The organism is Streptomyces sp. NBC_00989 (assembly GCF_045162655.1).
In the GTDB taxonomy this organism is placed as follows: Bacteria; Actinomycetota; Actinomycetes; order Streptomycetales; family Streptomycetaceae; genus Streptomyces.
Window position 1 is genome coordinate 5,110,074 of sequence record NZ_CP108728.1, and the last position, 55,276, is coordinate 5,165,349.

60 protein-coding genes (2 of these 60 only partly in view) are annotated in these 55,276 nt (G+C 70.3%); 25 read left to right on the forward strand and 35 right to left on the reverse strand.

What is annotated here, in order from left to right; all coding sequences use genetic code 11:
• The 3 genes from OG714_RS22325 to OG714_RS22335 form a co-directional block, all read right to left on the reverse strand.
• Nucleotides 1-437: the 5' portion of an SAV_915 family protein gene (locus tag OG714_RS22325; protein ID WP_406123444.1), read on the reverse strand. Its footprint begins 70 nt before the window's first position; only the first 437 of its 507 coding nucleotides appear in the window; its start codon is at nt 435-437; its stop codon lies beyond the left edge, outside the window.
• 215 nt (nt 438-652) lie between these two features.
• Nucleotides 653-2,428 (reverse strand): 3-oxosteroid 1-dehydrogenase, encoded by a 1,776-nt coding sequence (kstD, locus tag OG714_RS22330; RefSeq protein ID WP_406123446.1) that lies wholly within the window; start codon nt 2,426-2,428, stop codon nt 653-655.
• A gap of 96 nt (nt 2,429-2,524) precedes the next feature.
• Nucleotides 2,525-4,438 (reverse strand): AMP-dependent synthetase/ligase, encoded by a 1,914-nt coding sequence (locus OG714_RS22335; protein ID WP_406123447.1) that lies wholly within the window; start codon nt 4,436-4,438, stop codon nt 2,525-2,527.
• Nucleotides 4,439-4,790: 352 nt separating this feature from the next.
• On the opposite strand from OG714_RS22335, the gene OG714_RS22340 reads away from it, so the two are divergent.
• Nucleotides 4,791-5,705, forward strand: coding sequence for a MaoC family dehydratase (locus tag OG714_RS22340; protein WP_406123448.1), 915 nt, complete (start codon nt 4,791-4,793; stop codon nt 5,703-5,705).
• Between the two features lie 35 nt (nt 5,706-5,740).
• Here the strand turns inward: OG714_RS22340 and OG714_RS22345 are convergent, their stop codons facing one another.
• The 6 genes from OG714_RS22345 to OG714_RS22370 form a co-directional block, all read right to left on the reverse strand.
• Complete coding sequence (locus OG714_RS22345; RefSeq protein WP_406123450.1) at nt 5,741-6,376, reverse strand: TetR/AcrR family transcriptional regulator; 636 nt, start codon at nt 6,374-6,376, stop codon at nt 5,741-5,743.
• A 27-nt stretch (nt 6,377-6,403) separates the two neighbouring features.
• Nucleotides 6,404-6,703, reverse strand: coding sequence for a DUF4229 domain-containing protein (locus OG714_RS22350; protein WP_406123452.1), 300 nt, complete (start codon nt 6,701-6,703; stop codon nt 6,404-6,406).
• A 75-nt stretch (nt 6,704-6,778) separates the two neighbouring features.
• The gene (locus OG714_RS22355) at nt 6,779-7,303 is read right to left on the reverse strand and encodes a GNAT family N-acetyltransferase (RefSeq protein ID WP_406123454.1); all 525 of its coding nucleotides are present in this window, start codon (nt 7,301-7,303) and stop codon (nt 6,779-6,781) included.
• 8 nt (nt 7,304-7,311) lie between these two features.
• A complete protein-coding gene (gene mqnE / locus OG714_RS22360; RefSeq protein ID WP_327407132.1) occupies nt 7,312-8,475 on the reverse strand; it encodes an aminofutalosine synthase MqnE in 1,164 nt (387 codons plus the stop codon).
• Between the two features lie 48 nt (nt 8,476-8,523).
• The gene (locus OG714_RS22365) at nt 8,524-8,979 is read right to left on the reverse strand and encodes an Lrp/AsnC family transcriptional regulator (protein WP_329255615.1); all 456 of its coding nucleotides are present in this window, start codon (nt 8,977-8,979) and stop codon (nt 8,524-8,526) included.
• Nucleotides 8,980-9,040: 61 nt separating this feature from the next.
• The gene (locus tag OG714_RS22370) at nt 9,041-9,682 is read right to left on the reverse strand and encodes a UbiX family flavin prenyltransferase (RefSeq protein ID WP_406123457.1); all 642 of its coding nucleotides are present in this window, start codon (nt 9,680-9,682) and stop codon (nt 9,041-9,043) included.
• Between the two features lie 142 nt (nt 9,683-9,824).
• Between OG714_RS22370 and OG714_RS22375 the strand changes: the two genes are divergently transcribed.
• Nucleotides 9,825-10,433: a rhomboid family intramembrane serine protease gene (locus OG714_RS22375; protein ID WP_406123458.1), complete on the forward strand. Its 609-nt coding sequence runs from the start codon at nt 9,825-9,827 to the stop codon at nt 10,431-10,433.
• 16 nt (nt 10,434-10,449) lie between these two features.
• Here the strand turns inward: OG714_RS22375 and mqnP are convergent, their stop codons facing one another.
• Both mqnP and OG714_RS22385 read right to left on the reverse strand, forming a co-directional pair.
• Nucleotides 10,450-11,352 carry a menaquinone biosynthesis prenyltransferase MqnP gene (gene mqnP, locus OG714_RS22380; protein WP_406123459.1) on the reverse strand — a complete coding sequence of 301 codons (903 nt, stop codon included), beginning with the start codon at nt 11,350-11,352 and terminating at the stop codon, nt 10,450-10,452.
• Complete coding sequence (locus tag OG714_RS22385) at nt 11,349-12,803, reverse strand: menaquinone biosynthesis decarboxylase (RefSeq protein WP_406123461.1); 1,455 nt, start codon at nt 12,801-12,803, stop codon at nt 11,349-11,351. Before OG714_RS22385 ends, mqnP begins: the two co-directional genes overlap by 4 nt.
• Nucleotides 12,804-12,983: 180 nt before the next feature.
• On the opposite strand from OG714_RS22385, the gene OG714_RS22390 reads away from it, so the two are divergent.
• Nucleotides 12,984-13,283 (forward strand): PLD nuclease N-terminal domain-containing protein, encoded by a 300-nt coding sequence (locus OG714_RS22390; RefSeq protein ID WP_406123463.1) that lies wholly within the window; start codon nt 12,984-12,986, stop codon nt 13,281-13,283.
• Nucleotides 13,284-13,370: 87 nt separating this feature from the next.
• The gene (locus tag OG714_RS22395) at nt 13,371-14,825 is read left to right on the forward strand and encodes a purine-cytosine permease family protein (protein WP_406123464.1); all 1,455 of its coding nucleotides are present in this window, start codon (nt 13,371-13,373) and stop codon (nt 14,823-14,825) included.
• Here the strand turns inward: OG714_RS22395 and OG714_RS22400 are convergent.
• A complete protein-coding gene (locus OG714_RS22400; RefSeq protein WP_406123466.1) occupies nt 14,810-15,301 on the reverse strand; it encodes a DUF2505 family protein in 492 nt (163 codons plus the stop codon). The two genes, OG714_RS22395 and OG714_RS22400, sit on opposite strands and share 16 nt — an antisense overlap.
• 102 nt (nt 15,302-15,403) lie before the next feature.
• Nucleotides 15,404-16,171: a VOC family protein gene (locus OG714_RS22405; RefSeq protein WP_406123467.1), complete on the reverse strand. Its 768-nt coding sequence runs from the start codon at nt 16,169-16,171 to the stop codon at nt 15,404-15,406.
• A 216-nt stretch (nt 16,172-16,387) separates the two neighbouring features.
• Here OG714_RS22405 and OG714_RS22410 point away from each other — a divergent pair, with 216 nt between their 5' ends.
• Nucleotides 16,388-16,996, forward strand: a complete 609-nt coding sequence (locus OG714_RS22410) for a TetR/AcrR family transcriptional regulator (RefSeq protein WP_406123468.1) — start codon at nt 16,388-16,390, stop codon at nt 16,994-16,996.
• Nucleotides 16,997-17,042: 46 nt separating this feature from the next.
• A complete protein-coding gene (locus tag OG714_RS22415) occupies nt 17,043-17,984 on the forward strand; it encodes a transglutaminase-like domain-containing protein (RefSeq protein WP_406123470.1) in 942 nt (313 codons plus the stop codon).
• Here the strand turns inward: OG714_RS22415 and OG714_RS22420 are convergent.
• A complete protein-coding gene (locus tag OG714_RS22420) occupies nt 17,981-19,240 on the reverse strand; it encodes a PucR family transcriptional regulator (protein WP_406123471.1) in 1,260 nt (419 codons plus the stop codon). The two genes, OG714_RS22415 and OG714_RS22420, sit on opposite strands and share 4 nt — an antisense overlap.
• A 101-nt stretch (nt 19,241-19,341) precedes the next feature.
• Here OG714_RS22420 and OG714_RS22425 point away from each other — a divergent pair, with 101 nt between their 5' ends.
• The 4 genes from OG714_RS22425 to OG714_RS22440 all read left to right on the forward strand — a co-directional run bounded on the left by OG714_RS22425 (nt 19,342) and on the right by OG714_RS22440 (nt 24,602).
• Nucleotides 19,342-19,800, forward strand: a complete 459-nt coding sequence (locus OG714_RS22425; RefSeq protein ID WP_406123472.1) for a nucleoside deaminase — start codon at nt 19,342-19,344, stop codon at nt 19,798-19,800.
• Nucleotides 19,793-20,776, forward strand: coding sequence for an isopenicillin N synthase family dioxygenase (locus OG714_RS22430; protein ID WP_406123473.1), 984 nt, complete (start codon nt 19,793-19,795; stop codon nt 20,774-20,776). Before OG714_RS22425 ends, OG714_RS22430 begins: the two co-directional genes overlap by 8 nt.
• Nucleotides 20,777-20,919: 143 nt before the next feature.
• On the forward strand, nt 20,920-23,064 hold the full coding sequence (locus OG714_RS22435) for a hypothetical protein (RefSeq protein ID WP_406123474.1): 2,145 nt from the start codon (nt 20,920-20,922) through the stop codon (nt 23,062-23,064).
• The gene (locus OG714_RS22440) at nt 23,061-24,602 is read left to right on the forward strand and encodes a hypothetical protein (RefSeq protein WP_406123476.1); all 1,542 of its coding nucleotides are present in this window, start codon (nt 23,061-23,063) and stop codon (nt 24,600-24,602) included. The genes OG714_RS22435 and OG714_RS22440 overlap by 4 nt, the downstream gene beginning before the upstream one ends.
• 13 nt (nt 24,603-24,615) lie before the next feature.
• Here the strand turns inward: OG714_RS22440 and OG714_RS22445 are convergent, their stop codons facing one another.
• The 9 genes from OG714_RS22445 to hemL all read right to left on the reverse strand — a co-directional run bounded on the left by OG714_RS22445 (nt 24,616) and on the right by hemL (nt 34,099).
• Nucleotides 24,616-25,557, reverse strand: a complete 942-nt coding sequence (locus OG714_RS22445) for a CU044_5270 family protein (protein WP_406123477.1) — start codon at nt 25,555-25,557, stop codon at nt 24,616-24,618.
• On the reverse strand, nt 25,554-26,156 hold the full coding sequence (locus OG714_RS22450) for an RNA polymerase sigma factor (protein ID WP_406131907.1): 603 nt from the start codon (nt 26,154-26,156) through the stop codon (nt 25,554-25,556). The genes OG714_RS22445 and OG714_RS22450 overlap by 4 nt, the downstream gene beginning before the upstream one ends.
• Nucleotides 26,157-26,259: 103 nt before the next feature.
• A complete protein-coding gene (gene ccsB / locus OG714_RS22455) occupies nt 26,260-27,378 on the reverse strand; it encodes a c-type cytochrome biogenesis protein CcsB (protein WP_406123479.1) in 1,119 nt (372 codons plus the stop codon).
• A complete protein-coding gene (locus tag OG714_RS22460) occupies nt 27,375-29,186 on the reverse strand; it encodes a cytochrome c biogenesis protein ResB (protein ID WP_406123481.1) in 1,812 nt (603 codons plus the stop codon). The genes ccsB and OG714_RS22460 overlap by 4 nt, the downstream gene beginning before the upstream one ends.
• Nucleotides 29,187-29,189: 3 nt before the next feature.
• On the reverse strand, nt 29,190-29,957 hold the full coding sequence (locus tag OG714_RS22465) for a cytochrome c biogenesis CcdA family protein (protein WP_406123483.1): 768 nt from the start codon (nt 29,955-29,957) through the stop codon (nt 29,190-29,192).
• 6 nt (nt 29,958-29,963) lie between these two features.
• Nucleotides 29,964-30,566: a TlpA disulfide reductase family protein gene (locus tag OG714_RS22470; RefSeq protein WP_200686858.1), complete on the reverse strand. Its 603-nt coding sequence runs from the start codon at nt 30,564-30,566 to the stop codon at nt 29,964-29,966.
• A gap of 90 nt (nt 30,567-30,656) precedes the next feature.
• On the reverse strand, nt 30,657-31,961 hold the full coding sequence (locus OG714_RS22475; protein ID WP_406123486.1) for a hypothetical protein: 1,305 nt from the start codon (nt 31,959-31,961) through the stop codon (nt 30,657-30,659).
• Nucleotides 31,962-32,108: 147 nt separating this feature from the next.
• Complete coding sequence (locus tag OG714_RS22480) at nt 32,109-32,795, reverse strand: histidine phosphatase family protein (RefSeq protein ID WP_406123488.1); 687 nt, start codon at nt 32,793-32,795, stop codon at nt 32,109-32,111.
• Nucleotides 32,792-34,099, reverse strand: coding sequence for a glutamate-1-semialdehyde 2,1-aminomutase (gene hemL, locus OG714_RS22485; RefSeq protein ID WP_406131908.1), 1,308 nt, complete (start codon nt 34,097-34,099; stop codon nt 32,792-32,794). The genes OG714_RS22480 and hemL overlap by 4 nt, the downstream gene beginning before the upstream one ends.
• A gap of 639 nt (nt 34,100-34,738) precedes the next feature.
• Here hemL and OG714_RS22490 point away from each other — a divergent pair.
• Nucleotides 34,739-35,176, forward strand: a complete 438-nt coding sequence (locus OG714_RS22490) for a hypothetical protein (RefSeq protein ID WP_019061278.1) — start codon at nt 34,739-34,741, stop codon at nt 35,174-35,176.
• A gap of 115 nt (nt 35,177-35,291) precedes the next feature.
• On the opposite strand, the gene OG714_RS22495 is transcribed toward OG714_RS22490, so the two are convergent.
• The gene (locus OG714_RS22495) at nt 35,292-35,843 is read right to left on the reverse strand and encodes a TetR/AcrR family transcriptional regulator (RefSeq protein WP_406123490.1); all 552 of its coding nucleotides are present in this window, start codon (nt 35,841-35,843) and stop codon (nt 35,292-35,294) included.
• Between the two features lie 190 nt (nt 35,844-36,033).
• Between OG714_RS22495 and OG714_RS22500 the strand changes: the two genes are divergently transcribed.
• The 3 genes from OG714_RS22500 to OG714_RS22510 all read left to right on the forward strand — a co-directional run bounded on the left by OG714_RS22500 (nt 36,034) and on the right by OG714_RS22510 (nt 39,123).
• The gene (locus OG714_RS22500) at nt 36,034-37,083 is read left to right on the forward strand and encodes an aldo/keto reductase (protein WP_406123491.1); all 1,050 of its coding nucleotides are present in this window, start codon (nt 36,034-36,036) and stop codon (nt 37,081-37,083) included.
• A gap of 64 nt (nt 37,084-37,147) precedes the next feature.
• Nucleotides 37,148-38,182: an NAD-dependent epimerase/dehydratase family protein gene (locus tag OG714_RS22505; protein ID WP_406123493.1), complete on the forward strand. Its 1,035-nt coding sequence runs from the start codon at nt 37,148-37,150 to the stop codon at nt 38,180-38,182.
• 122 nt (nt 38,183-38,304) lie between these two features.
• Entirely contained in the window at nt 38,305-39,123 is an 819-nt protein-coding gene (locus OG714_RS22510) for an SAM-dependent methyltransferase (protein ID WP_406123494.1), read from the forward strand.
• Between the two features lie 17 nt (nt 39,124-39,140).
• Here the strand turns inward: OG714_RS22510 and OG714_RS22515 are convergent, their stop codons facing one another.
• Entirely contained in the window at nt 39,141-39,875 is a 735-nt protein-coding gene (locus OG714_RS22515; RefSeq protein WP_406123496.1) for a GPP34 family phosphoprotein, read from the reverse strand.
• A 36-nt stretch (nt 39,876-39,911) separates the two neighbouring features.
• Complete coding sequence (locus OG714_RS22520) at nt 39,912-40,091, reverse strand: hypothetical protein (RefSeq protein ID WP_406123497.1); 180 nt, start codon at nt 40,089-40,091, stop codon at nt 39,912-39,914.
• A gap of 76 nt (nt 40,092-40,167) precedes the next feature.
• On the opposite strand from OG714_RS22520, the gene OG714_RS22525 reads away from it, so the two are divergent.
• The 3 genes from OG714_RS22525 to OG714_RS22535 all read left to right on the forward strand — a co-directional run bounded on the left by OG714_RS22525 (nt 40,168) and on the right by OG714_RS22535 (nt 40,818).
• Entirely contained in the window at nt 40,168-40,326 is a 159-nt protein-coding gene (locus tag OG714_RS22525; RefSeq protein ID WP_406123498.1) for a hypothetical protein, read from the forward strand.
• A 10-nt stretch (nt 40,327-40,336) separates the two neighbouring features.
• On the forward strand, nt 40,337-40,525 hold the full coding sequence (locus OG714_RS22530; protein ID WP_406123500.1) for a DUF397 domain-containing protein: 189 nt from the start codon (nt 40,337-40,339) through the stop codon (nt 40,523-40,525).
• A gap of 140 nt (nt 40,526-40,665) precedes the next feature.
• Nucleotides 40,666-40,818, forward strand: a complete 153-nt coding sequence (locus tag OG714_RS22535) for a hypothetical protein (RefSeq protein WP_384168313.1) — start codon at nt 40,666-40,668, stop codon at nt 40,816-40,818.
• A 19-nt stretch (nt 40,819-40,837) separates the two neighbouring features.
• Here OG714_RS22535 and OG714_RS22540 read toward each other — a convergent pair whose 3' ends face one another.
• Complete coding sequence (locus tag OG714_RS22540; protein WP_406123501.1) at nt 40,838-41,263, reverse strand: hypothetical protein; 426 nt, start codon at nt 41,261-41,263, stop codon at nt 40,838-40,840.
• Nucleotides 41,264-41,429: 166 nt separating this feature from the next.
• Between OG714_RS22540 and OG714_RS22545 the strand changes: the two genes are divergently transcribed.
• A complete protein-coding gene (locus OG714_RS22545) occupies nt 41,430-42,800 on the forward strand; it encodes a histidine-type phosphatase (protein ID WP_406123502.1) in 1,371 nt (456 codons plus the stop codon).
• A gap of 25 nt (nt 42,801-42,825) precedes the next feature.
• Here the strand turns inward: OG714_RS22545 and OG714_RS22550 are convergent, their stop codons facing one another.
• The 5 genes from OG714_RS22550 to OG714_RS22570 all read right to left on the reverse strand — a co-directional run bounded on the left by OG714_RS22550 (nt 42,826) and on the right by OG714_RS22570 (nt 47,790).
• Nucleotides 42,826-43,596, reverse strand: coding sequence for a GNAT family N-acetyltransferase (locus OG714_RS22550; protein ID WP_406123504.1), 771 nt, complete (start codon nt 43,594-43,596; stop codon nt 42,826-42,828).
• Nucleotides 43,583-45,037, reverse strand: a complete 1,455-nt coding sequence (locus OG714_RS22555) for an ATP-binding protein (protein WP_406123506.1) — start codon at nt 45,035-45,037, stop codon at nt 43,583-43,585. The genes OG714_RS22550 and OG714_RS22555 overlap by 14 nt, the downstream gene beginning before the upstream one ends.
• A complete protein-coding gene (locus OG714_RS22560; protein ID WP_406123507.1) occupies nt 45,038-45,811 on the reverse strand; it encodes a response regulator transcription factor in 774 nt (257 codons plus the stop codon). It lies immediately after the preceding gene.
• A gap of 282 nt (nt 45,812-46,093) precedes the next feature.
• Nucleotides 46,094-46,690, reverse strand: coding sequence for an FMN reductase (locus OG714_RS22565; protein WP_406123509.1), 597 nt, complete (start codon nt 46,688-46,690; stop codon nt 46,094-46,096).
• Nucleotides 46,687-47,790 carry an LLM class flavin-dependent oxidoreductase gene (locus tag OG714_RS22570; protein ID WP_406123511.1) on the reverse strand — a complete coding sequence of 368 codons (1,104 nt, stop codon included), beginning with the start codon at nt 47,788-47,790 and terminating at the stop codon, nt 46,687-46,689. Before OG714_RS22570 ends, OG714_RS22565 begins: the two co-directional genes overlap by 4 nt.
• Nucleotides 47,791-47,917: 127 nt before the next feature.
• On the opposite strand from OG714_RS22570, the gene OG714_RS22575 reads away from it, so the two are divergent.
• From OG714_RS22575 to OG714_RS22590, 4 genes are all read left to right on the forward strand, one after another.
• Complete coding sequence (locus OG714_RS22575) at nt 47,918-48,721, forward strand: DUF6597 domain-containing transcriptional factor (protein ID WP_406123513.1); 804 nt, start codon at nt 47,918-47,920, stop codon at nt 48,719-48,721.
• 56 nt (nt 48,722-48,777) lie between these two features.
• Complete coding sequence (locus OG714_RS22580; protein ID WP_406123515.1) at nt 48,778-50,211, forward strand: MFS transporter; 1,434 nt, start codon at nt 48,778-48,780, stop codon at nt 50,209-50,211.
• An 88-nt stretch (nt 50,212-50,299) separates the two neighbouring features.
• On the forward strand, nt 50,300-51,496 hold the full coding sequence (locus tag OG714_RS22585) for a sensor histidine kinase (protein ID WP_406123517.1): 1,197 nt from the start codon (nt 50,300-50,302) through the stop codon (nt 51,494-51,496).
• Complete coding sequence (locus OG714_RS22590; protein WP_406123519.1) at nt 51,493-52,173, forward strand: response regulator; 681 nt, start codon at nt 51,493-51,495, stop codon at nt 52,171-52,173. Before OG714_RS22585 ends, OG714_RS22590 begins: the two co-directional genes overlap by 4 nt.
• Here the strand turns inward: OG714_RS22590 and OG714_RS22595 are convergent.
• The 3 genes from OG714_RS22595 to OG714_RS22605 all read right to left on the reverse strand — a co-directional run bounded on the left by OG714_RS22595 (nt 52,142) and on the right by OG714_RS22605 (nt 53,938).
• Complete coding sequence (locus tag OG714_RS22595) at nt 52,142-52,699, reverse strand: hypothetical protein (protein WP_406123521.1); 558 nt, start codon at nt 52,697-52,699, stop codon at nt 52,142-52,144. The genes OG714_RS22590 and OG714_RS22595 overlap by 32 nt on opposite strands.
• A 187-nt stretch (nt 52,700-52,886) precedes the next feature.
• Nucleotides 52,887-53,360: a MarR family winged helix-turn-helix transcriptional regulator gene (locus OG714_RS22600; RefSeq protein WP_406123522.1), complete on the reverse strand. Its 474-nt coding sequence runs from the start codon at nt 53,358-53,360 to the stop codon at nt 52,887-52,889.
• Between the two features lie 110 nt (nt 53,361-53,470).
• The gene (locus OG714_RS22605) at nt 53,471-53,938 is read right to left on the reverse strand and encodes a hypothetical protein (protein ID WP_406123524.1); all 468 of its coding nucleotides are present in this window, start codon (nt 53,936-53,938) and stop codon (nt 53,471-53,473) included.
• A gap of 133 nt (nt 53,939-54,071) precedes the next feature.
• Between OG714_RS22605 and OG714_RS22610 the strand changes: the two genes are divergently transcribed.
• The 3 genes from OG714_RS22610 to OG714_RS22620 form a co-directional block, all read left to right on the forward strand.
• A complete protein-coding gene (locus OG714_RS22610; protein WP_406123526.1) occupies nt 54,072-54,407 on the forward strand; it encodes a YnfA family protein in 336 nt (111 codons plus the stop codon).
• 72 nt (nt 54,408-54,479) lie between these two features.
• A complete protein-coding gene (locus OG714_RS22615; protein WP_406123528.1) occupies nt 54,480-55,256 on the forward strand; it encodes an SDR family NAD(P)-dependent oxidoreductase in 777 nt (258 codons plus the stop codon).
• Nucleotides 55,256-55,276, forward strand: the start of a protein-coding gene (locus OG714_RS22620) for a hypothetical protein (protein ID WP_406123530.1). It continues 174 nt past the right edge of the window; the window shows 21 of its 195 coding nt (coding positions 1-21); it begins with the start codon at nt 55,256-55,258; the stop codon falls past the right edge of the window. Before OG714_RS22615 ends, OG714_RS22620 begins: the two co-directional genes overlap by 1 nt.

A 55,276-nucleotide genomic window follows, 5' to 3' on the forward strand; every position in this document is an offset into this window, starting at 1 on the left:
GGGTCGAGCAGCACGGTGACTCCCTGCTCGCCGACCCCTTCGGCCAGCGGCCCGAGGGAGGTGGCGACCCACGGCTGGGCCTCACCGAGCGCGGTGACCAGCCTCTCCAGGGTCGTGAAGGCGAAGGCCACGGTCCCGGTCACGTCGGTGGGGTGCGCGAAGAGTTCGTACGCGATGAACGGCACGCGGACCGGACGGCCGTCGTCGTACGTCGTGTCGACGTACCGAGGATGCGCGGGCACGAACACCGGCGTCTCGTACGGCGGCACACCCGGCTTGGGCCCGGGGCGACCGGCCGCCGACGGCCGGACCGACGCCTCCGCCTCCGCCTCCACCAGGTCGAGCAGCCTGGAGCGCCGCGGTTCCGGCACCCCCGGTGGCCCCGCCGCGGGCCCCTGTGTGTAGTCAAGAAGGCGTGAACGGTTCGGCTCCCCCACCGCCGGCTCCTCTTCCCCGTGAGTCAGTCGTGGTCACTGTGGACGTTTGCGCGTCCTCACAGTAGCCACGTCACGAGCGCCCAAATCCGGCTATGTCCCGCCTCCGAACCCGTTGCATGCGCAATGCATACGGCCGCTTGGTCCCGGCCTGGTCATCCCTTGACCCCACGATGACCAGGCCGCGACAGCCAAGACGGCGGCTCTACGACCGCTGCCTACAGCACCCCCGCCAGATCCAGCGCCGCCACGTACCCGAACGTCATCGCCGGACCGATCGTCGAGCCCGCGCCCGCGTAGCTGTGCCCCATCACCGCCGCGCTCGCGTTCCCGGCCGCGTACAGACCGGGGATCACCGAACCGTCCGCCCGCAGCACCCGCGCCCGTGCGTCCGTCCGCATGCCGCCCTTGGTGCCGAGGTCGCCGGGGACGATGCGGAAGGCGTAGTACGGGGGCAGCCAGAGCGGGGCGAGGCAGGAGTTGGGGAGGACCGACGGGTCCGTGTAGTAGTGGTCGTAGGCGCTGTCGCCGCGCCCGAAGTCGGTGTCCTTGCCGCTCGCCGCAAGGGAGTTGAAGCGGCTGACCGTGGAGCGCAGGGCCGCCGGCGGGACGCCGATCGACGTGGCCAGGGCGTCCAGGGTCCACGCCTTGTACGCCGCGCCCGAGCTGTACCAGTCGTCCGGGAACGTGAACGTCGGCAGGACGTCCTTGAACAGGTACCGGTTGCGGTAGTTCTGGTCGACGATCAGCCAGGCCGGGATGTCGGGGGCGGCGGCGTCACGGTCGTACATGATGTGGACGACGTCGCTGTACGGCGCGGCCTCGTTGACGAAACGGGAACCGGCACGGTTGACCAACAGGCCCCCGGGGAGGGTGCGTTCGGCGAGGCAGAAGTACGGGTCGCCGGGGATCGGGATGGTGGGTCCCCACCAGGCGTCGTCCATCAACGCCAGTGCCGCGCCCGCCCGTTGGCCCGCCTGGATGCCGTCCCCGGTGTTCTCCTTCGCGCCGACGGTCCAGTCCGTGCCGATGGGCTGGCGCTGGTACTGGGCGCGCATCGCCGCGTTGTGCTCGAAGCCGCCGGAGCCGACCACGACCCCGCGCCGGGCGCGCACCAGCCCGGCGGCACCGGCACGGGTGACGACCGCTCCGGTGACGGCGCCGCCCTCCACGTACAGGTCGGTGAGCGGGGTGTTGAGCCACACCGGCACCTGCGCGGACTGGAGTCCGGCCCGTAGGCCGGCGGCGAGGGACTGGCCCATGGTGAGCGGCTTCTGGCCGAGCAGCGCCGCCTTCGTCCCCCGGGCCAGGCACTCGGTGGCGACGGCCGCGCCCTTGATGCTCACCGCGGCCAGGTCGAGCCACTTGTAGTCGGCGCTGAAGACGACCATGCCCGAAGGGACGGCCAGATAGGGCGGGTTGAGGTGGGCGAGTTCGGTGCCGAGGATGTTGCCGTCGAGCTGATCGGGTTCTATGGAACGGCCGTTGGGCAGCCCGCCCGGCAACTCCGGGTAGTAGTCGCTGTATCCCTCCATCCAGCGGAAGCGCAGCGGGCTGTTCGCCATCACGAAGGAGATCATGGCGGGACCGTGGGAGAGGAACGACTGGCGGCGGTCCGCCGGGACGTCGGTGCCGACGACCGCGGAGAGGTAAGTGGCGGCTTTGGCAGGGGTGTCGGGGACTCCGGCCGCCAGGATCACCGGGTTGTTGGGGATCCAGATCCCCGCCCCCGAGCGGGCCGCCGAACCTCCGAACGTCGGCGCCTTCTCCACCACCACACAGCTCAGGCCCTGCTTGGCGGCGGTCAGCGCGGCCGTCATCCCGGCCGCTCCCGCACCGATCACCACGACGTCGTAGGTGCCGAGGAGGGGAAGGTCGGCGGCTTGGGCCGTGTGCTGCACTCCGGCTACGACACCGAGTGCGGCGACCGCACCACCGGCCAACACGCGTCTTCTACCGGGGAGTTGTGCGTGTGTGTCCGCGCTCGTGGTCATGGCCGCTCCAGCCCGACGGGGAATGAGCTCGGAATGTCGCGCGGGGGTCTTGGGAAGTCAATGACCAGGTACGCACCAAATCCCCCTGAACGTCGGTCAGTTCGCGTACAGCTCCTCGATCTCCCGGGCGAACTCCTGCATGACGAACTCCCGCCGCAGCTTCATCGACGGGGTGAGGTGGCCGGCCGCCTCCGTGAAGTCCACCGGGAGAACGCTGAAGCGGCGGATGGACTCGGGGCGGGACACCAGCTTGTTGGCGTCGTCGACCGCGCGTTGCAGGACCTCTCTCAACTCCTCGTCGTTGATGAGGAGTTCGGCGGGGACGGGGTGCTTGCCGTTCATCTGGCGCCAGTGGGTGATGCCTTCGAGGTCGAGGGTGATGAGGGCGGCGACGTAGGGGCGACGGTCGCCGACGACGATGCACTGGGCGATCAGCGGGTGGGAGCGGAGCCAGTTCTCCAGCGGGGCCGGGGCCACGTTCTTGCCGCCCGCGGTGATCAGGATCTCCTTCTTGCGGCCGGTGATGGTGAGGTAGCCCTCGTCGTCGAGTTGGCCGATGTCGCCGGTCGCGAACCAGCCGTCCTGGGACGCGGGGATCACCCCGTCGCCGTGCGGGTCCCAGTAGCCCCGGAAGACCTGGCCGCCGGAGAGCAGGATCTCGCCGTCCGACGCGATGCGGACCTTGGTGCCCGGCATGGGCCAACCGACCGTCCCCAGGCGGGGTTTGAGCGGCGGGGTGCAGGTCGCCGCCGCCGTCGTCTCGGTCAGGCCGTAGCCCTCGAAGATCTCGATGCCCGCGCCGGCGTAGAACGCGGCGAGGCGGCGGCCCAGCGGGGAGCCGCCGCAGATGACGTAACGGAGCTTGCCGCCAAGGGCGTTGCGGATCTTCCGGTAGACGAGCGGGTCGTAGAAGGCGCGGGCGGTCTTCAACGGGCGGCTCGGACCTGACCCCTTGCCGGACTGACTGGCCTCCAGCGCCTCGCCGTAGCGGCGGGCGACGTTCGTGGCGCGGTCGAAGACCTTGCCGCGGCCGCCCTTCTCCGCCTTCGCCCGCGCGTTGTTGAAGACCTTCTCCAGCATGTACGGGATGGCCAGCAGGAAGGTCGGCTGGAAACTCGCCAAGTCGGCCAGCAGGTCCTCGGACTTGAGGCTCGCGGCGTGGCCGAGACGGACCCGGGCGCGGATGCAGGCGACGGCGACCATGCGGCCGAAGACGTGGGAGTAAGGGAGGAAGAGGAGCGTGGAGGGCTCTTCGTCGGCCTTGTTCTTGAAGACGCCGTAGAGGAGTTCGATCGCGTTGTCGACCTCCGCCAGGAAGTTGCCGTGGGTGATCGCGCAGCCCTTGGGGCGGCCCGTGGTGCCCGAGGTGTAGATGACGGTGGCGAGCGTGTCGGGCAGCAACACCCCACGCCGTACCGAGACTTCCTGGTCCGGGACGGTCCGGCCGAGCTCGGCCAGCCGGTCCAGGTGACCCTTCTCGAAGACCCACATGTGGCGCAGGTCGGGCAGCCGGGGCGTCTCCGGACCCAGCGCCGCCGCCTGGGCGACCGTCTCGGCGGCCATCGCGACCGCGCCCGAGTCCTGGAGGATCCAGCGGATCTGGAAGAGGGAGGAGGTCGGGTACACCGGGACGGTGACCAGCCCGGCCGCCCACGCGGCGAAGTCGAGGAGCGTCCACTCGTACGTCGTCCGGGCCATGACCGCGATCCGGTCGCCCGGCGCGAGCCCCTCCGCGATCATCCCCTTGGCGACGGCCCGCACCTGCTCGGCGAACTCCGCCGCCGTGACGTCCTGCCAGTTCCCGTCCTCGTCCTGCCTGCTGAGGACCACGTGCTCCGGCGCCGCCGCCGCGTTCTCGAACGGCAGGTCGGCGAGCGAGCCGTGGGTCGCCGGCGGCACCAGCGGCGGTACGGACACCTCCCGCACCACGCCGTCCAGCCGCCGGATCTCGGGCTCGACGAGTACGGGCGCGCCGTCGTAGTCGTAGCCGGACGGGTAAGCGACGGACATGGCAGCTCCTGTGGCGTGCAGCTTGTACCGCTCTGCTGCATTAGGTACGCATGGTGCGTACCGAGGCGTTCATCCTGGCCCGCAGGCAGGGTGTTACCTCGGGTCAGGTCGCAGATCGTACGGTGCCGGCGTGGGGACTTGGTGCGGGTTCGGGGGTGGTACGGAGCCGGGCCTGTGCAACCTCGGCGGGTTCGGCAGGCTTTGTCAGCCATGCGTCAGCCCTGCGCCGCCTCTGCGTCGTCCATGCACGCGCCATGGACCGCCCGGCTCGCCCCACTTGACCTTACCTGCGGTAACCTTACTGCGAAGTAAGCCGAAAAGAACCGCCCAGGACGCCACCCGGGAGTGGGACATGGCCAACCCCTATCCGCCCCTCAGCGACACCCCCGCGCTCACCCCGCTCCTCCTCCGCGGCGCCCTCCTCTCCCCCTTCAAGCGGCCCCGCCCCGACGCCGACTTCCCCCGCACCCGCCTCGTCCTGCCCGGCGTCCGCGTCGACCTGGCCAAACTGGCCGCCTACGAACGCGTCTGCGGCTTCGCCACCGGCGACGACGCCCTCCCGATCACCTATCCTCACGTCCTCGGCTTCCCGCTCGCCATGCGCCTGATGAGCTGTCGAGCCTTCCCGCTCCCTCTCCTCGGCCTGGTCCACACGTCGGTGGAGATCACCCGGCACACGGCGGTCCCGGCCGCCGGGGACTACGAACTCACGGTCTACGTCGACGAGTTGGCCCCGCATCGGCGCGGCACGGAGGCGACGGTCATGACCGAGATGCGGGCGAGGGGCGGCAGTCAGGGCGGGGGTGAGGGCAAGGTCGTGTGGGAGTCGCGGAGTACGTACCTCGCCCGGCACCGCACCCCCGCGCGGACGCCCGAATCGCGGGAAGCGGCCGAAGTGGGTGAAGTGCGGGAAGCGGCCGAAGTGCGGGAAGAACAGAAGCCGTTGCCCACCATCGCCGAGTGGCGCCTCGCCGAGGACGTCGGCCGCCGCTACGGCGCCGCGTCCGGTGACCGCAACCCCATCCACCTCTCCCCGCTCACCGCCCGCCTCTTCGGCTTCCCCCGCGCCATCGCCCACGGCATGTGGACGGCCGCCCGGTGCCTCGCGGCGCACGGGACGCCCGAATCGGCTTGCGTACGGGCGGAGTTCAGGGCGCCGGTGCTGTTGCCGGGGGTGGTGGAGTACGCGGCGGAAGGTGGCCGTTTCCAGCTGCGGAACGGGGAGCGGACACACGTGGACGGATCCGTCCGACCGCTCCCTTTATGAGCTTGTGGGCTGGCGAGCTTGTGGGCTGGCGAGCGCTACGGCGCCCAGGGCCGCCCCTCCATCAGCTGGCCCAGCCCCGCCCACGCGAAGTTCATCAGCGTCGCCGCCGCCTGCTTGGCGGTGACGCCCGGGGTCACGTTCGACCAGGCCGCCAGGGACTCGGCGGCACCGACCAACGCCTCGGCCAGACCGGCGACCTCACGGTCGGCGAGGTCGGGGTCGCGGTGCGCCTCACGGGCGGCGACCGCGATCAACTCGGTGACGAACGCGACGAGTTCGGCGCGCATCGCCGCCACCTCGGCCGCGAAGGGCTCGCCGTGGGTGCGGGCCTGGAGGTGCAACACGGCCCAGCCGTCCGGGTGTTGTGCGGTGTGCGTGAAGAACGCCCGCAGCCCGTCCCAGAGTTGACGGTCGGCCGCCGACCCGGTGTCCACGCCGGCCCGTACCGCCTCGGTGAGCGCCTGGCCCTCGCGCCGGATGCACGCGGTGAACAGGTCTTCCTTCGAGTTCAGGTAGAGATACACCAACGGCTTCGACACGCCCGCGAGTTCGGCTATCTCGTCCATCGACGCGGCCATGTAACCGCGCTGCCCGAAGGTCTGCACGGCGGCGTCGAGCATCTGCTGCTCACGGACCGCCCGCGGCATCCGTTTGGTCTTCACAGCACCCATGGGGCCAAGCCTAGTTGGGTCCGGATGCTAGGAAGTCTGGCCCTGCGGACCCGCGGCGTCGACCGCCTCGTCCTCCTGGTTGCGGTTGGCGTCCAGGTTGGCCTTCATCCGGTCGACCCGGTCGACGATCTGCACCGAGGCCCGGTCCCGCACCCCGCGCAGCACCACGAAGCTGATCGGCGCCGAGATCACCAGCGCGAGCAGCACGATCCACATGCCGTTGGACTCGCCGAACCCGCGCGGGAAGACGCCGAGGTAGACGAGGCCCCAGACGACTCCGAGGCAGCCCGCGAAGACTCCGAGGCGCCACAGTGTGTAGCGGAACATCTCAATCCACTCTTCCGATTCCAGACAGAGGCACCAATCAGTGAAGCACGGTGCCGCACGGATCTTGCAGGGGGGTCACAGCAGGGGCAGCAGCATGAAGATGTCGTCCCGGTCGTCCCCCGGCGCGACGCGGATCGCGCCGGGCACCCGGCCGACCTCCTTGTAGCCGCAGGAGCCGTAGAACCGCTCCAGGCCGTGGCCGCCGCGGCAGGTGAGGCGGATCGCCTCGATGCCGTCGAGGCCGCGGGCGGCCCGCTCGGCGGCGGCGAGGAGGTCGCGGCCGTAGCCCTTGCCCTGGTGGCGGGGGTGGACCATCACCGTGTAGAGCCACAGCCAGTGCAGCATCAGGCGGTGCGTGTTGAACGCGAGGAACACGGTCGCGGCGACCGTGCCCGTCTCGTCCCGGCCGACCAGCAGCCGGGTGCGGCCCTCCGCCATGGCGACGAAGTGCCGGACCAGTTCGGGCCGTATCTCGTCCACCGTCACCGGTGCGACGAAGCCCACGGAGCCGCCCGCGTTGGAGACGTCCGCCCAGAGGGTGAGGACCTCCTCGCGCAGGGCAGGGGTTATCGCGGGGTCCAGTTCGAAAGTGAGCGCCATCGTTCCGTTCAGACTCGCATCGGCTGCGGCGACTCGCGCCGCGCCGGGTCCGGGCCGTCGTACTCGCGGATGATCTCGTATCGCGTGTTCCGCTCGACCGGCTGGAAACCGGCGTCGCGGATCAGGTCGAGGAGGTCGTCGCGGGTGAGCTTGTTCGGGGTGCCGTAGTTGTCGGCGTCGTGCGTGATCTTGTACTCGACGACCGAGCCGTCCATGTCGTCCGCGCCGTGCTGGAGAGCGAGTTGGGCGGTCTGGACGCCGTGCATGACCCAGAAGACCTTGACGTGCGGGACGTTGTCGAAGAGCAGCCGGGAGACCGCGAAGGTCTTGAGGGCCTCCGCGCCGGTGGCCATCTGCGTCCGCGCCTGGAGGCGGTTCCGCACCTTCCCGTCCTTCATGTCCACGAAGTCGTGCTGGTAGCGCAGCGGGATGAAGACCTGGAACCCGCCGGTCTCGTCCTGGAGTTCACGCAGCCGCAGCACGTGGTCCACGCGGTGGCGGGGCTCCTCGATGTGGCCGTAGAGCATGGTGCACGGGGTCTTGAGACCCTTCTCGTGCGCCAGCCGGTGGATCCGCGACCAGTCCTCCCAGTGCGTGCGGTGGTCCACGATGTGCTGGCGGACCTCCCAGTCGAAGATCTCCGCGCCACCGCCGGTGAGGGATTCGAGCCCGGCGTCGATGAGTTCGTCGAGGATCTCGCTCGCGCTCAGCCCGGAGATGGTCTCGAAGTGGTGGATCTCGGTGGCCGTGAAGGCCTTGAGGGAGACCTCCGGGAGTGCCTTCTTCAGCTCGCTCAGGGAGCGCGGGTAGTAGCGCCAGGGGAGGTTCGGGTGCAGCCCGTTCACGATGTGCAGCTCGGTGAGGTTCTCGCCCTGCATCGCCTTGGCGAGCCGGACGGCCTCCTCGATGCGCATCGTGTACGCGTCCTTCTCGCCCGGCTTGCGCTGGAACGAGCAGTAGGCACAGGACGCGGTGCACACGTTGGTCATGTTCAGGTGGCGGTTGACGTTGAAGTGGACGACATCGCCGTTCTTCCGCGTCCGCACCTCGTGCGCGAGTCCGCCCAGCCAGGCCAGGTCGTCCGACTCGTACAGCGCGATGCCGTCCTCACGGGACAGCCGCTCACCGGAGCGGACCTTCTGCTCCAGCTCGCGCTTGAGCCCGACATCCATGCCCATACCTCTTCCTAAGACAGCTTGCTAAACGGTACGCCTACGCCTCTACGCCTCTTCGGGCAGCTCACCGACCCGGTTCTCCCACTTCGTGGAGAGCACGATCGTCGTACGGGTACGGGAGACGCCCTTGGTCCCGCTGAGCCGCCGGATGGTCTTCTCCAGGCCGTCCACGTCCGGTGCCCGCACCTTCAGCATGAACGAGTCCTCGCCCGCGATGAACCAGCAGTCCTCGATCTCACTGAGGTCCTTCATGCGGCGCGCCACGTCCTCGTGGTCGGCGGCGTCGGAGAGCGAGATGCCGATCAGGGCGATGACGCCGAGGCCGAGGGAGGCCGAGTCGACGGTGGCGCGGTAACCGGTGATGACACCGGCCGCCTCCAGCCGGTTGATGCGGTCGGTGACACTGGGTCCCGACAGGCCGACGAGGCGCCCCAGCTCCGCGTAGGAGGCCCGGCCGTTCTCTCTCAGGGCCTGGATGAGCTGCCTGTCCACCGCGTCCATGCGATCGGTTGCCTTCCGGTGATGACGATGAAGATGAAGATGAATCAGTGGGTGCCGTAGGTCAGTTGGCGGTGCGGAAGCCGGCGCCGAGGTCGCCCTTCCACCGCCGGTACAGATCGTGCTCGACGCCCGCCGAGTCCAGGACCCGCCCGGCGACGAAGTCCACCAGGTCCTGGATGTGGGTGGCTCCCGCGTAGAACCCGGGCGAGGCGGGCACCACGGCCGCCCCCAGGTCGTCCAGGGTGACGAGGTGCCGCAGCGTCTGCCCGTTCAACGGCGTCTCGCGTACGGCGACCACCAGCTTGCGACGCTCCTTGAGGGTCACGCTCGCCGCCCGCTGCAACAGGTCCTTGCTCAGCCCGAGGGCGACCCCGGCGACACACGCGGTCGACGCGGGCACGACGATCATCCCCTTCGCGGGGTACGACCCCGAGGACGGGCCCGCCGCGAGATCGCCCGCGCTCCAGTGCCGTACGGCGGCGGTGTCGATGGCGGGCTGGAAGGTGCCGGGCTTGCCGTCGGCGCCGATGGCCAGCCATTCCCGCAGGTCGTCCTGCCAGTGCGCGTCCCGGAAGGAGATCCCCGTCTCGTCGAGGAGCGTCAGCCGGGAGGCGCGGGACACCACGAGGTCGACGCTCTCACCGGCGTCGAGGAGCGCGCGCAGCACGGCAGCCGCGTATGGGGTGCCGGAAGCGCCGGACACCCCTACGATCCAAGGCGTACGCGGCGTCTCTCCTGGCTTGACTGGGTTCACGACACCGAGCCTAGCTGGCGTCGCGGGGTGGGAACCGGTCAAGGGTGCCGGGGCGTTCTTCTGTGGGGACGAGTGGACCGTGGGGGGTGCCATGTCCGGTACGGAGTCGGAGTGGTCGCAGGGCGACCGTGCGAAGGCCGCGGCCAAGCTGATGGTGGGCTGGGTCGCGCTGTTGTGGCTGCTCGAAGTGGTGGACGTACTGACCGGCCACGCTCTCGACGGCTTCGGGATCATCCCGCGCGAGCCGTCCGAGCTGATCGACGTCGTCCCGGCCGCGTTCATCCACTTCGGCTTCGCCCACGTGGCCGCGAACACCGTGCCGCTGCTGGTGTTCGGCTTCCTCGCCGCGCTGGGCGGCATCCGCCGGTTCGCCGCGGTGTGCGCGGCGATCATCGTCGCGGACGGTCTCGGCGTGTGGCTGATAGCCCCGGCCCACACGAACACGGCGGGCGCTTCGGGCCTGATCTTCGGCCTCTTCGGCTTCCTGCTGGTCGGCGGTTTCGTCGAGCGCCGCCCGCTGGGCATCGTCGTGGGCCTGCTGATCGGCGCGGTCTGGGGCACGTCGATCCTGCTCGGACTGGCGCCCACACAGTCGGGGGTCAGCTGGCAGGGACACTTGATCGGGCTGGCGGCGGGGGTGGGGGCGGCGTTCGTGTTCCGCCGCAGGCCCACCCCGAGGACTCCGCTCACCGCCGCTTAGACGGTGACCCCGTCGCTCAGACGGTGAGCCCGCGCACCAGCAGATCCAGCAGCGCACACACGAACAACGCGATCCCGATGAACCCGTTGACGCTGAAGAACGCCCTGTTCAACCGCGAGAGGTCATGCGGCCGGACGATCGAGTGCTCGTAGAGGAACGCGCCCGCGACGATCAGCAGGCCGAACCAGAAGAAGGCACCGGCGCCGGTCGCCGCGCCGTACCAGGCGAGCAGGGCCGTCGTGATCGCGTGGCAGACGCGCGCGCCCCAGATGGACGCCGGGATGCCGAAGCGCGCCGGGACCGACATGACGCCGATCTCGCGGTCGGTCTCGATGTCCTGGCAGGCGTAGATCAGGTCGAAGCCGCCGATCCAGATGCCGACGGCGAGCCCGAGGATCACCGCGTCCCAGGACCACTCGCCGGTGATCGCGAGCCAGCCGCCGACCGGGCCCATCGCCTGGGCGAGACCGAGGATGGCCTGCGGGAAGTTCGTGAACCGCTTGCCGTACGGGTAGACCACCATCGGGATCACCGCGATGGGCGCCAGCGCCAGGCACAAGGGGTTCAGCAGGGCCGCCGAGCCCAGGAAGACGACCAGGGCGACGAGCGCGCCCGTCCACGCGTGCTTCACCGTCATCGCGCCGGTGACCAGCTCGCGGTGGGCGGTGCGCGGGTTACGGGCGTCGATCTCGCGGTCGATGATCCGGTTGACCGCCATCGCGAAGGTCCGCAGCCCCACCATGCAGATGGTGACCAGCAGCAGCCGCCCCCAGTGGATGTTCCCGTCCAGCCGGAACATCGCGGTCAGCGCCGCGATGTAGGCGAAGGGCAGGGCGAAGACGGAGTGCTCGATCATGACGAGGCGTAGGAACGCCTTGGTGCGCCCCGGCTGCGGGATCGCGGCTGATGCGCTGCTCACGAAAGTCCGTACTCCTTCCACCGGCGGTCGACCTTCGCCGCCGTCTCCGGGTCGGACAGGACCATCTCGGGCCAGCCGCCGTCCCGCGTGTAGCCCTCCTCGGGCCACTTCCTCGTCGCGTCGATCCCCGCCTTGCCGCCCCAGAACTGCTGGTAGGAGGCATGGTCGAGATGATCGACGGGTCCTTCCACGACCGACAGGTCCCGGGCGTAGTCCGTGTTGCCGAGGGCCCGCCACGCGACCTCGTGCAGATCGTGAACGTCACAGTCGGCGTCGACGACCACGATCAGCTTGGTCAGGGACATCATGTGCGCACCCCAGACCGCGTGCATCACCTTCTGGGCGTGCTTCGGGTACTTCTTGTCGATGGAGACGATCGCGCAGTTGTGGAATCCGCCCGCCTCGGGCAGGTGGTAGTCCACGATGTCCGGCACGATGATCTTCAGCAGCGGCAGGAAGAACCGCTCCGTCGCCCGTCCCAGCGGTCCGTCCTCCGTCGGAGGCCGTCCTACGACGATCGACTGGAGCAACGGCCGCTTCCGCATCGTCACGCAGTCGATGGTCAGCGCGGGAAACGGCTCCTGCGGCGTGTAGAACCCGGTGTGGTCCCCGAACGGCCCCTCCGGCAGCATCTCGCCGGGCTCCAGCCACCCCTCGATGACGACCTCGGCCTGCGCCGGCACCTGCAACGGCACGGTCTTGCAGTCGACCATCTCGATCCGCTTGCCCGCGATGAACCCGGCGAAGAGGTACTCGTCGATGTCACCGGGAAGCGGCGCGGTGGAGGCGTACGTCACGGCGGGCGGACACCCGAACGCGATGGCGACGGGCAGCCGCTCCCCGCGCCGCGCCGCGACCTGGTAGTGGTTCCGGCTGTCCTTGTGGATCTGCCAGTGCATGCCGATGGTGCGCTTGTCGTGCCGCTGGAGCCGGTACAGCCCGAGATTGCGGATCCCGCTCTCCGGGTCCTTCGTGTGCGTGAGCCCGAGGTTGAAGAAGGACCCACCGTCCTGCGGCCAGGTGAAGAGGGCGGGCAGCAGGTCCAGGTCGACATCGTCCCCTTCGAGGACGACCTCCTGCACCGGCGCGTCCTTGACCTTCTTCGGCGGTACGTGGGTCATCGCGCCGAGCTTCCCGAACGCGTCCCGCACGCCCACGAACCCCTGCGGCAGCTCGGGCCGCAGCAGTCCGCCGATCTTCTCGGAGATGTCGCCGTACGACTTCAGCCCCAGCGCCTTCAGCAGCCGCCGGTCGGTCCCGAAGACGTTCATGGCGAGGGGCATGCCCGATCCGCGGACGTTCTCGAAGAGGAGAGCGGGTCCGCCGGCCTTCTGCACCCGGTCGACGATCTCCCCGACCTCCAGATAAGGGTCCACCTCGGCCTTGATGCGCTTGAGGTCTCCCTCGCGCTCCAGTGCCCTGAGCAGGGAGCGAAGATCGTCGTAAGCCATGTGTCCCAGTATCGCCGAGCGCTCACCGTCCCCCAACGTCCGCCCCCTGCCTTCTGTCGGGGGTCCGGCCCGCGGCGCAGCGGCTGTGGGACACAGCGTCCCCCGGACCAGCACAGCGGGCACCCGCTAACCTGACCCCGTCACCGGGGCCGTCCCACCACTCAGGAGAATCTCGCCGCCATGCTCAGGTATCTGCCCTTCCTGCTGGTCCTGGCTCTGTGGATCTACGCCTTCGTGGACTGCCTGAACACGCCCGAGAAGGACGTACGGGGCATGCCGAAGCTGGCGTGGGTCTTCGTGATCCTGCTCTTCGGCGAGGTCCTGATCGGCCCGGTCGCCTGGCTGATCGCGGGCCGCGCGCGGCGCTCCCCGGACGGGGCGACGGCCGCGCCGGGCCAGTGGATCGCGCCGGACGACAACCCCGAGTTCCTGAAGTCCCTGAACAAGGACGACCTCAAGGACGACCCCAAGCCCGAGTGATACGTGCAGGTTGTACGCCGGTGAGCGGCCCGGTACGGACAATGCGCCTCTGGGCCCGGACCGGCAGGAACCGGACACTTACCTCGCATGACGACTGCTCCCGCCGACTCGACCGGCACCACCCTCGCCCCCGAATACGGTGACAAGGTCATCGCCGTAGAGACGGCCGGCGCCGAACCGATCCCCGACGCCGAACGCCACGGCAGCCCGCTCCAGCTCCTCTGGACCTGGGCCTCCCCGAACATCGAGTTCGCGACCGTCTACATCGGCGTGATCTCGGTCCTCTTCTTCGGCCTGAGCTTCTGGCAGGCGACCGCGGCGATCGTCCTGGGCACGGGCCTCGGCGCGATCACACAGGGCTTCCTCTCCCTGGACGGCCCGCGCTTCGGCGTCCCGCAGATGGTGATCGGCCGCTTCTCCTTCGGCTTCCGCGGCAACATCCTCCCGTCGGCGGCCAACGGCCTTGTGGCGGGCGTCGGTTGGTTCGCGGTGAACAGCGTGAGCGCGGCGTTCGCACTGAACACACTGACGGGTCTACGTCCCCTGCCGTCGCTGTTGCTCGTAGTGGTGGCCGAGATCCTCATCGGCTTCATCGGCCACAACTTCGTGCACACCTTCGAGAAGTACGCGTTCCCGGCGCTCGCGGTGATCTTCGTGCTGGCCGGCGTGTGGACGTTCAAGGACGCGCACCTCGGCGGGGGCGGCACGGGCGGCGGAGTGGGCGGCTTCCTCCTCGCGCTCAGCGCGGCCTGGGGCTACGCGGCGGGCTGGAACCCGTACGCCACGGACTACGCGCGCTACCTCCCCCGCACGGCGAACAGGTTCAAGACGATCCTGTACCCGGCGCTGGGCCTGTTCGTGTCGGTGACGTTCGTGGCGGTGATGGGAGCGGCCTCGGCAACTCTCCTCGCACCCAAGGACGCAACCCCCACGGCGGCCTTCACGGGCCATCTCCCGTCCTGGCTCGGCAACTTGGTGCTGCTCGCGATCATCCTCGGCGCGATCTCGGCGAACGCCCTGAACGTCTACTCCGGCGCGATCTCCCTCACGGCCCTGGGCCTGAAACTCCCCGCGTGGCTGAACCGCAGCGTCCTGGTAGTGGTCTCAGGCGTGGCCGGTACGGCGGCGGCGTGGGCGTCACTGTCCGACGCGGGTTCGGCGTACGAGGCGTTCCTGCTGGTGATCGCGTACTGGGTGGCGCCGTGGCTGGGCGTGGTCCTGGTGGAACGCTGGTTCCAGTCCCGCGCCACGATCACGACCGAGGAACTGGCCCCCCGCCTGACCGACCCCACCTTCACCAACTGGCCCGGCCTGGCAGCCCTGTTGATCGGCATCGGGGTCTCGGTCCCGCTCTTCTCCAACCAGGAGGACTACGTCGGCTACGTCCCGAAGCACTGGCCGTCCTTCGGCGACAGCACGCCGATCGTGGGCTTCGTGCTGAGCGCGGTGCTGTACTTGGTGTTCAGCCGCGTGGCGGGACGAACCCCGACGTCCGTATCCGCGTCCTCGTCCGCATCCGCGTCCGCTCAGGCCGAGGCCTGACGGTTGTAGAACGCGACGGTCCGGTCCCACTCCTCGCGCAGGTTCTTCTCCGTGGAGCTCTCCAGAAGGCCGCCGACGCCGAAGATCTTCGCCTCGTAGGTGAAGTCCAGGCGGAGGCGGCTACGGACGCCGTCGGCACCGTCGGCCCTCAGGTGACCTTCGTGGCGAATCTTGTCCGCCTGGCTGCTCGGCGTGACCTTCCACGTCCACAGACGGTCGGCCTTCTCGAAGGTCCCGTCCTCGACCTCACTGAAGTCAGCGCCGAACAACTTGGCCACCGGGCCGGGCAGTTGCACCGCACGCTGGAACACGGTGCGCCGGACAACCCGCTCGTCACTCTCACGCCGCCCCGACATCGCATAACTCCTGTACTTCAACTCGCCCTTGTACAGGTCCTCTTCACGCGCCGAATCAAGAAACCAGGCGAAGAACTCGTCGGAAGCACCGGCCACGTCATAGGTAAGGGTGAACTTCATACACGCAAAGTATCAGCACGAGCACGCGCTGTAATCACCCTTCAACGTACGCCAGAACGCCCGAAGTTGACGCGAACGTTGGGACATCAACAAACCCCCGCGTCAGGACAGCGCCAGCACGCAGAACTCATGCCCTTCCGGATCGACCAGGCACGTCCACGGAACATCACCCTGGCCGAGATCGAGGTCGCCCGCTCCAAGCCCCCGAAGCCGCCCCACCTCCGCCTCCTTGTCTTCACCGGGATACGGCAACAGATCAAGATGGATGCGATCCGGTACGGCCTTCACACCAGGTGTGCGGAGGAACTCCAGATACGGTCCGACACCCTCGGCGGAACGCAACGACGCGTGGTCGTCGGACAGTTCAAGCACGGCCCAGTCGATCGCCTCGCCCCAGAACCCCGCCATCGCACGCGGATCCACACAGTCGACGACCACCGCGGCGATCGGCCCGGTGTCCCGGTCGATCTCCCGAGGCTCCAGCACACAGAACTCGTTGCCCTCCGGATCGGCGAGCACGGTCCACGGGACATCGCCCTGGCCCACGTCGACGGGCGTCGCACCGAGGGACTGGAGGCGTGCGATCAACTCCGCCTGGTGGGTCGTAAAGGTGGTGGCGAGATCGAGATGCAGACGGTTCTTCGCCGGCGACTTGGATTCCGGAACGGGAACGATGTCGATGCCGAGGCCGACCGGTTCGGGCCAGACGGGGCCGTCAGCACCGTCAGCACCAGCGGTGGTGCCCGCGGGGCCGACGTAGGTCGTCACGCCGGGACTGAAGACACTCCAGCCGAGCGCCTCCGCCCAGAACCGGCCAACCGCCAAGCCGTCAACGGCCTTGATGTTCACCTGCACGGGTCGCAGCGCCATGCAGGTGATCCTATGCACCGCCCCGTACACACCCCGCTCAGCCCACCGGGCCCGGCGGGCCCACCGGGCCCACGGCCATCCGTATCCCCCGAAACGGACGGACGCGGGCCCGGCTACCACCAAGTCTGGACCGGTGGATGACCAGACCGGAAGGGGGTTCCAGAAATCTGCTCTAGAAATTCACTCTAGAACGTGGTCCCCAATACGCTGTCCCGCATGAGCCCCAAGCAACACCGCGGCGAGGTCACCGCAGACCTGCTCCTCGACGCCGCGCTGCGCCTGTTCGCGGAGCAGGGCGAGCAGGGCCTCACCGTCAGTGCGGTGACCAAGGCGAGCGGTGTCAGTCTCGGCAGCCTGTACCACCACTTCGGCAGTCTGGACGGCCTGTTCGACGCGCTGGCGCAGCGCTGGCTGAGCCGGTTGCTGGGTGAGTTGGTCACCGCGCTCCAGGCGACCCGCACCGCCCGCACCGGCATCCGCGCGATCGTACGGACGCATCTGGCCTTCGTCCGCGAACACCGGGACGCCGCGCTGCTGTTGCACTCCGCCAGAACCGACCAGCGGAACATGACCCAGGCCAGAGAGCTCCGCGACTCCCAGGAGGCCAGGCTCTCGGTGTTCGCCCTCTGGATCCAATCCCACGTGGATTCAGGGGAGTTGGCCCCCCTGCCACCGGCCCTGATCGAGTCCCTGGTCCTGGGCCCGCTGATCGGCTTCATCCGCCGCTGGCTCTCCCAGGTCGACGACACCGAACTCGACCTCGACGAGGCCGCCCGGATCCTCCCGGAACGCATCTGGCGATCGGTCGCCGCGGACCCGAAGTGAAGTGACTCTGGACAATCCGGGGCGAATTTTGACACGGTCAGGTGTCATGCCCCTCACCGCAGATCTTGGCTTCCACGCCGCCCAGAGCACGTACTCCGACCCCGGCGCCCTCGCCCACCTCTACGCCGGCCTCCCCCGCGACCCCGCCCAACTCGCGCGCGTCACCCGCGACTTGCTCATCCACCGCCTCGAAGCCGGTTTCTACGACCACACCCACCCCACCGACCGCCTCCACAACGACGCCGAGACCCGCTACATCGACGACATCCTGCGGATCATCGTGGACCGGAACGACAGCCCGCTCGCCCTGCCGCGCAAACCCGGCGACCGGTTCGTCGGAGTGTGCCGGGACTTCTCGCTCCTGCACTGCTCGTTCCTGCGGCACCTGGGCGTCCCGGCCCGCGTCCGCTCCGGCTTCGCCGACTACTTCAACTCGCGCGACACCGACGACTCCAGCCTCTTCCACGGCGACCACGTCGTCACCGAGTACTGGCACGACGACCGCGGCTGGCTCCTCGCCGACTCCCAGCTCGCCGACCCCGTCGTCACCGCCCACTGGAACGTCGACTTCGACCCGATGGACGTACCCCGCGACCGTTTCCTCGTCGCGGGCGAGGCCTGGCAGGCCATCCGTACCGGCGCCGCCGACCCGACGCGCTTCGGACTGCACCTGCCGGACGAGGGCCCGTTCTGGGGCGAACGGTTCGTCGCCGGCAACATCCGCCTCGACCTCGCCGCCCTGAACAAGGTGGAGACCCTGTTGTGGGATGTGTGGAGCGAGGACGAGGGCAAGCCCGGGGAGCCGCTGCCGGAGGCCTCGCGCGAGTTCTACGACCGTGTCGCCCCGGTCGTCAGCGGCGAGGTCTCCTTCGACGCCGTACGGAAACTGTTCACCGAGGACGACACCCTGCGCACCCCGCCCACCGTGACCTGCTACGCCCCCTTCAACGGCCCCAGTGAGGTCACCCTGCGCCGGAGCGACCTCTAGGCGACCGTCCGCAACCCCCGTACCTGAGCCGCCCCCATCCCCCGCACCACCCGATGCGCGCACACCGCCGCCAGCAGTTCGCCCAGCAGGTCCGGGTCGTCGATCTCCAGGCCGAGGAGTGACTCGATGCGTTCCAGGCGTTGGTAGAGGGACTGGCGGCCGATGTGCAAGAGGGCCGCTGTCCGCGTGGGTGAGCAGCCGTGCCGTAGATGGACTTCGAGTGTTCGTACCAGGTCGCTCGGGTGGGCCGCCTCCCAGGACAGGAGGGGGCCCAGGGCGTGCTGCACCAGCCGGGACAGGCGGTCGCGGTTCGCGTCGACGCCGCCGCGGGTCAGCTCACGTTCCAGGGCCAGGGCCCGTGCCGAGGTCACCAACGGGCCCTCGGGGGCGGCCGGTTCGGCGGCCGGGACCGTCAGCGCCAGTTCCAGAGTCGTACGCGCCGCCCGCAACGTGTCGCTCCAGCGCAGCCAGCCGCTGCCGGCGTCGACCGCGTGGCCGACCGCGACCGTCAGCCCAGGATCGGCCGCCGTACGAAAGGCCTCCTGGACCGCGCGGATGGGGTCACCGGAGACGGAGCCGGGGAGGGCCAGCAGGGCCAGTACGTCGCCCGGGAACGCCGCCCGCAGCACGCTCGCCCCGCCCAGCAGCCGTACCGCCCGGTCCACCGCCGTCACCTCGCGCGCGCCGTGCACGGAGACCCCGATCAGGCGGGCGCCCGGGCCGGGGTGGAAGCCGGCCAGGGCCGAGCGGGCCTCGACCTCGGGCTGGTTCAGCGCGGCGCGGTCCGCCAGGTCGGCCAGGAGCGCGGCCGTATGGTCGTCGCCCCACGGTCGTACGACGGAACGGCCGGACAGGCCCCGGGCCACGATCGCCCGGTTGGCCGCCTCGGTGATCCGCACGAAGGGAACGACGCGGTGGAGGGCCAGGAGGGGAAGGCCCAGACGGCGGGCCTCGTCCGTGACCTCAGGCGGCATCGTCGGGAGCGAGCGGCCGATCTCCACCGCCAGGCCGGACGCGCCGCGCGCGGCCAGCTCGCGGACGTAGCGGCGGCGGATCTCGGCGTCCGTGTCGGTGAGGCCGAAGCCGTTGGTGAGGAGGAGTTCGCCGCCGTCGAGGAAGTTCGCGCCCTCGTAGACCTCGCTGGAGTGGACCCAGCGCACGGGGCGGTCGAGGGCGGCCTCGCCGGCCAGCAGTTCGGGCTCGGAGGCACGGACCGGGTCGAGGGCCAGGACCTCACGGAGGGTGAGTGCGGGCACGGGCACCTCCAGGGGCGCTGACAGTTCGTCCGGGTACGGGTAGCGGGGAGAGTACTTTCCGCACGTTGCCCTGGTGTTTCGGCCACTGGAGAGTGGGAGTCATGAACCGCATCGATCAGGCACAGGCACGGACCTGGCTCGCCACCGCCGTCACGGAGGCCCGCGCCGGTCTTGCCGAGGGCGGCATCCCGATCGGCGCCGCGCTCTACGGCGCCGACGGCGCCCTGCTGGGGCGCGGCCACAACCGGCGCGTCCAGGACGACGACCCCTCGATGCACGCGGAGACGGCCGCCTTCCGGGCCGCGGGACGGCAGCGGACGTATCGAGGGACGACCATGGTCACGACCCTCTCGCCGTGCTGGTACTGCTCCGGGCTGGTGCGGCAGTTCGGGATCTCGCGGGTCGTCGTCGGCGAGGCGGCGACCTTCCACGGCGGGCACGACTGGCTCGCCGAGCACGGTGTGGAGATCGTCGTCCTCGACGACCCCGAGTGCACCTCGCTGATGCGCGACTTCATCAAGAACAACCCGGCACTCTGGAACGAGGACATCGGTGACTGAGCCCCAGCCCCAGACCAAACCCCGCATCCCCACGATCGACCTGAAGCCCTGGATCGACGGGGACGAGCAGACGCGCGAGGACATCGCCCGTACCGTCGACGACGCCCTCCAGACGGCCGGGTTCCTGCTCGTCACCGGGCATGGAGTGGACCCGAGTCTCCGGTCCCGGATCCGGGAGGCCTCCCGCGCCTTCTTCGCCCTCCCCGTCGATGTCAAAGAGGCCTACTCCGCCAAGGTCGGCGGGCGCGGCTGGCTCGGGCCCGGTGCCGAGGCCAACGGGTACTCGGAGGGGACCGAGACCCCGCCCGATCTGAAGGAGTCGCTGACCTTCGCCACGCACGAACCCTTCGAGGACCCGGAGATCAACGCCGAGTGGTACGCGCCCAACGTGTGGCCCACGGAGATCCCCGGACTCCAGCAGCTCTGCGAGGAGTACCTCGACCGCATGGGCGAGCTGGAGAAGCAGCTGCTGTCGTTGCTCGGGGTCGCGCTCGGGCTCGAACCCGACTTCTTCTCCCAGCACATGGACCATCCGACGTACGGGTTCAACATCAACTGGTACCCGGGGGTGGAGGTCGTCGGGGAGCCGGAGCCGGGGCAGTTCCGGATCGGGCCGCACACCGACTTCGGGACCGTGACGATCCTCGACCGGCAGGCCGGGAAGGGCGGACTTCAGGTCTTCACCGACGAGGGGGGTTGGGAGGACGCGCCGTTCGATCCGGCGGCGTTCACCATCAACATCGGTGATCTGATGGCCCGTTGGACCGGGGACCGGTGGCGGTCCGGGCGGCACCGCGTGCTGCCGCCGCCCGCCGACGCGCCCGCCGAGGAGCTGATGTCGCTCGTCTACTTCGGCGAGTGCACGCCCGGCACGCTCGTGGAGTCCGTGCCCGCGCCGGTCGGGCGGGTGGCGTACGAGGCCGTCGACTCGCATGTCTATCTGCGGGAGAAGCTGGACTCGATCACCGTCGACTGAGCGCGGCACCCAAACATCCGCCGTTCCGACATTTTCGTAACCCAACGGACACCACTCGGTCTAGTCCGAACCAACTCCCCCTATTTACCCTGGTGTTGATAGAACCAGTTGCAGTGCCAGGCGACCGCTCAGGGGGAGATGCGGTGGGTAGAGGGCTGCATGGACGCGGAGCGCTGTTCGAGGCACAGCCGCCCGGTCTCGCCTCGCGCCTGATCGGCCTGCGGCCGTACGAGCTGCTCACCTCGCCGTACGAACATCCGGAACCACCCTTCGTGGTGCTCGCGGGCGCGCGCGGCCTCGGCAAGAGCATGGCGCTGGCCGAGCTGCGGACCGCGTACCGCGGGCACACGCCGGTCGCGCTGATCGACTGCGAGGCCGACCGGCTGACCCGGCTGCCGGCCGGGCGGCCCGCCGCGACCTGGTCCCCGGTGTGGCAGGCGCTGGAGACCGTCGCGGAGCAGCTGCGGGAACCGGTGGTGCACGGGGCCGGGAGCATCGACTTCCCGCGGCTGGAGGCCGGGCTGCTCGCCGTCTGCGCGACCGGCTGGGGCGACCGGGACGAGGACAGCGCCCGCGAGGAGGCCCGGCGCATCCTGCTGCTGAGCGACCCGGCGCGGCGCTGGGCGGTGATCGCGCAGAGCTGGGCCGGCAAGGTCGCCTCCCGGCTCATCGCCAACCTGTCGGGTACGGGACCGGTGGGGCAGGCCGTCATCGAGGCGACCCTGGACACCCTCTTCGACCTGGTGTGGACGCCGAACGGGCTACTGAAGGCGGGCGCGGACTGGTACAGCGCCTATCCCGGCGCGAGCGGGGACGCCCGGCGCGGGCTGATCGAGATCGCCCGGGACTTCCGCGCCGACGGCACCTCCCGCGCGGACGCCGAACGCTGGCTGCTGCGCGCCCTGTTGGCCGATCTGGGCGACATGTACCGGCGCCGGTGGGAGCGGATGCGCCGGGTGGGGCGGCCGGTCGTCCTCGTCGACAACGTGCAGTCGGGGCCGGGTCCCGGGCTGATGAAGGCCGTACTGAAGGAGCGTGCCGACGGCAACGGCGACCAGGTGGTCTTCTTCGCCGGTCTGCGTGGCCACCGGCACTCCGATCTGCCGGACGCCGTCCGGCATCCGCTGCCGGAGATGGCCCGCGGGAGCGGCTGGGCGCCGGGGGCCTCGCCCTCGTCCCGGGCCCTGTTGGTGACCTTGCCGGCGCTGACCCCCGAGGAGGCGCGGCGCGTCATCGCCGACGTGTGCGCCGCCGCCACGGACACCGACGGCGCTACGCGTGTCGAGGTGCCGCCCCAACTGCCGTACGCCATCCACCGGTTGACGGCCGGCAGTCCGCTGGGGGCGGCGGTGCTCGGGGAGGCCGTACGGCAGAACCGGCCCGTGGGGGCGGTCAGTCCGGGCGAGTTGCTGACCGCCGGGCTGAAGCCGGACGGGGATGTGGAGAGCGATCGGCGGCCGGTGTACCGGGAGTTGCTCGACCGGCTGGTGCCGCGGGGGCTCGCGGAGGAGCTGGCCGTGCTCGCCACCGCGCACGACGGTGACTCGGCGCGGGCGCTGGCCGAGGCACGGCTGGGGGACAGTTTCGGGGCGGCCGGGGTGAACCGGCTGCGCACCCAGCTCACCGCGGAGGGACTGCCCCCGGCCGAGGGCTACTTCGTCGGCGATCCCTTCCTGCGCACCCTGCTCCTGCTGCGGCTGCACCTCGACGACGCCGACCACGGGCGCTGGCGTGCCGTGCACCGCTCGCTGCTCTCGCACTACGACGGTCTGCCCGGCAACCCGGACACCCCGGCCCGCGCCCGCTACCGCCTGCACCACAAACTCGCCCTGGGCGACACGGCGGACGCGGTCGCGTATCTGCGGAACACCTTCCGCACCATCACGCCGTACGCCTGGCTGGAGACGCTGCTGTTCGTCACCGCCGCGCCCTACTACCACGCACACGATCCGCACGGCCGGGACATCGGCGCCCCCGGCGACCACCGCAAGGCCGTCGCGCTCGCCCGCACGGACGCCGAGGAGGACCCCCCGGCCGGTGCGGACCCGGCCCTGCATCTGACCGTACGGCGGCTGCTGCACGCGGTGTGGCAGGTGACGGATCCGCTGGTGCTGCCGGACGAGGAGGTCGCGGGCCGGATGCACTTCGATCTGGAGCAGTTGTCGAACATCTGGCCCGCGGGCAGCGAACCGCTGTGGCGGGCCGCCCAGCAGTGGCCCGAACACGCCCTGGCCGGGCGCCCGTTGAGGGTGCCGGCCGGCGACGACCGAGACGGGGGCGGGCGATGAGAGCGTGGACGCGTGAACTGGTCCAGCGGATCCGGACGATCCCGATCTACCGCTACACGGCCTTCGTGATCGCCGGCGCGCTGCTCTTCGGCCTGGTCCAGCTGACCCGCACCCTCCTGCACGACGACCGCTCCTGCGCGGCCGGGGTGGCCCGGCCGGAGGACAGCGGGGAGTGCGTGGGGGTGTCGACCTCGGCGTTCGACTTCGGGCAGCGCCGGTTCGCCGCCACCATCAGGGCGGTGGACCGCGAGAACCGCTCCCTCAAGGCCGGTACGTACGTGACCGTCGCCTTGTACGAGCCCTTCAGTTCGAGTGACGCCGACAACCTGAACGACGTGCTGCACGAGTTGCAGGGCGCGTATCTCGCGCAGTACCGGGCCAACCACGACGACAACGGCGAGACCCCGTACATCCGGCTGGTGCTCGCCAACCCCGGTGCCGACGGCGCCTATTGGGAGCGGACGGTCGACCGGCTCTCGGCGATGACGGACTCCTCCGACCGGCTGCGCGCGGTCACCGGGATAGGGACGAGCACCGAGAACAACAAGAAGGCCGTGGCGGAGCTGACCCGGCTCGGCATCCCGGTGGTCGGCTCCTCCATCACCGCCGACGACCTCGCCAACGGGCAGCGGGGCAAGGACCCTTACCCCGGGCTCGCCCGCGTCTCCCCCACCAACACCGACGAGGCGCGCGCCCTCGCCTCCTTCGCCAGGGTGACGGCGGACCGGGCGCTGCTGGTCTACGACAAGCCCGGCGACCCGTACACGAAGACGCTCCAACAGGCCTTCGCCACCCTGCTCAAGGGCTCGCCGTACGGGTCGTGGCCGTTCACGCCGCCCGCGAACCGGAGCGAGGAGGGCAGTACGCCCAACACGTTCCGGCAGATCACCGACCTCGTCTGCGACACGGACCCGAAGCTGGACACCGTGTTCTTCGCCGGACGGCACACCCAACTGCGCCAGTTCATCAACGCGTTGGGCCGCCGCGGCTGCCAGTCCCGCACGTTCACGGTGCTCACCGGCGACGAGGGCTCGTACCTCACCGGCGACAGGAAGCTCGACCGCGCCGCCCTCCAGCACGGCGTCTCCGTCCGCTACACCGCCCTCGCCCACCCGGACGCCTGGACCAACAAGCCCCCGGCGACCGGCGGTTCGCCCCAGGACACCCAGGACCTCGACAAACTCCTCGCCACCGCCAAGACCGCACCGGTCGGCCCGCTCGGCAAGGTCTCCCTCGACGACGGCCAGGCGATCATCGCCTACGACGCGATGCGCCTCGCCGTCCACGGCATCCGCGAGGCCACCCCCGATCAGCAGAAGATCCCGCCGCTGTCCGACGTCGGCCTCCAATGGCCGCAGGTGAAGGGGTCGTTGCGGGTGAGCGGGGCGAGCGGCTGGATCTGCCTGGACATCCACGGCAACCCGTACGACAAGGCCGTACCGATAGTGGAACTCACCCCGCAGGGCAGCGCCCGCTTCGTGCGGATCGCCTGGCCGGAGGACAAGCCGCCCGCGAAGGACTGCCTGCCTCCGGCCTGAACACCGTTGTCCCCTACGGCCGTTCGCCCGCCTTGTCGACGATCGCCCGGCGCAGGACGGCGGTGTTCGCCGTGACCGTGCCCTTCTTCACGCCGGCGTTGTCCTTGGTGGCCACCTCGCGCTCGCCGAGGAACTCGTAGGTCTTCGCGTCGAAGATCCACTCGTCCCGGGTGGGGTTGTCGGGATCGTCGCGGCCGATGGCGACACCGGACCGCCCTTCGGCGTCCTTCACCCCCTCGACCGCCGTCACCCCGGGAATCCTGGCCACGGCCCGGAACAGCGCCGCGCTCTGCTCCGGCGGCACGATCGAGTCGTTGAGCAGATCGCCGACCAGCACGAACATCGCCTGGTACTTCTCCTGACCGCTGTGCTTCGGGGCGGTCCTGGCGAGGTAGTCGTACATCGCGTCGGCGTCGGTAGGCAGCGTCTTCACGTGGTTGTAGAAGGAGGAGACCTCCCAGCCGACCTTGCCCGGCTTCACATCGGGTGTGATGGCGAAGGGCTTCTCGCCCGCCTCCAGCTTCAGCCCCGTGTGCAGGCCGTCCACCGACATCCACACCTCCTGCCGGTGCAGCGGCGGGATCTTCGCCTTCTCGCCCTCCTCGTACGCCGCGTAGGACACCTTGCTGTCCACGTACACGAACTGGTCGTCGCGGACCGTGCCGTAGGACTTCTCATGCTCGGCCGCCAGCGCGATGTGCTCCAGGAGGGCGACCGTAGAACTGGTCGGCGGTTTCGCGGTCGCCGAGGAGGAGTCGGAGGACGGCAGGACCACGAAGGCGACGGCCGCGGCGGTGGCGACGGCGGTCGCGGCGAGCGCGGGCCGCAGCCACTTGCTCCGCCGGTCAGCGAGCGCAGCGTCGTCGTGCCGGATCTCGGTCATCAGATGCTCCTTGAGGAGTCGGTGACGGCCCGGCGGAAGGTCTCTCTCGGGAAGTTCCGGGAGTCGGTTCATCGCTGTTCCTCCCTCAGGGGCCCGACCGCACTGCCGCGGTCACCTTTCATCTGTCCGTCCCGCAAGGGGAGTTCCACACTTTTCAGATGTTTCGCGAGCTTTGCGCGTGCCCGCGAGAGCCGCGACCGTACGGTCCCCACGGGTACCCCGAGCGCCTCGGCCGCCGCCCGGTAGTCGAGCCCGGACCACACGCACAGGGCGAGCACCTCGCGCTCGGCGCGGCGCAGGGTCGCCAACGCGGTGCGTATGAGGGCGAGTTCGGCGGTGTCGTCGAGGCGGGCGGCGACCTCGTCGGCGAAGTCGCGCTCGACCTCGTCACGGGGTAGCCGGGAGAGCGCCGCCGCGTATCTTCGGGCGGCGCGGCGGGTGTTGCGCGTGACGTTGGTGGCGATGCCGAGCAGCCAGGGCCGTAGCGAACCGCCCTCCTCGTCGACCTTGCCGCGCAGGCGCCAGGCGTCCAGGAAGGTCAGCGACACGATGTCCTCGGCCTGCGCCCAGTCCCCCGTGAGCCGGAAGGCGTGGTTGTAGACGGAGCGTGCGTACGCGTCGAAGATCTCGCCGAAGGCGTCGTGATCCCCCGCGCGGATGCGTTTCCTCAGATGCAGGTTCGTATCCACACCCCTCTACCTGTCCGTACGGCGAAGGCCGGTTCCGGTGACCCATGTCACGCGGAACCGGCCTTCGCCGTACGGGAGTTGCCGCTTACACGCCGGCGTAGGAGTGCTTGCCGCCGACGAAGATGTTGACGCCGTAGTAGTTGAACAGCCAGCAGCCGAAGGCGATCAGGGCCAGGTAGGCGGCCTTGCGGCCCTTCCAGCCGGCCGTGGCGCGGGCGTGCAGGTAGCAGGCGTAGGCGACCCAGGTGATGAACGCCCAGGTCTCCTTCGGGTCCCAGCCCCAGTAGCGGCCCCACGCGGACTCGGCCCAGATCGCGCCCGCGATGATCGTGAACGTCCACAGCGGGAAGACGGCCGCGTTGACGCGGTAGGAGAACTTGTCGAGGTTCGCCGAGGCGGGCAGCCGCTCCATCACCGAGGTGGCGAAGGCGCCGGGCGTGCCGCCGGCCGCGAGCTTGCTCTCGTACGAGTCCTTGAAGAGGTACAGGAGCGTGCCGACGGCGCCCACGTAGAAGACCGCGCCGCAGATGATCGCGGTCGAGACGTGGATGTACAGCCAGTACGAGTGGAGGGCGGGAACCAACTGGTCACTGGCGGTGTACAAGACAGTGACGGCGATACCGAGATCGAGGAGGACCGTCGTGACCAGGAACAGGCCGAGCCAGCGCACGTTCTTCTTGAGCAGCAGCAGCGCGAGGTACACGCCGACGGCGACCGTGGAGAAGGTGATGTTGAACTCGTACATGTTGCCCCAGGGCGCCCGCTCCACCGAGGCCGCGCGGGCGATGACACCGCTCAACTCCACGAGGAACGCGAGAACGGTGAGGGACACGGCGATACGGCCGTAGAGGTCGCCCTGTTCGTCCCCGCCGTGCGCGCCGGGACCGTCCGGCACGTCGCGCGAGCCGGACGCGGCCCGGACGACGACCTTCGGCCGCTCCAGCACGGTGGTGCCGCCGGCCTTGTTGACGGTGACGGCGGGCGCGTCCGCCTTCTTCGCCCCGGCACCGGTCAGCGCGGCGGCCGTACGGCCGATCTTGCTGCGGCTGCCGAAGGTCCATTCGGCGATGTACGCGAAGAAGGCCAGGGTGTAGACGGCCATCGCGGAGTAGATCAGCGTGTTGCTGAGGTTGGCCAGGTGCTCGTTGGTCGCGGCGGCCAGATTGGTCACGGAGGCGATGTCGGTTGCGGCGGCGAGAGTCACTTCTCAGCCCCTTCGGCGGGTACGGGCGGTTCGACGCCGGAGTCGGATTCGTGGGTGTCGGCGTCGGAGTTGGGGGTCTTCGGGTCGTCGTCGGTCTTCGTCGGGGCCCGGTCGTGCACGAGCGCGGCCAGGTCGCCGAGTTCCTCGGGGAGTTTCGCGGACTCGCTGCGGCCGAGCCCAGCCATCTCGACGACGGTGATGCCGTCGTCGCCGGTGGTCGCCCGCACCCAGACGCGGCGGCGCTGGATGAACAGGGAGCCGGCCAGACCGAGGATCGCGGTGAGCGCGCCGGCCAGTGCCCAGGTGGTGCCGGGCTGCTGGACGACCTGGAAGCCCGCCCACTCCTTGATCTGCTTGTCGAAGGTGATCGACCCGGCGCCGTTCGGCAGCGTCATCGTCTCGCCGGGCAGCAGCTGGGCCTTGAGGATGTTGCCCTTGGCGTCCTTGAACTGCTTCAGGTTCTTCGTGTCCAGCTGGTACACGTTCTGCGGGATGCCCGAGTTGACGCCGAGGTCGCCGTGGTAGCCGGTCACGTTGAGCACCGGGTAGTCGAGCCCGGGGTACTGGGAGAACATCGTGCCGCTGCCCTTGGCGTACGTCGGCACGAACAGGGCGGCGAAACCCAGCTGTTCGGCGACGCCCTGGGTGTTCTTGTAGCCGTCGAGGACCTTGATCGCGCCCTGCGAGGTGACGTTCGAGTCGATCGGCAGCATCGGCACGGCCTGGTGGAAGACCACCTTGCCCTTGCCGTCCCGGACGGTGACGACCGGGGCGTAGCCGTGGCTGACGAGGTAGACCTTCGAGTCGCCGATCTCCAGCGGCTCGTTGACCTTGATGGTGTGCTTCTCCGCCTTGCCGTAGGCGCCGAGGCTGTAGGTGATGTCGGCCTGGAAGGTGCTCGGGGTGCCGCGGTTGGGGCCGGTGCGCTCGTAGGTGCCGATGAAGTTCTTCAGGTTGAAGCTGAAGGGCACCAGGTCGCCGTCGCTGAAGAGGTTGCCGGACTTGAAGTCGTCGTACTGGGTGAGGGTGTTGGAGAAGCCGTCGCCCTCGACGATCAGTTTGTCGCCCTCGGACTTGAAGAGCTGGCCCCAGGCGAAGGCGATCAGCATCACGATCAGCGCGAGATGGAAGAGGAGGTTGCCGGTCTCGCGCAGGTAGCCCTTCTCGGCGGCGACGGCGTCCCCGGCGACATGGGCGCGGAAGCGGCGCTTCCGCAGGGTCGCGAGGGCGACTTCCCGGACCTGCTCGGGCTCGGCGGCGGTGCGCCAAGTGGCGTACGCGGGAAGGCGGTTGAGGCGCTTGGGCGCGCCCGGCGGGCGGCCGCGGAGCTGGCCGACGAACTGCCAGGTGCGCGGGATGATGCAGCCGATGAGGGAGACGAACAGCAGGACGTAGATCGCGCCGAACCAGGCGGAGCCGTAGACGTGGAAGAGGCCGAGCTTCTGGTAGATCGGCCCGAGCGTCTTGTGCGCGTCCTGGAACTCGGAGACCTTCAGCGCGTCGGTGCCGGTCTGCGGGATCAGCGAGCCGGGGACCGCGCCGAGCGACAGCAGGAACAGCAGCATCAGCGCGACCCGCATCGAGGTCAGCTGGCGCCAGAACCAGCGCGCCCAGCCGAGCACTTCACGACCGGTCCAGGCGAGCCAGCCCGTCAGGCCGGGGGCGCGGTTGCCGCCGAAGGAGCCGGGCATGGCCGTCTCGACGGGGGCCGTGGAGAGCTGGGAGCCCGCGGCGCCGAGGTCCTGGTCGTCGCCGGAGGGGTCGGTCCCGGGCTTCTCGGCGGGCGAGTCGGCGGTCGTCTTGCTCATCGATCAGATCCCTACAGTGAAGCCGTCGGACCAGCCCTGCATGTCCTGCACCAGCGCGTCCCAGGCGCCGGTGAGCAGCAGCACGCCGGTCACGATCATCATGGTGCCGCCGACGCGCATCACCCAGACATAGTGGCGCTTGACCCAGCCGAAGGCACCGAGGGCCTTGCGGAACGCGACCGCGGTGAGGACGAAGGGGACACCCAGGCCGAGACAGTACGCGACGGTCAGTATCGCTCCGCGTCCGGCACCCGCCTGGGTCATGGAGAGCGCCTGCACGGACGCGAGGGTCGGGCCGACGCACGGGGTCCAGCCGATGCCGAACAGCGCGCCCAGCAGCGGAGCACCTATCAAGCCGGTCGTCGGCCGCTTGTGGAAGCGGAACTCACGCTGGGTCAGCCAGGGCATCATCCCCATGAAGAACACACCCATGAGGATCATGAGCACGCCCAGCGTCTTGGACAGGACGTCCTGGTTCTCCTGGAGCGTCTGCCCGAAGTAGCCGAACAGGGCCCCGCCGGACACGAACACGACGGTGAAGCCGAGGACGAAGAGGGAGGCACCCGCGACCATCCGGCCGCGCCGGGCCTCGCCCAGGTCGGTGCCACTGACGCCGGTGACATAGGAGAGGTAACCGGGGACGAGCGGCAGGACGCACGGGGAGAAGAAGGAGACGAGCCCGCCGAGCACGGCGATCGGCAGGGCGAGCAGCAGGGCCCCGTCGTAGACCGTCTGGTTCTGGCCCGGCAGGGCGGCGGCGGCGAGCAGCACGTCAGCTCACTTCTCCGCGATGACCGGGTCGAGCATCTCGCGGAGCTTGTCCTCGCTGAGTGCCTGGAGTGCGCGTGCCGCGATCTTCCCGTCCCGGTCGATGACGATCGTGGAGGGGATGGCCTGCGGGTTGAGGGTGCCCTTCTTGAAGCGGAGCATCAGCCGGCCCGTCGGGTCGTACAGGCTGGGGTACGGGACCTCGTACTTCTTCTCGAAGGCGACGGCCGGTTCGGTGCTGGTGTCACGGGTGTTGAGGCCGACGAACTGGACGTCCTTGTCCGCGGTGGCCTTGGCGACCTGGACCAGGTTGTCCGCCTCGGCGCGGCACGGGGAGCACCAGGAGCCCCACACGTTGACGACGAGGACCTTGCCCTTGTAGTCGGCGGTGTTGAGCGTCTTGCCGTCGATGGTCTTGCCGGACAGGTCGGGGGCGGCCTGGCGGTCGCCCTTCTTGACGGTCGCGATGCCGTCGGAGCCGGTGATGAAGTTGGTGTTGCCCGAACCTCCGGAGGTGCCTCCGGAACTGCAGGCGGAAAGCACCAACGCGGCGACGGCAACGCCGGCGGTCGACAGGACGGCGCGGCTACGGGCGCGACTGGCGGCACTCATGTGAAAAGTTTCGCATGCCCGTTCCGGGGATCTTGCGCGCCCCCCTCACGGGCGGAAAACCGCATTTCAGGCGACGTTTCAGGCGCCCCGTCAGGCGGCGTCTCCGGTGGCGGTGGAGGAGGCCGACGAGGAACTGCTCGGGCTCGCGGCCAGGAAGGACTTCCAGCCGCCGGCCGGTGCCTGGCCGACATCGAGGGTGCGCAGCTTGGCCAGCACCTCGGGCTTCTGCACGTCGATCCAGTCGGTGAACTGCTTGAAGGAGACGAGCCGGACGTCCTCGCCCTTCTCCTTCAGCCGGGCGATGTGCTTGAAGGCCTGCTCGACGGCGTCCATGTAGATGCCGCCGTTCCAGTGCTCGAAGTGGTTGCCGATGAAGAAGGGGGCGCGGTTGGACTCGTAGGCGCGCTGGAAGCCGGAGATGTAGGCCTGCGCGGCCTGGGTACGCCAGCCCGGGTAGTTGTAGGCGGGCGCGTTGGTGGAGTTGACCGACTGGTTGGCCAGCATGTTGTAGTCCATCGAGAGGACTTCGAAGCTGTGCCCGGGGAAGGGGACGGCCTGGAGCGGGTAGTCCCACACGCCGTTGCGCTTCACGGGCCAGACCTGGCGGCCGCCGGGCGAGGAGGCGTCGTAGCGCCAGCCCAGCGAGCGGGCGGTGGGCAGCAGGTTGTCCTGGCCGAGGAGACAGGGCGTCCGGCCGCCGACGAGCTCCTTCTCGTAGTCGAAGGGCAGGGACGGCAGGTCGGTCCAGCCGGTGTTGGTGCGCCACTCCTTGACGAAGGACTTGGCCTGGTCGATCTCGCTGCGCCACTGCTGGGGCGTCCAGTTGCCGACCGTGCCGTAGCCGGAGCAGAAGTGGCCGTTGAAGTGGGTGCCTATCTCGTGGCCCTCCAGCCACGCGCGGCGGACGTTGGTCAGGGTCGCCTTGACGTGTTCGTCGGTGAGGTAGCCGATGTCGGAGGCGCCGCGCGCGTTGTTCGGCGGGTTGTACTGGCGCTTCTTCGACTCGGGCAGCAGATAGATGCCGGAGAGGAAGAAGGTCATGCTCGCGCCGTGCTGCTTGGCGAGGTCGAGGAAGCGGGGGAACAGACCGTTGCCCACCTCGCCCGCGCCGTCCCAGGAGAAGATCACGAACTGCGGCGGGGTCTGCCCGGCCTCCAACGGCACCGGCTTGGCGGGCTGCTTGGGCTGCTTGCCGGTGAAGGACGTGGAGCCGTCACCGATGGGCTTGACCCGGGGCTCCAGGGACTTGGTGGGACCACCCGAGGGCCCCTTGCCGGAACCGCCGGAGGAGGGCTTCGACCCGTCCGAACCGAGCGTCCCGCACCCCGCGAGTCCTACGGCCGCCGCGGCGCCCGCACCGACTCCGAGCGCTCCCCGTCGAGTGAGACTCCGCATTGCTTCCCCATCCGTCGCGTCCTCTGTGGTCTACCTGTGAGAGGACGCGACAGACAAGAAAGTTCACCATGAACGATGTGGGTTGCGAAACAAATGTCACAGAGCTGTCACGAGACCGGCCCCTGACGAGTGGTCAACCCGCGTTTGTCAGGCGCCGAACGCTTTGTCCTTCCCCTTGACGGGCTTGGCGCCCGCGAGGAGATGGGCCGGGACGAGATCACGGGCCGGCTCGGTGTAGCCGACGGACACGATCTTGTCGCCCCGGTAGGTGAAGGTCGTCAGGGACGCGAGCGTGCACTGCCGCTTGCGCGGGTCGTGCCACAGCCGGCGCCGCTCGACGTACGACCGCACGATCCAGATCGGCAGCTGATGACTGACCAGCACGGCTTCGTGACCGCGGGCGGCGTCCTTGGCGGCGTCCATCGCCGCCATCATCCGCACCACCTGGTCCACGTAGGGCTCACCCCAGGACGGCTTGAACGGATTGACCAGGTACTTCCAGTTGTCGGGCTTCTTCAGCGCGCCATCTCCTACGCCGAAGGTCTTGCCCTGGAAGACGTTGTCGGCCTCGATGAGCCGCCCGTCGGTCGCGAGGTCGAGCCCGTGCGCCTTGGCGATCGGTGTGGCGGTCTCCTGCGCGCGCTCCAGCGGGGAGGCGACGACGTGCGTGACATCGCGGGAGGAGAGGTGCTCGGCGACCCGGTCGGCCATCTGCCGGCCCAGCTCGGAGAGGTGGTAGCCGGGCAGCCGGCCGTACAACACCCCTTCGGGGTTGGCGACTTCACCGTGCCGCATCACGTGGACGACGGTGATGTCACTGTCACTGCTGCTCATCGGGTGGCCTCCGCCGCCGCTCTGGCCGCCGCCGGGAGGGCGTCGGCGATCCGCTGGATGGCCCGTTCGTCGTGGGCCGTGGAAACGAACCAGGACTCGAAGGACGAGGGCGGCAGATAGACCCCGCTCGCCAGCATCGAGTGGAAGAAGGCGGTGAAGCGGTACGACTCCTGCGCCTTGGCGTCCTCGTAGTTCCGCACGCTGCGGTCGGTGAAGAACACGGAGAACATGTTGGAGGCGTTCTGGATCCGGTGCGCGACACCTTCCTTGGCGAGCGCCTCGGTGACGAGCGACTGGATCTGCGCCGATACGGCGTCGATCGTGTCGTAGGCCGCGTCGTCGAGGAGCCGCAGCTGGGCGAGGCCGGCGGCGGTCGCGACGGGGTTACCGGAGAGGGTGCCGGCCTGGTAGACGGGCCCGGCGGGAGCGAGGTGCGCCATGATGTCGGCGCGCCCGCCGAACGCGGCGGCGGGGAAGCCACCGCCCATGACCTTGCCGAAGGTCATGAGGTCGGGCACGACGCCGTCGATCCCGAACCACCCTGCCCGGCTGGTCCGGAAGCCGGTCATGACCTCGTCAGAGATGAAGAGGGCACCGTTCTTCGAGCAGGCGTCCTTGAGCCCCTGGTTGAACCCGGCGACGGGCGGCACGACGCCCATGTTCCCGGGCGAAGCCTCCGTGATGACGCAGGCGATCTCACCGGGATGCCGATGGAAGGCCTCGTTCACGGCTTCGAGGTCGTTGTACGGCAGGACGATCGTGTCGCCGGCCTGGGCGCCGGTGACGCCGGGGGTGTCGGGCAGCGCGAAGGTGGCGACTCCGGAACCGGCGGCGGCCAGCAGCGCGTCGACGTGACCGTGGTAGCACCCGGCGAACTTGATCACCTTGGGCCGCCCGGTGAACCCGCGGGCGAGCCTGATGGCGGACATGGTCGCCTCGGTCCCGCTGCTGACGAGCCGCACCTGCTGCACGGGCTCGACGCGGGCGACGATCTCCTCGGCGAGCGCGACCTCGCCCTCACCGGGGGTGCCGAAGGACGTGCCGCGCGAGACGGCGTCGTGGACGGCGGCGATCACGTCGGGCTGGGAATGCCCGAGGATCATGGGACCCCAGGAGCAGACGAGGTCGACGTACTCGCGCCCGTCGGCGTCCGTCAGATAGGGACCGTTGCCGGAGACCATGAACCGGGGCGTGCCGCCGACGGCGCGGAAGGCGCGCACCGGGGAGTTCACGCCGCCCGGTGTGACGACCGACGCACGGTCGAAGAGAGCCTGCGAGACGGGCGCATCGTATGGATAGGGCAGGGCTTGCGGCGCTCCGCTCGCCCCTCCGCTGGGCGTTTCGCGTGGCGTTCCGCTGGGCGTTTCGGTCATGACCTGCGACTTCTCCGGCTTCTCGGACTTCTCGGGATGAGCTGGGGCTCCGGTGACTCAGTGACCTCCTCAGGGTAGGCGGCGGGAGACCGGGCAGGGGCCCCCACCCGTCTGCGAGACTGGGACCTGATACACACAGACACACACAGCTCATGCGGGCGACGGTGTTCAGGGCTTGCGCAGATCCTGCGGACAGGTGTTTCAGCGCACGTTTCGGCGGGCGGCCGTGGGGGAGGTCACTGACACGATGATCGGGTTGCGCGGCGAGGGTCACGCGTCCTGGAAAAGCAGTCGGGTGGAGATATGCATCGCGGTGGCGGACTGGGCGAGGGGACTGACGACCTGGGTCCTCGGCGTGCCCGGCGGGGGAAGCACCGGCGCGACGAGGAGGAAGCCGCCGAGGCACGGCGGGGCGGACCTGGATCCGGCTTGGGTGCGGGTTCTGGTTCGGCTTCGAGTTCAGGTGCAGGATCGGGTTCTGGTTCCGGTTCGGGTGAGTCGGATCGGGATGAGCGACGTATCGAACGTCGGATCGATCAGTTGCGGGCGGGGAGCAGGAATGGTGGTCGGGTGGGGGTGACCTACAAATACTTCGGCGCGCCCGACGGCGCGACGGCGGCCCGCGTCCCGATCTCGATGCGCCCCGAGGAACTCGGCGGCGACGAGCTCGGGATGAACGGCATGTTCACCAAGATCAAGCCGGAGACGATGGCCGCGATGGTCCTCACCGGCATCGAGGGCGTCCCGCTCAACAAGGTGCCCCCGCTGGAACTGGTGGTCCTCCACCCCGACTACGCGGTCGTCAAACTCCCGATGACGGTCGTCGACCCCCTGCGCGGAATCGGCGAGGAGGCGGTCGGCGCGGCGGCGTTCATCTGGTCGACGGTGCCGGACCGGGGTGGGCCTCGGGACGCGTTCAACGTGTATCAACTGCTGCACGAGTGGCAGGACTTCAGCCATCGGTTGCATGAGGCGGGGCATCAGCCGTACTGCTTGGTGTGGCCGTGAGTTGAGGGTTCGAGGTGTGTGTGGCGGGCGGGGTTTTCGGACCCCGCCTTTTTCATGCCCTGAGGTTCATGTCCTGAGGTTCGTACCCTGACGCGTCGTCGGCTGCCCGACCGCCCTACGGCCGGAAACCGTCGATCGCCAGCTCCATCAGGCGGTCGGCCTGGGCCGCGCCCTCGGGGTTGTCGGGGGTGCGCCACAGGCAGCTCAGGAGCATGATCACGTCGGTGGGGTCGAGGCCGGGCCGTACCGCGCCCGCGCGTTCGCACGCGTCCAGGAGCCGGCCGACCGCGGCGGTGACGGCGACCGACGTCGTGCTGACGACCTCCTGCGCGGCGGCCGTGTTGAGCGCGTCGCCGAGGCCGTGCTTGAGGCGCACATAGGCGGCGAGGGTGGTGAACCACCGCCGTAGCGCGTCCAGCGGGGCATGGGCGGCGAGGACCTCCGGCACGGAGCCGACGAGGCGGTCCACGTCGAGGCGGTAGACCTCCAGGATCAGCGCCTCCCGCGTGGGGAAATGCCGGTAGAGCGTGCCGGCGCCGACCCCCGCGCGCTTGGCGATCGAGTTGAGCGAGACGCCCGGGGACTCGGCGAACGCGTCGTGGGCGACCTGGAGGATCACCTCCCGGTTCTTCAGCGCGTCGGAGCGCTGCGGCGCGGTGTCGGTCATGGGTCCTCCTGGCGGGCGGACGGTCGGGCGGACAGGCGAGCGGTCAGTCGGGCGGGCGGGCAGGCAGGCGAGCGGCCGGACACGGGCAGGCGGGCGTCCGATTGCGAAACGGAGAGTTCTCCGTTAGCGTCGCGAGAGTCAATCGGAGAGTTCTCCGTTTGCTCCCGTTCCCCATTGTAGGAGCTCCCTCGTGCGTTACATCAAACTCGGCCGCACCGGCCTCGACGTCTCCCCGGTCGCCATCGGCGCCATGACCTACGGCGCACCCGACCGCGGCCACCCCGTCTGGTCCCTCGACGAGGAGTCCAGCCGTCCCCTGATCAAGCACGCCCTCGAAGCCGGCATCAACTTCTTCGACACCGCCAACCTGTACTCGAACGGATCCAGCGAGGAGATCCTCGGCCGCGCCCTCAAGGACTTCGCCGACCGCGACGACGTGGTGATCGCGACCAAGCTCCGGCACCCGATGCGCCCGGGCCCCAACGGCCGCGGCCTGTCGCGCAAGGCGGTCATGACCGAGGTCGACCACTCGCTGCGCCGCCTCGGCACCGACTACATCGACCTCTACCAGGTGCACCGCAACGACCACGCGACCCCGCTGGAGGAGACCCTCGAAGCCCTCAGCGACCTCGTCAGGGCGGGCAAGGTGCGCTACCTCGGGGCCTCGTCCATGCACGCCTGGGAGTTCGCGAAGGCGCTGCACCTCCAGGAGCGGCACGGCTGGGCGCGGTTCGTGTCGATGCAGGACCACTACAACCTGCTCGCCCGCGAGGAGGAGCGGGAGATGATCCCGCTGTGCCTGGACGAGGGCGTCGGCACGATCGTCTGGAGCCCGCTGGCCCGTGGCCGGCTGGCCCGCGCCTGGGACGACGCGAGGTCCACGAACCGTTCCGCCACCGACGGCGACTACGCCGACCTGCTCTACTCGCCGGCCGAGGACGCGTCCAACCACGCGATCGTCGACGCCGTCGGGAAGGTCGCCGCCGCACACGGCGTGAGCCGCGCGCAGATCGCCCTGGCCTGGCTGCGCCACCAGCCCGTCGTCACCGCACCCCTGGTCGGGGCCGGTTCGATCCGCCAGATCGACGACGCGGTGGCTTCCCTGGACGTCGAGCTGACCGACGACGAGGTGCGTGAGCTGGAGGCCCCGTACACGCCGCGCCACGACTGGCAGGGCGTGTCCGACGAGGCCGAACTCGACGCGATCCGGGCCCGCATCCCCGGTATGGCGCTGTCGTGACACCGAGGGACGAGTCCCGGCTCCTGCCCAACTCCCTTACGAGTCAAGCCTCAAGGAGACATCGATGACGCAGGAACAGGTGTTGGTGACCGGCGGATCCGGATTCATCGGGAGCTGGTGCGTGCTCGCACTGCTGCGCGCCGGGTACGACGTCCGCACCACCGTGCGCGATCTGGGACGGGAGCCCGCGCTCCGCGCGCGGTTGCACGCCGCGGCCGATTTCGACGACGCGAGGCTGACCGCCGTACGGGCCGATCTGCGTGGTGACGACGGGTGGGCGGACGCGGTCCGCGGTTGCGCGTACGTGCTGCACGTCGCCTCGCCGACGCTGCGGAACGCGCCGGAGAGCGAGGAGGCGATGGTCGACGCCGCGCGGGAGGGCGTTCTACGGGTGCTGCGGGCGGCCCGCGACGCCCGCGTCCGCAGAGTCGTACTGACCAGCGCGTTCGGCGCCGTCGGCTACGGGCATCCGCCGCGCTCGACGCCGTTCACGGAGGACGACTGGACGGACGTCGACAGCTGCATCCCGCCGTACCAGAGGTCCAAGACTCTCGCCGAGCGGGCGGCCTGGCGGTTCGTCCGGGACGAGGGCGACGGACTCGAACTCGCCGCCGTGCACCCGGTCGGCGTGCTCGGGCCGGTCCTCGGGCCCGACGATCCGCCGTCACTGCGGATCATCCGGGGCATGCTCGACGGCGAGATGGCCATCTGCCCGCCGTTCGGGTCGAGTTGGGTCGACGTCCGGGACGTGGCGGACCTTCATCTGCGCGCCATGACCGACCCCGCGGCGGCCGGTGAGCGCTGGCTCGCCTCCGCCGGTCGCAGCCTGCGCTCCGTCGAGGTCGCCCGCATCCTGCGCCGAAGGCTCGGCGAGCGCGCCGCGAAGGCGCCCACCCGCGAACTGCCCCTGGCCCTCGCCCGCTTCCTCGGCCGGTTCAACCCCCAACTCCGCGCGCTGCGCCCGCAGCTCGGCCAGGACTTCGACGCAACGGGCGCGAAGGCGCAACGCCTCCTCGGATGGACGCCCCGTCCCGTCGCCGACACCATCGCCGACACCGCGGAGAGCCTCCTCGCCCACGGTCTGGCGACGGGGAGGTGAGCCCCCGGTCCACGGCGGGAGCACTTCGGGAAACCGTATTGCCCAGTGCGGCCCTGCGTTCGACGGCAGGGCATGTCAGGATGATGATCTGACAGCCACTCACCAAGACGGAGCCTGGCCCCATGACCTCTCCCAGCGGGGACGGCAGTGGCGCGCAGCCACTGATCATCGACACCAGCAAGCCCCACCCGGCCCGGATGTACGACTACTTCCTCGGCGGCAAGGACAACTACGAGGTCGACCGGGAGGCCGCCGAGCAGTTCATCAAGGCGGCGCCGGAGGTGCGGGAGGGCGTGCGGGCCAACCGGCGCTTCATGCACCGGGCCGTCCGGCACATCGTCGAGGAGGGCGGGGTACGGCAGATCCTCGACATCGGCACCGGGCTGCCCACCGAGCCGAACGTGCACCAGATCGCGCACGCCATCGCCCCGGACACCCGGATCGTCTACGTCGACAACGACCCGATCGTCAGCACCCACTCGATGGCCCTCATGGAGGACACCGACACCTCCGTCATCCTGGCCGACCTGCGCGATCCCCGCGCCGTCCTCGACCACCCCGAGGTCCGCAAGGCCATCGACTTCGACCAGCCGGTGGCCGTACTACTGGTCGCCGTCGTGCACTTCCTGTCCGACGACGGGGATCCGTACGGCATCGTCGCGACCCTGCGCGACGCGCTGCCCGCCGGTTCCTATCTCGTCCTGTCGCACGCCACGGGTGACATCCACGAGGACGGCCGGCACGACGCGGCGTCCGTCTACAACCGGGCCACCGCCACCCTCAACCTCCGCTCGCACGCCCAAGTCCTGGACTTCTTCGGCGACTTCACGCTCGTGGACCCGGGCCTGGTCCGCGTCACCCACTGGCGGCCCGAGGAGTCTCCGGCTCCGGGCGCCGCGCCGATCGGCATCTACGGCGGGGTGGCCCGGAAGGACAACTAGCCACCCGTGCCCCGCCGTCAGTCACCTATCGTGATCGTTCTGCCCTCCCGGCCCGGCAACGAGAAGCCCAGCACGGTGCTCGTGTCGCGCAGGGTTTCCGGGAGGGCTCCCGCCGCGCCGGTGCCTCGGGCGCGTTCGAGGCGTTGGGGGCGGGTCAAGGTGAGGCCGAAGTCCTTCGTGAGGCCGGCGCCGTCCAGCAAGTCGCAGAGGAACAGCATGTGTTCGTCGAGCGGCACCTGTTCGGCGCGGACGGCACGGACGCCGTTGAGCAGGGCGGTACGGAGGACCGGGTCCGGGTGGTGGCGGGTTCTGGTGAGGAGGGTGCCGGGGGTGTGGCGCAGTGCTCCTCGTTCGGTGAGGGCGGCCGTGTGCAGTGCGAGTGCCTCCCGGCCGCGTTCTCTGAGCCAGCGGGTCACCGTCAGGGGGCGGGGAGTGAGCGTGGCGGTACGGGCGCGTAACGCGGACAGCAGGTCGTCTGCCCAAGTCAGCCCCGTGCCAGGCGTGTTGGGCAGGTCGGGCGTGCTGGACCTCAGCTCGATCCCGCCTCGCAGCTGGTAGATCTCCAGGCCCAGTTTTCTTGTCTTCCGCGGTCTGACCAACAGCCTTCCACGCAGGGCCAGTTCGCCGAGTTCCGCCGCCGCGCAACCTGCCGCTGTCTGGGCCGAGTTGGGCACCCTGCCGTTCTCCCCGTACGACAACAGGGTGAACTCCTCGGGCAGGGACAGGCGTTGGAGCTGCGCGGGTCCGAACATGCGGTGCATTCTGCATGGCGGGGCGGCCGCCCGGGGTCAGGTCGCGGTACCGGGCAGGTCGAACCACACCGCCTTGCCCTCCGGGCGGGACAGGCCGTCGTACGGTACGGCGATGCCGTGGCCCCAGCTGCCGCCGGTGAGGGCGTCGACCAGGAACAGCCCCCGGCCGCCGGTGTCCCTGCGGCTCGGCCGACAGCCACAGGGCGGCGCCGTCACCCTTGGCGTGCAGGCAGGCGTTCGTGATGAGTTCGGAGGTGCAGAGGGTCGCGTCGCCGATGAGTTCGTCCCCCAGTTGGACACCGTGCAGACCGACACCGGGCACGGTGCCGCGTTCCTGGACTCCAGCGCCCAACTGCGCTGCCACCGAGGCCTTTTGGAACGCATCGCCGGCCCCGCGCTCCCCCAGGACGCTTCCCTCGCCCTCGTCCGCGACATCGCCCAGAACCTGTGAAAGGCCACCCATGCACCCCATCCTCCAGTGGCAGAAGTCGTCGTTCTCCGGAGGCGGCAGCGGCGAGGACTGCCTGGAAATAGCCGCCGGCCCCACCACCCTCCACCTCCGCGAAAGCGACCGCCCCGCCACGATCCTCAGCCCGCCCCACCCCGGCGCCCTCCACGCCCTCATTCGCCAAATCACCCAGGAACCGTGAAAGGCCATCCGTGATGGTGGAGCCAGCTGCACCCCCAACCAGGTAGCCCACCCCCTCGTGGCGGCAGCCCGGCGACGGCATCGTTGATCTCGCAAGGTCAAGGTCAAGGTCAACGACTCGCCGGAAGGAAACCGACCGCCATGCCTCACACCGCCGTCTCCCTCACCAAGGACGCCCGTACCGCCCAGCCGTCCCCCGCCCGGCGCACCCCGCACACCACCCCTCGCGTGATGCCCCTCTGGCAGGCGATGGCCCACCTGTTCGCCCCGGCCGACCGCACGGTGCGGCCGTGAACTCCCGCGTCACCCGCCCCTACTGAGACGCGCCGCGCCGCATCCCCCACTCCCGTTCGGCCACGGCAAGACCCCGCTCCAGCGTCTCGACGAACCCCGTCCGGGTCACCGTCGCCACCGACTCGGCACCCGCGGCCGCACCCCGATCGCCGTGCAGCCGGCAGGCGAGGTGGATCCAGTCGCCGTCGGGGAAGGCGTACGCCCACACGTCGTTGGTGCACTCCCCCCACTCCAGGAAGTCGCAGGCGAAACCCGCCGGTCGCGCGCCCGGTGTGCGGAAGCGCCGCAACTCGTCGGTGAGCTCCTTGACCAGCAGGGGCGGGTAGAAGGCGTTGTCCCACGTGTTCACATGCAGCCCGCCGACGAAGACATCGACGCACAGCAGATGGGCGTCCTGTTCGAGGTGGAACTCCAACCCGAATCCGGCCCGCGTCCCGAACAACATGCCTGCCTCCCCGAGATCCGGCCCGGCAGCCACACATCCGCCCCGCCTCGACCCGACCCTACTGATCCACTCGCGGCGCACAGTCGGCAAAGCGCCGCGAAAGCCAGGCCCCCGGAGTCACCCGCAGTGCACCCGGCGTTCATGTCATCCGCGAAACATGCGCCACATGAGACGTTTCACCCCCGCCCTGGCCCTCGGCACGGCCGCGCTCCTGGCCACCCCCTTCGCCGCCCAGGCCACCCCCGGCAACGCCCACACCGACAGCTACGGCACGAAGGCCGTGTACCAGCCGGAGCAGAACTCCCGCTCGTACCAGAAGGTCCCGGCCGGCTTCACCCCCGTCTTCACCGAGAACGTGTCCCGGCACGGATCGCGGTCCGCGACCGACAGTTCGGACGGCGACCTGATCCTCGCGCTCCTGGACAAGGCGCAGGCCGAGGGCCAACTCACCGCGAAGGGGCGGGAGTTCGGACCGAAGGCGCAGGCCCTCGAAGCCGCCATGAGCACCGTCGGGTACGGCGACCTCAGCGCGCGCGGCAAGCAGGAGATCCAGGCCACCGCCGTACGGATGGAGAAGCGGCTGCCGACCCTCTTCGCGTCGATCGCGAAGAACAAGGAGCCCATAGATGTGGTCAGTTCGGGGCAGGGGCGTGCCGTCGACAGTGCCAACCTCTACGGCGCCGCCCTCGCCCGGACCGACCCCGACCTGACCTCCCTCATCGGCGCGACCCGCACCGACAAGGACCTCCTGTACTTCCACAAGGCCGACGGCGGTGCCGCGTACCGCGACTACATCGCGAACGACAAGCGCCTCGCGGCCACCCTCAAGTCCGTCACCGACCAGCCGAAGACCCACCGCGCCGCCCGCGACGTACTGAAGAAGCTCTTCAAGCCGGCGTTCGTGGACCGGATCACGGCGGGCGAGTTCGCGTCGATCGGCACGGACGTCGAGGCCGCGACCGCCGTCTACAACCTGTACGCCATCGCCCCCGCGATGAGCGAGGAGAGCCCGGGCGGCAAGGGCTGGGGCATGGACCGGTACATCTCGGCGCGCGACGCCGACTGGTTCGGGTACGTCTCCGACGCCGAGGACTTCTACGAGAAGGGGCCGGGCTTCGCGGACAGCGACATCACCTACAAGATGGCGAACGTCCTCCTCGACGACTTCTTCAAGAAGGCCGAGGCCAAGCGCGACGGCACGAGCGACCTGGGCGCCGAACTCCGCTTCACCCACGCCGAGGAGATCATCCCGCTGGCCGCACTGATGGGCCTGCCCGGCAGCACGAAGGGCGTCACCACGGCCAAGCCGTACACCTACGGCAGCAACCCGTGGCGGGGAGCGGCCGTCGCGCCCCTCGGCTCCAACATCCAGTGGGACGTGTTCCGCAAGGGCAACACCTACCTCGTCCGCATGCTCTACAACGAGAAGGAGACGGCGTTCAAGACCGGCTGCCGTCCCATCTCGAAGGGCAGCAAGTTCTACGACCTGAACGAGCTGGAGCGCTGCTTCGGGCGGACGACGACCTCGAACGGCTGATCAACTCCCGCCCCCGACACCGGCGTTACGACGGCTCCGCGCTCCCCCAGGCGCGGGCCACCGCCGCCCCGAACTCCCGCCCACGCATCCCGGCCCGCCGGTACGCGGCGACGGCGGCCGTGTTGTCCGCGTCCACCATCAGCGCGGCGCGCCCGTGCTCCCGTACGAGAGCGTCCACGACGAACCGCGAGACGGCCGCTCCCAGGCCCCGCCCCCGCGCCTCCGGACGCGTCACGACCCCGGCCATGAAGCCGCACCCGGCCCCCGACCACGCGTCTCCGGCCACCGCGAGCAGCGTCCCGCCGCCGTGGGGGTCGTGGGCACCGGCCCAACGGCGTGTTCCGGGGCGGCCGGGCTGGGCGTAGGAGTCGGGGAAGCAGTCGTCGAAGACCGTCGCCGCTTCCTTCTCGCCGCCCCCGTCGAGCCACGCGACTCCATCCGGGACATCGGGCGGCGGGTCCGTCGTCTCCATCCAGAGGAACTCTGGTCCGCCGGCGGCCACCAGCCCGGGAGTCCCGCGCACCAGCGCCGCGATCAACTCCGCGTCCCCGAACGGGCGGTAGCCCGGTCCGGTCGCCGCCAGGGCCTCGTCCCGTACGAGAACGAGGGCGTCCTCCGCCTTCCCGTCGACCGCGATCCGGTGCCGGCCGGAGAGGCCCGGGCTGACCACCGCCGTCGCCGAGCCGTGGCGGAAGACGCGGACGCCGGGCCCGAGCCGGCCGTCGGGCCGCAGTCGCGCGGACCAGAGCAGATGGCCCGCCGCGTCCTCGCCGTGGAGTCCGTCAGCCTCGGCCACGTGCGCCCGCTCCCGCCCCGGTTTCCACCACGCCCCCCACCGTGAACCCGATCACCGACCCGCCGCCCTCCCGTCGTAGCGCGAACGGCGCCCCGCCATGGGCCAGGGCGACCTCGCGGACGATCGACAGGCCGAGGCCCGAGCCGGGGAGGGAGCGGGCGTCGGCCGCGCGGTAGAAGCGGTCGAAGATGCGGAAGAGGTCGGTCTCGGAGACTCCGGGGCCTCGGTCGAGGACCTCTACGCGGACCGTGCCGGGCCGGGCCGGGCCCGAGATCGAGATCTCGATCGGGGTCTGGCCCGCGCGGTCGAACTTGGCCGCGTTCTCGACGAGGTTGGAGATCGCGCGCTGGAGCATGCCGGGGCGGCCGTCGGTCGTCGTGTCGCCGCTCGCCCGGACCGTGATGTCGCGGCCGGTGCGGCGGCGGGCGAGGACCGCCACGTCCTCCGCGATGTCGGCGAGGTCGACCTGCTGGGGCGGTTCGGTGTCGGACTGGCCCGCCGCGAGGTCCACCAACTCGTTGACCAGGTCGGTGAGTTCGCGAGCCTCCTGGCTGAGGTCCGCGACCAGTTCCTCGCGCGTGCCGGGCGGCAGTTCGTCCATGCGGCGCAGCAGGGAGATGTTCGTACGGAGGGAGGTCAGCGGGGTGCGGAGTTCGTGGCCCGCGTCCTGGATCAGGCGGCGCTGGTCCTCCTCCGACTGGGCGAGGCGGCCGAGCATCCGGTCGAAGGCCCGGCCCAGGCGGCCCACCTCGTCGTAGCCGGTGACGGGGACCTGGACGCCGAGCCGGCGGGTGCGGGCCACGTCCTCGGCGGCGGCGGTGAGGATGATCAGGCGCCGGGTGATCCGCCGGGCCAGCCACCAGCCGCACAGACCGGCGAGCACGACCACCGCCGCCATCAGCACGAACGTCCGCTGCTGCAACGCCCGCAGCAGATCCTCCGTGTCGCTGAACTCCTGCGCGACCTGCACCGCGCCCCGCCCGTCGCCGAGCGAGACGGTCGCGATGCGGTACACGTCCTCGGCCACGGCGACGTCCTTGTGCTCCGCCGTCTTCCCGGCCACCCGCTCGCCCGCGATCGCCCGGTCGTCGCCGGTGACCGGCAGCGCCGGGCTGCCGCTGTCGAGGACAGCGCCGTCCTGCCCGAGCACCTGCACATCGGTACGGGCGGGCCGCACGATGTCGTGGCCGGGCGCGGAGGAGGAGAAGTCCTCGGTCGTCATCCGGTGCGTCCGCACCTCGTCCTGCAGATCCTGTACGACCTGGTCGAACACGGACTCCTGGTCGACCCGGACCAGCCGGGCCGCCGCGCCGTACGACAGCACGCCGACGAGGAGCGTGACGACGGCGGTCACCGCCGCGAAGGACAGCACGAACGTGGTGCGGAGCGAGATCAGCCTCGGCCGCCGGCTCGCCACCAGCCGCCGCAGGCGTCCGCCCACTCAGTCCTCCCGCAGCACGTAACCCACGCCACGCACCGTGTGGATCAGCTGCGGCGCGCCGGGCTCGTCGAGCTTGCGGCGCAGGTAGCCGACGTAGACGGCGAGGTTCTTGGAGCCGGGGCCGAAGTCGTAGCCCCAGATGCGGTCGTAGATCGTGGAGTGGTCCAGGACGATGCCCGCGTTGCGCACGAGCAGTTCGAGAAGCTCGAACTCGGTCCGGGTCAGCTCCAGTTCGCGCTCGTCGCGCCAGACGCGGCGGGCCTGGAGGTCCATGCGGAGGCCGGCCGCCGCGATCTGCTTGTCGGAGAACGAGGAGAGAGAGGAGAGGGAGGACGACGACGGTGACGTCTGCGCGGTCTCCCGCAGGCCGTCGGCGGAGGTGCCGGAGACGCCGTTCGCCGGGACCGGGCTGGTGCGGCGGAGCAGGGCGCGCAGCCTCGCGAAGACCTCCTCCACGTCGAAGGGCTTCACCACGTAGTCGTCGGCGCCCGCGTCCAGGCCCGCGATGCGGTCGGCCGTCTCGACCAGGGCGGTCAGCATGAGGATCGGGGTGCGGTCGCCCTCGGCGCGCAGCACCCGGCAGACCTGGAGTCCGTCGATGCCGGGCATCATGACGTCGAGAAGCAGCACGTCCGGTGGGGTGCGGTGGGCCTGCGCGAGCGCCTCGACACCGTCGGCGACCGCGGTCACCTGGTAGCCCTCCAGGGTCAGGGCCCGCTCCAGGGCATGACGGATGGCACGGTCGTCTTCGGCGAGCAGCACAGTCTGGGGCACGCCACCCAGTGTGCCAAGGCCTCCGGCGGTCGGGCGGTGGGGGCGGGTCTGCGGGTGCCCTTTTTACCTGGCTCTCACCGAGGTGGGCGCAACCTGGGTCCACCTCCTACCGTCTTCTCACGGTCGGGTGTGGCTGGCGTCCCTGGGGGCTGCGCCCCCAGACCCCCATCGGCCCTGAAGGGGCCTCGTCCTCAAACGCCGGACGGGCTGATTTTGCCGGCCGGGGTGAGAGGGCGTGCCCCCAGCGGGTGGGTGGGGGATCGGGATGGCATGTGCACGGGCTCAAACGCCGGACGGGCTGATATTGAGTGCCGCCAGTTGGTCGGCGAAGGGTACGACCGTCGGCTCGCTCGCCGGGCGGGCTGCCGACAGGCCCCTCATCAGCGCCCCCAACTCCCCCGCCGCTCGTTCGATCCGCTCCGGCAGCCCCTCCGCGCCCCAGTCCTCCGAGGCCGCGTACACCGCGGTCGGGACGATGACCGCCCGCAGGTAGGCGAAGAGCGGGCGGAGGGCGTGGTCCAGCACCAGGGAGTGGCGGGCGCTGCCGCCCGTCGCCGCGATGAGCACCGGCTTTCCGGCCAGCGCGTCCTTCTCCAGCACGTCGAAGAAGGACTTGAACAGTCCGCTGTACGACGCGGAGAACACCGGCGTGACGGCGATGAGCCCGTCCGCCCGCGTCACCGCGTCGAGGGCGGCCGCGAGCTTCTTGCCGGGGAAGCCGTTGGTGAGGTTGTGGGCGATCTCGACGGCGAGGTCACGCAGCTCGACGACCTGTATGTCGACCGGGGCCTCCCGGTCCACCGCCGCTGCCAGCCGGTCGGCCAGCAGCCTCGTGGACGACGGAACACTCAGCCCCGCCGAGACGACTACGAGCTTCATGCGACGGTCACCCCTTCCGGAGCCTTTTCCGATACGGCCGCGCGCAGCGACTCGTGCGTCGGCGCGTCCGGCACGTCCGCCGGGCGGTTCGCCGCGAACTCCTTGCGCAGCACCGGTACGACCTCCTCGCCCAGCAGGTCGAGCTGTTCCAGGACCGTCTTGAGCGGCAGCCCGGCGTGGTCCAGCAGGAACAGCTGGCGCTGGTAGTCACCGGCGTAGTCCCGGAACGCCAGGGTCTTCTCGATGACCTCCTGCGGGGAGCCGACGGTCAGCGGGGTCTGGTCGGTGAAGTCCTCCAGGGAGGGCCCGTGGCCGTAGACCGGCGCGTTGTCGAAGTACGGGCGGAACTCGCTCACCGCGTCCTGCGAGTTCTTGCGCATGAAGACCTGGCCGCCGAGTCCGACGATCGCCTGCTCCGGCGTGCCGTGGCCGTAGTGCGCGTACCGCTCCCGGTACAGCTCGACCATCTGCTTGGTGTGGTCGGCCGGCCAGAAGATGTTGTTGTGGAAGAAACCGTCGCCGTAGAAGGCCGCCTGCTCGGCGATCTCGGGGCTGCGGATCGAACCGTGCCAGACGAACGGCGGTACGTCGTCCAGCGGGCGCGGCGTCGACGTGAAGCCCTGGAGCGGGGAGCGGAACTTGCCCTCCCAGTTCACGACGTCCTCGCGCCACAGGCGGCGCAGGAGGGCGTAGTTCTCGATCGCCAGGTTGATGCCCTGGCGGATGTCCTGGCCGAACCAGGGGTAGACCGGGCCGGTGTTGCCGCGGCCCATCATCAGGTCCACCCGGCCGTCGGCCAGGTGCTGGAGCATCGCGAAGTCCTCCGCGATCTTCACCGGGTCGTTGGTGGTGATGAGGGTGGTGGAGGTGGAGAGGATCAGCTTCTCGGTCCGCGCCGCGATGAAGCCGAGCATCGTGGTGGGCGACGAGGGCACGAACGGCGGGTTGTGGTGCTCACCGGTCGCGAAGACGTCGAGCCCGACCTCCTCGGCCTTCAGCGCGATGGCGACCATGGCCTTGATGCGCTCACGCTCGGTCGGCGTCCGTCCGGTGGTCGGGTCCGGTGTGACGTCGCCGACGCTGAAGATCCCGAACTGCATGGTCGTTCACCCTCCAGGTTGTTGATTATTCAACTATACCCTCCAACGGCCACCCCTTCACACATATTCCGACCGGCACCACCGCCGCCCTCCGGCCGTTGTCAGTGGCTCGTCCTACGATCGCCTCATGGCCGCCCCGGACCGTGACACCCGAGGAATCGTCGACCCCGCCGAGCTCCTCGCCCGCGTGCGCTTCCGCCGCCCCGAACCGGCCCCGCCCCTGCGCCCGTACGTCGAGCACTACTGGCTGATCGACTGGGACCTGACCGAGCCCTACGTCTCCCACGTCGTCCCGCACCCGGCCGTGCACATCGTCTTCCAGCACCTCGCCGGCGAGGACGCCTTCGTCGAGGTCGCGGGCATCCCGCACGGCCTCTTCGCCCAGAAACTGGAGGGGCGGGGACGGGTCTGCGGCATCAAGTTCCGGCCCGGCGCCTTCCGTACCGTCGCCCCGGACCGGCCCGTCTCGGAGTGGACCGGACTGCGCGTCCGGCAACCCGACGTGTTCCCGGACATCGACCCCGCCACGGTCCTCGACCTGCCCGGCGAGACCGCCCGCGTCGCCGCCCTCGACACCTTCCTGCTCGCCCTCAACCTCCAGCCCGACCCACAGGCCGAGCTCGCGACCACCCTGGTCGACCGCATCCGCACCGACCGCACGATCCGCCGCGTGACCGACTTCGCCCGGGCCGAAGGCCTCTCCGTACGGCTGCTGCAACGCCTCTTCGCCGCGTACGTCGGCGTCGGACCCAAGTGGGTCATCCTGCGCTACCGCATCCACGAGGCCCTGGAGCGGGCCGGCGCCGACGAACCCGTGGACTGGGCGGGCCTCGCCGCCGACCTGGGCTACGCCGACCAGGCCCACCTGGTCCGGGACTTCACGACGACGGTCGGGGTGACACCGACGGCGTACGCACAGGGTGTGCACTGACGGCACGCTTCTAATCCGGTTGACCGGATGGAGGACGGTCACGGATATTTATCTGCGTGACACAGACTCTGCACAACACAAACAAATCCGAAGGGGACCCACCTCTCCCCGCCCGCACCCGCTGGGCGATCCTCGCCGTGATCCTCGCCGCCGACGTCCTCGACCTCCTCGACTCGACGATCACCAACATCGCCGCCCCGACCATCGCGAGGGACCTCGGCGGCGGCCCCGCCCTCGTCCAGTGGCTCGGCGCCTCCTACGCCCTCGCCCTCGGCGTGCTCCTCGTCCCCGGCGGGCGGCTCGGTGACCGGTACGGGCGCCGGCGGCTGTTCCTCGTCGGGCTCGGCGGGTTCGTCGTCGCCTCCCTGGGCTGCGGGCTCGCGCCCGGTCCCGTCTTCCTGGTCGTCGCCCGGCTGGTGCAGGGCGCGTTCGGGGCGCTGCTCATCCCGCAGGGCTTCGGCATCCTCGGCGCGAGTTGGCCGCGGGACCAGATCGGCAAGGCGTTCAGCCTGTTCGGGCCCGTGATGGGGCTGTCTGCGGTGGGCGGGCCGATCCTCGCCGGGATCCTCGTCGACGCCGATCTCGGCGGCCTCGGCTGGCGGCCCATGTTCCTCATCAACCTCCTCCTCGGCGGCGCCGCCCTCCTGGCCGCCCTGCGCCTCCTCCCCCGCGACACCGGCGACGGCACCGCCTCCGTCGACGGCCCGGGCTCGGCCCTGATCGCGGGCGCCATGCTCGGCCTGCTCGGCGGGATCATCCACGGCTCCGAGCACGGCTGGACCGGCTCCGCGCCCGTCCTCCTGCTCCTCGGCCTCGCCCTGTTCGCCGGGTTCTGCCACCGCCAGCGCACCGCGCCCGACCCGCTCATCCGCCCCTCGCTCCTCCACAACCGCGGCTTCACCGCGGGCCTGCTCCTCGGCGTCGTCGCCTTCGCCGCCGTCGCCGGACTCCTCTACGTCATCTCCCTCTACTTCCAGCAGGGCCTCGGCCGCTCCCCCGCGGGCACCGCCCTCGGCCTCGTCCCGCTCTCCGCCGGCATCGTCGTCTCCTCGATCGCCTGCTACCGGCTCGTCCACCGCCACGGCCGCCGCCTCGCCGCCACGGGCCTGCTGATCATCCTCACCGGCTGCGGATACCTCGCCGCGCTGGCCGCCAACTCCAGTACGGGGGTCGGTGGTTGGGCGCTCGTCCCGCCGCTCTTCCTCATCGGGCTCGGCATGGGCACCTGCTTCGGCACGGTCTACGACGTGACCATCGGCGACATCGAACCGGCCGAGGCGGGCAGCGCGAGCGGCTCGCTCAACGCCGTGCAGCAACTGGCCAACGCGATCGGTGCGGCGGCCGTGACCACCGTGTATTTCACGGCGGTCGGCGGAGGCGCGGCCCACGCGCTCCTCGTGAGCCTCGGTGTGGTCGGCGCGGCCGTCGCCCTGTGCCTGTGTCTCGTAGGACTGCTGCCGCGCACGGCACCGGTGGACCATGGTCACTGACCGTGCTGATCGCCGACGGTCCCGCTGGTAGCTTTCGCAGCGGCCGGACGACAACGACAGCGACAGCGAGCGGGGGAAGAGAGCCACGGTGAACCGAACTCAGGCCGTGACCCGGTGGTTGACGACGGACAACAACCCCATCCAGGTCTTCGGTACCGTCGCCGCCATCACCATCGGCGCGCTCGCGGTGCGCCCGGTCGGGACGTCCGGTACCGGACTCGCGGTGCTGTGTCTGTTCGTCCTGGAGTCGCTGCTGCTGTGCACGCGGCTCATCCCCGAGGGACGGCTCCCGCCCCGCGTGCAGCTGGCGGTGTTGTGCACGTGGGCGGTCGGGGCGGCCGCGCTGATGAGCCTGGACCGGTCCGGGGCGTCGGCCCTGTTCGCGTACTTCGTGACCGGCCATGCCGGATACCGCCTCGAAGCCCGCCTCGCGCTGCCCTTCGCGGCGCTCACCAGCGTCCTGTGCGCGACGGTGCTGCTCATGCCCTGGGGCGGCCACGGCACCTCGTGGGTCGTGGGCGCCTTCACCGGGGTCAGCGTGCTGGTCGGTATCTCCAACCGCGCCCACACCGCCGCGTTGCGCTCCGCGCGGGCCGCCGCCGAGCAGGCGGAGCTGGCCTCACGGGCGGAGGCGCGGGCCGAGGCGCTCGCCGAGCGGGCCCGGATCGCCCGGGACGTGCACGACGTGCTGGCCCACTCGCTGGCCGGGGTGAACATGCAACTGGAGGTCACCGACGCCCTGTTGGAGTCCGGTGACGTCGAACGGGCCCGGCAGGCGGCCCAGCGGGCGCAGAGCCTGGTGCGGTCGGGGCTGACCGAGGTGCAGCGCACGGTCGGCGACCTGCGTGAGGACGCGCTGCCGCTGGTGGAGACGTTGCGGTCCCTGCTCGCGTCCGGGTCGCACGCCGGTACGCTGACCGTCGACGGGCCGCCGCGTGAACTGCCCGTCCGCCTCGCCCAGGTGATCGTGCGCTGCGCCCAGGAGGCGCTGACCAACGCGCACAAGTACGCGCCCGGCGCCCCGGTCCGTATGCGCCTGGAGTACGCGGAACAACGGGAGCGGCCCGAGCAGTTCCCGGAGGGGACCGCCGAGGAGACCGTCTTCGAGGTGGTCAACTCCGCGCCGCCGGAAGGCTCACGGCCCCTGGCCGGTGCCGGGAGCGGCATGGGGCTGGTCGGGATGCGCGAGCGCCTCGACCTGGTGGGCGGCACGGTCACAACCGGGCCGATCGTGGACGGCGACGACGCAGGAGGATGGCGGGTGCGCGTGGTGATCCCCACATGAGCGACGAACAGCAGGCCGTTGTACGGGTGGTCGTGGCCGACGACCAGACCGCGGTTCGTGAAGCGCTGGCGACCGTACTGGATCTGCAGCCCGGCGTGGAGGTCGTGGCGACGGCGAAGGACGGCGGGGAGGCTGTGCTGGCCGCCGAGGAGCACTCCCCGGACGTGATCCTGATGGACCTCAACATGCCGCGGATGGACGGGGTCGAGGCCACCCGGCTGCTCACCGAGCGCTTCCCCCGGATCGCCGTCGTGGTGCTGACCACCTTCGCCGACGAGGAGTACATCCTCGCCGCGCTCGGCGCAGGCGCCCGCGGCTACCTCACCAAGGAGTCCGGCCGGCAGGACATCACCCGCGCGGTGCGGGCCGCGGCGGCCGGGCAGTCCGTGCTCGACCCCGCCGTACGGGACCGGCTCGTCGCCGCCGCCGCGCGGGGCGGCGCCCCCGTCGAGCGCTCGGGCACGGGACTCGCCCCGGATCTCACCCCCCGGGAGGTCGAGGTGCTCACGCTGATCGGCGAGGGCCTCACCAACCGGGGCATCGCCGAGCGGCTGGTGGTCAGCGAGGCCACGGTGAAGACCCATATCAACAACCTCTTCTCCAAGGCGCATCTGCGGGACCGGGCGCATGCCGTGAAGTACGCGTTCATCCACGGACTGGTGAAGACCCCTGGGTGAGGGCGTCCCCGTGGGCCCCGGCCGGCGCCAGGAGCCGCACACGGGCCAGCAGCAGGAACACCCGGGTGAGGACCATGGCCAGCGCCATGATGACGAAGAACGGTGCGATGGCGTCCTGCACTATCTGGTGCTCGGCCATGAACGTGCCGAGGTGCTCGCGGAACGAGGTGTTGTGCTCGGCGAGGTAGATGAACGCGACGCGCAGCGCGACCACCGCCGTCCAGATCGCCACGAACCCCGCACCGCACCGGGTGTGCACGAGCCCCGAGGCCGGGTCCCGCTCCACGCCGGTGGTGAACGTGGCGACGACACCGCAGGCCAGCCCGATCGCGGCGCCCACCAGATAGACGACGATGTCGACGTGCTGGGTGGGCAGCCCCCTCAGATAGAAGTAGCCGACCGCCGACACCGTGCCGATCGGCATCAGCACCTTGTGCAGGTCGTACTTCCGGCGGCCGTACTGCGTCAGCATCATCACCGCGAAGATGCCCCCGCTGATCGTCAGCGCCTGCTCCATGTCCGTCATGACGTCGCACTCCTCGGTCTCCGGCGGTCCGCCCGCCGCGTGTTTTCCTGAGACCGACTCTCCCGCCGATGCCGGAAAAGCTCCCGGACCCACGGGTGGAAATCCGGGTGGAGACGCAAGGTGGAGCCACCCCCTAGGGGCCCCTCGGGGACCGCCCGGCAACCGCCCCTTTTTCAGTGCCCCGCCGCTAGACGTCCCCCGCCCGCAACCGCGCGATCTGCTGGCCGCTGAACTCCACCGTCCGCCTCATGTGGCCGACGATCACGGCGAGTTCGGCGTCGCCGAGGTCGTCGAAGAGGGTGAACCAGCCGCCGCCGAGCCGGTTCCACATGCGCCCGAACTCGGTGATCTTCTCCGGCACGGTCGCCACCAGCACCCGCCGCCGGTCCTCCGCGTCCCGCTCCCGGACGACGTACCCCGCCCGCTCCAGCCGGTCCACGAGCCGCGTCGCCGACCCGGTCGTCAGCCCCGTCAGCTCGGCGACCCGGCCCGTCGTCACGGGCCCGGCCTCCAGCGTGAGCAGGTTCAGGCACTGCAGATCGGTGGGGTGCAGCCCCAGCCGGTCGGCGACGGCCTGGTTGAACAGGGCGTACGACGCCATGTACCGGCGCGAGACGGTGGACAACTCGTCCAGCAGCCGCGCCCGCGCGTTCCCGGACATGTCGTACCCCTCGTCGCCTGTGCCGTTCCGTACGTGCCGTGTGTGACGTGCGGAGATCGAGATCGTACGACGCGCTCGCGGACGTGGCTCCGCGGTACTACGGGTGTGGCTCAGAAGTAGTAGGTGTCACCGGTGTCCAGGACGAGCACCCGCTGCTGGTCGTTGGCCCGGTTCCCGTCCACCGCACCCCCGCCCCACACCGTGTCCAGCTCCAGCAGCACCTCGGAGGACGCGTCCCGCAGCCGTACCCGCAGCTCGATCCGCTCGCCCACCGCGTCCGCGGCCAGCGCTCCCGTCCGGCACACCACCACCCGCTCCCCCGACCGGGCACACCCCTGCGGCAGCGTCTGCCGGTCCGCGAGCGGCTTCGACCAGCGCAGCCGTACGGTCGCGTCGGGCACCGCGGACGGGCCGTGGTTGCGCGGGGTGAACCGGACGTCCACCCGGCCCGCGGTCATGGCGGCGGAGCCGTGATAGGCGAGATCCGCCTCCGGGCCCGGCACCCAGGGGGCCGCGCCCATCACCGCGAGCGCGGTACCCGCCACAGCGCCGACCCGTAGTACCCGTACTACCCGCATGCCATCCACTCCTCAGTGCACCCCTACGTCACGGTGGTCGTACGGATGTATCCCACGCGGAGCGTGCGACAGGCGCCGTCCATCAGGTGACAGGCCGCGTGCGGGTGACGAACCGCGTGATTCGATGGCGGCCATGCTCGTCCTCCGCTCCGCAGCCCTCTTCGTCGTCGCCGCCGTCTTCGAGATCGGCGGCGCCTGGCTGGTCTGGCAGGGGGTGCGCGAACACCGCGGCTGGCTGTGGATCGGCGGCGGGATCATGGCCCTCGGCGCCTACGGCTTCGTCGCCACCTTCCAGCCCGACGCCCACTTCGGCCGCATCCTCGCGGCGTACGGCGGGATCTTCGTCGCCGGTTCGCTGGCCTGGGGCGCGGTCGCGGACGGCTACCGGCCCGACCGCTGGGACATCACCGGCGCCCTGATCTGCCTGGCCGGGATGGCCGTGATCATGTGGGCGCCCAGGGGGAACTGAGCCGGAACCGAGCCCCCTATCCTGGACGGAGTCGTACATACGATCTCGTTGATCCGTCCCGAGGAGCAGCCCATGGCCACCGCCGCACCGTCCGCCGCCTCCCGTATCGCGGTCGTCACCGGGGCGAGCGGTGGAATCGGCGCCGCCACGGCCCGGCAGCTCGCCTCGGCCGGCTACCGGGTCGTCCTCACCGCCCGCCGCAAGGACCGCATCGAGGCGCTCGCCGAGGAGATCAACGGGAACGGCGGCCAGGCCACGGCGTACGCCCTGGACATCACCGACCGCGATGCCGTCGACGAGTTCGCGACCGCCTTCAAGACGATCGGCGTCCTCGTCAACAACGCGGGCGGCGCACTCGGCGCCGACCCGGTCGCGACCGGCGACCCCGCCGACTGGCGCACGATGTACGAGACGAACGTCCTCGGCACCCTGAACATCACCCAGGCCCTCCTCCCCGCCCTCACCGCGAGCGGCGACGGCACGGTCGTGGTCGTCTCCTCCACGGCCGGCCACGGCACGTACGAGGGCGGCGCGGGCTATGTCGCCGCCAAGCACGGCGCCCACGTCCTCGCCGAGACGCTGCGCCTGGAGATCGTCGGCACGCCGGTGCGGGTCATCGAGGTCGCGCCCGGCATGGTCAAGACGGACGAGTTCGCGCTGACCCGCTTCGGCGGCGACGCGGAGAAGGCGGCGAAGGTCTACGCGGGCGTCGCCGAGCCCCTCACGGCGGACGACGTGGCCGACACGATCACCTGGGCGGTCACCCGCCCCAGCCACGTCAACATCGACCTCCTCGTCGTCCGCCCCCGCGCCCAGGCCTCGAACACCAAGGTCCACCGGGAGCTGTGATGCCCGACGAAGAGGGCGGC

Bases quoted from the DNA above. Each gene is read 5' to 3' on its own strand.
- OG714_RS22540 (WP_406123501.1), bottom strand. From the start codon at position 41,263: ATGTTGTTCGGGACGCGGGCCGGATTCGGGTTGGAGTTCCACCTCGAA.
- OG714_RS22605 (WP_406123524.1), bottom strand. From the start codon at position 53,938: ATGCGGGTAGTACGGGTACTACGGGTCGGCGCTGTGGCGGGTACCGCG.
- OG714_RS22565 (WP_406123509.1), bottom strand. From the start codon at position 46,690: ATGAAGCTCGTAGTCGTCTCGGCGGGGCTGAGTGTTCCGTCGTCCACG.
- OG714_RS22590 (WP_406123519.1), top strand. From the start codon at position 51,493: ATGAGCGACGAACAGCAGGCCGTTGTACGGGTGGTCGTGGCCGACGAC.
- OG714_RS22365 (WP_329255615.1), bottom strand. From the start codon at position 8,979: ATGGACGCGGTGGACAGGCAGCTCATCCAGGCCCTGAGAGAGAACGGC.
- OG714_RS22410 (WP_406123468.1), top strand. From the start codon at position 16,388: ATGAGCCCCAAGCAACACCGCGGCGAGGTCACCGCAGACCTGCTCCTC.
- OG714_RS22570 (WP_406123511.1), bottom strand. From the start codon at position 47,790: ATGCAGTTCGGGATCTTCAGCGTCGGCGACGTCACACCGGACCCGACC.
- OG714_RS22375 (WP_406123458.1), top strand. From the start codon at position 9,825: ATGTCCGGTACGGAGTCGGAGTGGTCGCAGGGCGACCGTGCGAAGGCC.
- OG714_RS22595 (WP_406123521.1), bottom strand. From the start codon at position 52,699: ATGACGGACATGGAGCAGGCGCTGACGATCAGCGGGGGCATCTTCGCG.
- OG714_RS22355 (WP_406123454.1), bottom strand. From the start codon at position 7,303: ATGGCGCTCACTTTCGAACTGGACCCCGCGATAACCCCTGCCCTGCGC.
- OG714_RS22340 (WP_406123448.1), top strand. From the start codon at position 4,791: ATGGCCAACCCCTATCCGCCCCTCAGCGACACCCCCGCGCTCACCCCG.
- OG714_RS22400 (WP_406123466.1), bottom strand. From the start codon at position 15,301: ATGAAGTTCACCCTTACCTATGACGTGGCCGGTGCTTCCGACGAGTTC.
- OG714_RS22610 (WP_406123526.1), top strand. From the start codon at position 54,072: ATGCTCGTCCTCCGCTCCGCAGCCCTCTTCGTCGTCGCCGCCGTCTTC.
- OG714_RS22505 (WP_406123493.1), top strand. From the start codon at position 37,148: ATGACGCAGGAACAGGTGTTGGTGACCGGCGGATCCGGATTCATCGGG.
- OG714_RS22405 (WP_406123467.1), bottom strand. From the start codon at position 16,171: ATGGCGCTGCGACCCGTGCAGGTGAACATCAAGGCCGTTGACGGCTTG.
- OG714_RS22535 (WP_384168313.1), top strand. From the start codon at position 40,666: ATGCCTCACACCGCCGTCTCCCTCACCAAGGACGCCCGTACCGCCCAG.
- OG714_RS22515 (WP_406123496.1), bottom strand. From the start codon at position 39,875: ATGTTCGGACCCGCGCAGCTCCAACGCCTGTCCCTGCCCGAGGAGTTC.
- OG714_RS22460 (WP_406123481.1), bottom strand. From the start codon at position 29,186: ATGAGCAAGACGACCGCCGACTCGCCCGCCGAGAAGCCCGGGACCGAC.
- OG714_RS22510 (WP_406123494.1), top strand. From the start codon at position 38,305: ATGACCTCTCCCAGCGGGGACGGCAGTGGCGCGCAGCCACTGATCATC.
- OG714_RS22390 (WP_406123463.1), top strand. From the start codon at position 12,984: ATGCTCAGGTATCTGCCCTTCCTGCTGGTCCTGGCTCTGTGGATCTAC.
- OG714_RS22395 (WP_406123464.1), top strand. From the start codon at position 13,371: ATGACGACTGCTCCCGCCGACTCGACCGGCACCACCCTCGCCCCCGAA.
- OG714_RS22545 (WP_406123502.1), top strand. From the start codon at position 41,430: ATGAGACGTTTCACCCCCGCCCTGGCCCTCGGCACGGCCGCGCTCCTG.
- OG714_RS22350 (WP_406123452.1), bottom strand. From the start codon at position 6,703: ATGTTCCGCTACACACTGTGGCGCCTCGGAGTCTTCGCGGGCTGCCTC.
- OG714_RS22445 (WP_406123477.1), bottom strand. From the start codon at position 25,557: ATGAACCGACTCCCGGAACTTCCCGAGAGAGACCTTCCGCCGGGCCGT.
- OG714_RS22615 (WP_406123528.1), top strand. From the start codon at position 54,480: ATGGCCACCGCCGCACCGTCCGCCGCCTCCCGTATCGCGGTCGTCACC.
- OG714_RS22385 (WP_406123461.1), bottom strand. From the start codon at position 12,803: ATGGCTTACGACGATCTTCGCTCCCTGCTCAGGGCACTGGAGCGCGAG.
- OG714_RS22335 (WP_406123447.1), bottom strand. From the start codon at position 4,438: ATGTCCGTCGCTTACCCGTCCGGCTACGACTACGACGGCGCGCCCGTA.
- OG714_RS22415 (WP_406123470.1), top strand. From the start codon at position 17,043: ATGCCCCTCACCGCAGATCTTGGCTTCCACGCCGCCCAGAGCACGTAC.
- OG714_RS22480 (WP_406123488.1), bottom strand. From the start codon at position 32,795: ATGAGCAGCAGTGACAGTGACATCACCGTCGTCCACGTGATGCGGCAC.
- OG714_RS22475 (WP_406123486.1), bottom strand. From the start codon at position 31,961: ATGCGGAGTCTCACTCGACGGGGAGCGCTCGGAGTCGGTGCGGGCGCC.
- OG714_RS22440 (WP_406123476.1), top strand. From the start codon at position 23,061: ATGAGAGCGTGGACGCGTGAACTGGTCCAGCGGATCCGGACGATCCCG.
- kstD (WP_406123446.1), bottom strand. From the start codon at position 2,428: ATGACCACGAGCGCGGACACACACGCACAACTCCCCGGTAGAAGACGC.
- mqnE (WP_327407132.1), bottom strand. From the start codon at position 8,475: ATGGATGTCGGGCTCAAGCGCGAGCTGGAGCAGAAGGTCCGCTCCGGT.
- OG714_RS22345 (WP_406123450.1), bottom strand. From the start codon at position 6,376: ATGGGTGCTGTGAAGACCAAACGGATGCCGCGGGCGGTCCGTGAGCAG.
- OG714_RS22495 (WP_406123490.1), bottom strand. From the start codon at position 35,843: ATGACCGACACCGCGCCGCAGCGCTCCGACGCGCTGAAGAACCGGGAG.
- OG714_RS22470 (WP_200686858.1), bottom strand. From the start codon at position 30,566: ATGAGTGCCGCCAGTCGCGCCCGTAGCCGCGCCGTCCTGTCGACCGCC.
- OG714_RS22575 (WP_406123513.1), top strand. From the start codon at position 47,918: ATGGCCGCCCCGGACCGTGACACCCGAGGAATCGTCGACCCCGCCGAG.
- OG714_RS22530 (WP_406123500.1), top strand. From the start codon at position 40,337: ATGCACCCCATCCTCCAGTGGCAGAAGTCGTCGTTCTCCGGAGGCGGC.
- OG714_RS22600 (WP_406123522.1), bottom strand. From the start codon at position 53,360: ATGTCCGGGAACGCGCGGGCGCGGCTGCTGGACGAGTTGTCCACCGTC.
- OG714_RS22425 (WP_406123472.1), top strand. From the start codon at position 19,342: ATGAACCGCATCGATCAGGCACAGGCACGGACCTGGCTCGCCACCGCC.